Here is a 47,450-nt window from a genome sequence, read left to right as displayed (position 1 = left end):
AGCGGCCACTTCGTCGGACGTTGCCGTCAGCGACGGGGCGCGAGGCTCCCGATGTGGACGAGCAGGTCCGCGAGACGACCGTCGGTCCGGTCGGTCTCGCCGCGGGCGCCGATCCCGACGAGGGAGGCCCCGCGCTCGAGGCGGGAGACGTAACCCGGGGGCATCCCGTCGAGGGTGTAGACGAGCACCGGGGTGCCGACGAGCAGGTTCGTGCCGACGAGCCAGTCGAGGATGCCCGGGTTGCCCTCGGCCTCGGTGTCGAGACCGAGCAGCACCATCTCCGGCGGGCCGACGGCGGCGCGCATGGCGGCCTCGTCGGAGTTCTTCGCGTAGACGGCCTGCATGCCCTTCTTCAGCAGGCCCGCGCCGAGGGCGGTGGCGAGGGCCGGGTCCTGCTCGACGACGAGGACGCGCGCGGCGCCGGAGCGGCCCGGGGCGCGCAGGGCGCTGAGCAGGGACGGCGGTTCGAGCACGACGCCGGAGTCCTCGAGCGCGGCCTCGGTCAGACCGGCGACGACGACGAGCGGCAACGAGGCGCGGCCCGCGGCGGCACGGAGCTCACCGAGGGTCTTGCGGCTGACCGGGCCCGCGAGCGGGTCGACCAGGAGCACGCTCGCGCCCGGGTTGTTCAGCTCGCCGACCTGCGCGACGCGGGAGACGCCGGCGGCGGGGGCGCCGCGCTCGGACAGGGCACCGGAGAGACCGGAGGCGGCGTCCGGCCAGACGAGCACGGCCGGGTCCTCGGAGAGCGGGGCGGCCGGGGGCTCGGGCTCGGCGTCGGCCGGGGTCTCCGCGGCCGCGCTGACCGAGCGCAGCGAGCGCGTCGGCATCGGAATGACGGAGCCGACCGGTCCGGCCTCGCGGGCGGGGCCGTTGGCCTGGGTCCGGAGCTGGAGGATCTCCGCGCTGGGGGCGGGGATGTCCGCGGGCGTCTCCAGCGCGAGGGCCTCGACGACGGGGACCTCGACCGCGGAGACCTCGACCGCGGAGACCTCGACCGGGGGTTCCTCGGCGGGGGCCGGGGAGGCCGGGGAGGCCGGGACCGTGACCGAGGGCAGCTCGACGACGTAGCCGCGCGCGCCGGTCGTGGACGGCTCGAGCAGGAAGCGGCCGCCGTGGCGTTCGACGACGACCTGGACGAACGCGAGGTCGGGGTCGGGGCCGGTCTGCCGGCCGCGGTGCGGGCGGAGCCAGCGCAGCAGCGGGTTCTCCTGGGAGGCGTCGGCGACCTTGCTCTCGCGGACGCCGATGCGGACCTTCTCCCCCACCGTGGCGACGGTGAGCGCGACGGAGGCACCCGGCGCGCTGGACTCGACGGCGGCGCGGAGCAGCTCGCCGAGGGCGAGGCTGAGGCGGTGCGGGTCGCTGGCGACGGCCGCGGCCTCGGTGGCGAGGTTGACGGTGACCTGGCGCTCGGCGGCGAGGGCGGACACCGACGCGACGGCAGTCTCGAGCACTCGGGCGACGTCGCCGGCCTTGGTGGCCACGGTGACCTGATTCGCCATCAGGTTCTCGTAGTCCACGGCGTCCGCGGCGATCTGCCGGATTCGCTCGAGTTCGCCCGCGACCGCCTTGGGGTCGGTGAGGTCGGACTCGGCGAGGGTGGTCAGGGCCGTGAGGATCTCGTCGTCGAGGATCGCGAGCAGCCGGTTGCGGCGGCGCTCCTCCTCGACGGAGCGGGTGACGTCGGTGATCGCCGCGACGGCGCCGACGGTCGTCTCGCCGTCCTTGATCGGGACCGCGGAGACCTCGACGGGGACGGGTCCACCGTCCGAGCGCCAGAAGACTTCGCGCCGGCGGGAGATCCGCTTGCCGGTGCTGAGCACCTGGCCGATGGGGGTCTCCTCGGCCGGGTACGGCGTCCCGTCGAGCTTGGTGTGCCAGGCGAGGGTGGGGAGCTCCTTGCCGGCGACGTCGCCGAGGCGGGTGGCGAGCAGCCGCCCGGCGGCGGGGTTGGCGAGGACGACCTTGCCCTTGAGGTCGACGCCGCAGATCGCCTCCTCGGTCGCGCGGAGGATCGCCTGGGCCTGCTGGCTGGTGCGGACGAGCTCGGACTCCAGCGGCGCGCTCGTCGCCTCGTGGAGAACCAGGAGCAGGTGGTCGGGCGAGCCGGCCCACGGAACCAGGGCGCGGAAGACGTCCACCGGGAAGGTGGTGCCGTCCAGGGCGCGGGCGGTCATCCGCTGCGTGTCGCGGGCTCCGGCCGGCGCGGCGTGCCGGCTCTTCCCGGCGCGCTCCGCGGCGGGGCCGAAGTTGGGGAGGACGTCCACCACGAGGCGCCCGATCAGCGGACGCGTCGCCCCCGGCGCCTTGAAGACCTCCAGCGCCCGGGCGTTCGCGTTGACCACCGCGCCCGCCGGATCGATCAGGAGCAGCGCATCGGGAAGGTGGTCCAGAATCGTTGCGAGCAGAGCGGTGTTCCGACTCGGCCGGCCTGCCACGAAATGCCACCTCCGCGTCCGCGCGTGTCCCCACGGGACATCCACCGGGGCCCTGGACACGACCTCGGGGAAGATCCTCATCCTTCCACGCCGACCTTGATCAATGACGCCAGCCCGCGCGGACAGGCCAGACCTTTGCCGGTTACTTCTGGCGACCGGTAGCCTTGCGACGTTCTCCTCAGGGGAACGGTCGGGAGGCTTCGCCTAGTCCGGTCTATGGCGCCGCACTGCTAATGCGGTTTGGGTCTCAAGCCCATCCCGGGTTCAAATCCCGGAGCCTCCGCCGTCGGGCGGCGGGCCGGCGGATGCCGGCTCGCCGCCCGCGAACGTCCGCAACTCCCTTACTGTGAGCGCGCTGAGCTCGACGAAGATGGAACGGGCGTGATGGACGATCCGGCCGCAGCGGAGACTCCGCTCCCCACCGGTTACTCGTTGGTGCGCCCGCTCGGGTCGGGACGGGCCGGCCGGGCCCTGCTGTGCCGGGACGGTGCCGGGCGCGAGGTCGTGCTGCGGCTGCTGGCACCGCCTCCGGATCACCCGAATGTCATAGCCGAGCTCACGGCCCTGGCCGCGGCGGCCGACCATCCGTGCGCGGTTCGCCTCCACCGGGCCTGGATCGATCCCGAGGCCGGGCTGTGCCTGGAGCAGCAGTACTGCGCCGGGGGTGTGCTGGCGGCCCCGGTTCCGCAGGCCGATGCCCTGGCCGGCACGCTCCGGGTCGCGGCAGCGCTGGCCCACCTGCACAGCCACGGCGTCCTCCATCTCGACGTTCGCCCGGCCACCGTGCTGCTGGACGACGCCGGCCGGTGGTGCCTCGCGGACGCCGGTGTCGCGGCGGCGCTCGGGCTCGGTCCGGCTCCCGACACGCCCGCGCCGCGTGAGCTTCAGGGCTGGGAGGCACCGGGCCCCGCCGCCGACGTCTTCGGTCTCGGCGTCGTCCTGCACACCGCGCTCGCCGGGGCGCCGCCCGCCGGCGCCTCCGACCCCGACGTCGCGGCCCTGCCGGCGAGCACCCCGGCGATCCTGACCGCTCTGCTCACGCGCATGGTCGCCCCTGATCCGGCGGACCGCCCGGGACTGAACGAGGTCGACCAGGTTCTCCGTTCGCTCATCCCGCCGGACCGAGTCCCTGCCGTGCCCGCCCTCACCGCGACGCCTCCCCCCGGTCCCGTGCCGACCCCTCGCGTCCGGGGGCTCACGGAGCCGCCCACCGCGGACCCGGCGCAACGGCGGGGCCTGCTGGTGGCCGCGGCCGCCGCGGTCCTGTTCTTCGCGGGAGCCGCTGGAGTCGTCGCGACCCACGGCACGGGCAACGAGGACCGCGCACAACTCGCCGGGTCCGCCACCCAGGTCGCTCCGGTCGCCACGCCGACCCTGACGCCGAGCACCTCGCCGGTCGCCACCCCCACCGCGACCGCGAAACCCATCGCGACGCCGGAGCCGAGGAAGCCGCGCCGCCCCAAGCCCCGGGGGACCACCGCCGAAGCGAGCGGAGCGCTCGTCGACCAGGGCTTCGTCCCCTACCGGATCTCCGTCTTCGAGTACCGGAACCGGATCGGCGTTCTCCTGCACATGGCGCGGATCTCCGCGGGTCTGAAGGAGATTCGGCTCTACTCCGTCAGGCCGAACGGATCGGACCGCCGCATCGGGGACGACGAGTTCACGGGCCCCACGCCGAGCTCGGACCCGCGAAGCATCGCCTTCTTCTTCGGCCCGGACGTCCCGCTGGACCGCTGCGTGAGCATCGTGCCGGTGCTCACGGACGGCCGGAAAATTCCCGACCCCCGGATCGTGTGTGTCCAGCCGTTGTCCGATCAGGAGCGCGTCTTCGCCGACGACGCCTGGGTGAAGTACCTGGACCAGACGCGCACCACGGGAGCCACCCCGAGACCGACCAGGACCCCCTCTCGCTCGACGTGATCGAGCCCGGGTGGGTCTACTGCCGGTTCAGGGCCGAGGACAGGTCCTGATCCGCACGCTGGAACGTGTCCGCCGCCGTGGTGAGGTAGCGGCCCATGTCCTCGAGCCCGCTGATCGTCTTCGCGGCCCCGGTGGAGAACTCGTGGAACGACGCCTCGAACTGCTTGCTCGAGGTGTCCGTGACGTAGCCGCCGTTGACGAGTGAGTTCACCAGCTTCTGAAGCTCGTTGAGCTTCTGCGTGATCTCCTCGCGTCCCGCGTTCAACCGGCTCGCGGCGGACCGCATCTCCTCGTAGGTGACATTCACGTTCGGCATGGGCTCGCCTCTTTCCGGATGCGGCTGCGCGTCAGCTCGACGACGTGGTCCAACGGAACGTGCTCATGATCGCATCGAACAGTTCGACCAGCAGATCAGCAAGCTCATCGGCCGGATCACCCTGCCCCACGGTGGAGAAGGTGACCACGATCCACTGGCTCGCGTCGCCGGGGACCGGAAGCACATAGTCCACGCGGCGCGCGCCGAAGTCGAGCGCTTCGGCCTGCGGCGGCTCGATCGTCACGGACCGGGCACCGGCCGCGCCGTCGACGGTCACCGCCGCGGACGCGCGCGCGTCCGCCACCAACAGCGACACCACGTGCTCTGGGTCAGGCGTGTCCGACACGGTGTCGAAGGCCACCTGACTGACGATGAAGGAGGCCGCGACAACAACCCCGTGCACCGGTCCCGTGGGGAGGTACAGGTCCAGGCCGCTGCGTTCCCGCGCCGCGTCCGCCATCTCCCGCAGGCGTTGCTGGAGTTCCCGGCGAGCCGGGGCCGCCTCGTCCCGAGCGTGCCCACGGAACGATTCGTCGAGGACTCTCTGGATCGCGTCGTCGGTTCCCGAGCGCAAGGGCAGACGCGCCCACCCCGGAGGCAGCACGAGTGAGTATCCGGCGATCTGACGCCCCGTAAGCCCCGGCGGGATCGGCCGATTCACCGCGACACTCCCGTCATCAGCCAGGTCAGGGGACGCGAGCGAGGCACTCGGGCTCGAAGCCCCAGCGCACCTGTCGGACGAACTCGTCGAGATCGTCCATCGACTGCATGAGCCGGCCGAGGTCCGGCTCGACGGTGACGACCGTGAGGACCGCCTCCTGCTCGGGGATGCTGAAGGCGTAGCGCACGGAGGCGGTGAGGCCGTCGGACTCGATGCCGGGGTCCGGAACGAACGTGCAGTAGAGAAGCGCGCGCAGTCCGGCGCCGAGATGCTCGCTGCTGAACGGGGTCACCAGCGGCGGCTCGACCGTCGTCGGGTCCTTCGCCTGGACTGCTTGCTCGACCGTCAGACCCGGTGTGGTGTCGATCCAGACCTGGACGAGCATGGGGAACTGGCTGGGGTCAGGGACATGGAGGTAGGCGACAACCTCGAACGGCAGATCGGGATCGGTGCCACCGCATTCGCGCGCGTAGTGAGTGAAGATCGCCTCGAGCCGCGGGATGCCCTGTCGATCCGGCACCCGTCCGTCCCAGAACTCCGGTGCGACTTCAGCCGCCCATTCCTGAGGGCTCGCCCACGTCTCCGGCCCGAAGTACGTCGGGATCTCCAGCCAGATCCTGGGGTCGTACGCCACGTTCGCGTACAACCGGACCTCCTCCGTCCCCGTCACCGAGTCCGCCAACGGAAGAACAGTCCGATCGTCAGCAAGGAACTGACCAGGCACGCGGCCCAGTAGCCACGGCTCACGGCATCACCGGCGACCGGCAGGACAGTCGCGCTGAAGAACAACGCAACGCCGGCACCGATGGCGATCAGCCGGCTCAGCGTCCAGTCTCGACGGACCGGCGTCCGACATCGAACGAGGGCCACCAGGGCCGCCGGACCAGGAAGACCGAAGAGCTCACCCGGCGGTCGGACGTCGACGACCAGATCCACGACTGCGACGAGCAGCGGCACGTTCACCGAGATGAGGAGCACTGCGCCCATCGCGAGCACCGTCGTCTCCCGCACGAGTACGTCGTCGCGAGACGGCCCGCGGCTGACCGCCACCGGATCGATCCGCTCCGACACCTCCACTCTCCACTGCAGGATCCGTCTCACCAGCCCGACCCTGTCTCACGTGCGAAGAAGTTCCTGGTCACAGTCGACCCCTTGTCACTCAGATCGACGACGGTGCCGGCGCTGAACGAGATCGTTCCGACCCTCCGCAGAGCCTCGACCTGACTGGACGCGGCCTGTACGCCGGCATGCGTGGCGAACTGCGAGCGGAACGCGAGTACACGCTGCGACGCTCGCGCGACGTCGACGTTCCCCCCAGCCAGCGCGGCCATGCCGCGGACCTGGGGCAGCGGCTCGGCACGCACCGCCGCCGCCGCTCGTGCGCCTGCGCGCGCAGCGGAGCGGTGGGCAGTGTCGATGACCGCTTGTGCTCCTCGCCGACCCGCGGCGCTCGATCGTGGGTCCGCGAGGACCCGGGCCGCACGAAGGCGACGAATCTGAGTGGCCTCAAGAACGGCCCGTCTCGCGCCGGTCCGGGCGGCCGCGGCGGCCGCCAATCGCGTGTTCGCGTCAGCCAGTCGAACTCCGCCGGCAGCCCATCGCCCGAGCCCGAACGTCGCCAGGGCGAACGCATCGAGCCCGAAGCTCGTCCACGACCCCGACCCCTCGACCGCCAGCAGACCGTGCCCCAGAGCCGCTCCCGCGGTCAGCCAGATGACGACGTTGACGCCCGGCACCGCGGATCCGGCCAACACCGCGACCACGATCGCTGAGACGGCGACCGCGGTCGCCACCAGACTCAGCGCGTCACTCACTCCTTTGAGCCAGCCGGCGTTGCGCGCGACGAGGTCCTTGAACCTGTCCCAGCGGCCGTCCTTGACGTCGTCGTCGGTGGCGTCGTCGATGAGGTCGGCGATCTCGCGGCCGCGCCGCTGGGCGGTCTCCACGACCGTGGCCAACTGATCACGTGCTTGGCGCAGCATGCACTCGGCGTCGTCGACCGCGCACTGCACCGCCGGGACGTCCGGCCCCGTCGTGACGGCAGCACCACGGATCTCCTCGGCGGCCTTGGCCTTGTCCAACGCCGCCAAGGTTTCGGCCTGATACCCGGTCAGCTCGGGCGCCCACTTCTCGAGATGACCGCTGACGTGTTCGTACCGGCCGACCGCCTTCTCCAGTCGGCCGGCGAGGTCGGCCGCCGAACTGCGGAGCTTCTCGGCGAACTCCCCGGCCAGCGTGTCGTCCTCGCCGATCCGCCGGAGGGTCGCGATCTGAGCGCGCATCTCGGCACCCAGGTCCCGCAACCGTTTGGCCTCCTGCGCGACGGCGACGGGATCGCCCGGCAGCGGATCCGTCGCAGCGAGCGGGGCCCAGTCCCGCGGACGAGGCCGGGGTGGGAACGTCACGGCGGGCCGTCCTGCGGACCGACGGTCAGGCTGCCCGCCAGGCCGCGCTCCACGTCACGAAAGGTGGTCGCGGTGGCGGCGCACATCTCCCCGACCGAGCGCACGGATTCGAGCAGCCCCCGGCGGTGCCGGTCCCAGTTGCCGGCGAACCCGCTCATGGCCTTGCGGATGTGAACCGAGCCCCAGATCTCCCCGACCTCGTCCCGGTGCCGCTCCATCTGCTCGAACTCGGCGGCAATGCGGCTCAGAGCGGTGTGCACGCGGTCCAACGAGACGTAGTCGACCTGCAGATCGGCCATGACCCACCTCCGCCCCGCGCACGCCCCGGACCTGGGGTCGATTTGACCCCACCCGGTTTGTCCCGGTCCACTCCGGGCGGGATTCTTGCACGCACGACCGTCACCGGGACGGTCGTCGTCCACAACCTCGCGGGGATGGACCAGCAGTGGATTTTCGGTTGACCGTGAGCGCGCCAGGCGCACCGGACACCGACGTGCTCGTCGACGTCGACCCGGGTTCCCCCCTCGGGGACCTGGCCGAACACCTCGGGGCCCGGGTCGGCGTGGCCGGCCGCGCGGAGCGGTGGCGCCTGTACCTCGACGGCGCCGAACTGGACCCCGCGACGCCGGTGCAGCTGTCCCCCCTGCGCGACGGTGTGCGCATCGACCTGAGGGAGCCGGGCCGGCGCCCGCGGGAACCCCAGGGCGTCGTCGAGGTCCGCGTGGTGAGCGGCCCGGGTGCCGGACAGCGGTGGCGCCTCGGTCCGGGGGTGGCCACCGTCGGGGCCTCCGCATCCGACCGGATCCACCTCGGCGAGCTGCCGGCAGCAGCGGCGACGCTGAACGTCCAGGCCGACGGGCACTGCGCCGTCGCCCCGTCGGCGGACACGCCCGCCACCCTGGAATCCGAGTCCGTCTCGGCAACCGTCCCCTGGCCGAGCGGGCACCTGCTGAGCCTCGGGCCCTACCTCCTGGACATCGCGACGCCCGACTTCCCGGACGCCTCGCTGCATCCGTCCGAGGACGGATCCGGCCTCGACTACAGCCGCCCCCCGCGGCTGGCGCCGGCCGAGCGGTCGACTCAGTTCACCCTCCCCCCGTGTCCCCGGCCCAACGACCCCCGGCCGATGCCGTGGGTGATGGCGATCGTCCCGCTCGTCGCCGCCCTGGTCATGGCCAAGCTCTTCGGCAACCTCCTCTTTCTCGCGTTCGCCTTCCTCAGCCCCATCTCCTTGCTGGCCAACCACCTCTCCGACCGCCGGCACGGCAGGCGGACCTTCCGTTCGACCCTGGCCGAGTACACGAGGCGGCGGGCGTCGATCGTCGCCGACGCCGAGGCAGCACTGGCGGCCGAGCAGGCGCAGCGCCGCCACCACTGCCCCGACCCGGCGGTGATCGGTCTCATCGCCACCGGCCCCCGGCAGCGACTCTGGGAGCGCCGGCGACGCGACGAGGACCGACTGCTGTTGCGCCTGGGCACCGGCACGCTGCCGAGCGAGGTCGTCCTGAACGACCCGGACCGCGAGGAGCACCACCGCCGCGTGCCGCTGGAGCTCCACGAGGTTCCTGTCACGACGTCACTCGCCGAGCACGGTGTCATCGGGATCGCGGGGCGCACGGAACAGACCCGCGCGCTCGGCCGTTGGCTCGTCGCCCAGGCCGCGACGCTGCACAGTCCCGCCGACGTCGGAGTCTGCGTCCTCACCGAACCCGGCGGCGCGGAATCGTGGTCGTGGGCGGGCTGGTTGCCGCACGCACGCCCACGGGACGGCCAGCAGACCGTCGCGCTGCTCGGGACCAACGCCGACACGACGGCCCGCCGTATCTCGGAACTGCTGGCGCAACTGACGGCCCGGCAGTCCGCCGTGCGCGCGGCCGGCTCGGGGGCAACGCTCGACGCTCCCGACATCCTCGTCGTGCTCGACGGCTCCCGGCGGCTGCGCGCGCTCCCCGGAGTGGCGCAGATCCTGGCGGACGGGCCGGCCGTCGGCATCCGATCGATCTGCCTGGACACCGAACCCCGGCTGTTGCCCGAGGAGTGCCGCGCCGTGGCCGTCTTCGACGGACAAGGATCCCTGACGCTGCGTCAGGACGGCGCCGACGACATCGCTGGGGTTCGCCCGGACCTGGTGACGGTGAGCTGGAGCGAGGCCGTTGCTCGCGGCATGGCGCCCATCCGGGACGTCACTCGCGACGACGACGACGCTCTGCCTCCGAGCTGCCGCCTCCTGGACGTCCTCGGCCTCGAACCGCCGACCGCCGACCGCATCGTCGCCGGCTGGCGGGTGAGCGGGCGGTCGAGTCGCGCCACCATCGGCGCCTCTCTCGACTGCGCGTTCAGCATCGACCTCGTCGCCGACGGGCCGCACGGGCTCATCGCCGGCACGACCGGGTCGGGAAAGTCGGAACTGCTGCAGAGTCTGGTCGCGTCGTTGGCGGTCGCCAACCGGCCCGACGCCATGACCTTCATCCTCGTCGACTACAAGGGGGGCAGCGCGTTCGCCGACTGCGCGAAGCTCCCCCACACGGTCGGCATGGTGACCGACCTCGACACGCACCTCGTCGGCCGTGCGCTGGAGTCACTCGGCGCGGAGTTGCGCCGCCGCGAGCATCTCTTCGCCGCCGCGGGAGTCCCCGGGCTGCCGGAGTACGAGGCCGCGCGGCAACGCGACCCGTCCCTGGGCCCACTGCCCCGTCTCCTCATCGTCATCGACGAGTTCGCCTCACTGGCCCGGGAGCTGCCCGAGTTCGTCAGCGGTCTGGTGAACGTTGCCCAACGCGGCCGTTCCCTGGGCATCCACCTCATCCTCGCGACCCAACGACCGTCGGGGGTGGTCTCTCCCGAGATCCGCGCGAACACCAACCTCCGGATCGCCCTGCGCGTCACCGACACGACCGAGAGCACGGACATCATCGACGCTCCGGACGCGGCCCGGATCCTGAAGTCCATGCCGGGACGCGCCTACGCACGCCTCGGCCACAACTCGCTGCTCCCGTTCCAGGCCGGGCGCATCGGCGGCCGACGCCCCAGCGCCGTGGCGACGTCCTCCGCCGAACCGTTCGTCGCGATCCTCGGTCAGGACTCGCTCGGGCTGCCGCGGCCGAACCGGCCCGAGGGACCGCGCGTCCCCGACCTCGCCCCCACGACCGACCTCTCGGTGCTTGTCGACGCCATCCGGCAAGCCAACGACGCGTTGGGGATCGCACCCCAGCCCAGCCCGTGGCTGCCCCCCTTGAGCGCCAGTGTCCTGCTCGAAGACCTCCATCGTCCCGACACCACCACCGATCGCGCCGGGACCCTGCGCCCGGCCCCCTTCGCAGTTACTGACGTACCGTCAGAACAACGGCGGGAGGTGTGGTCGGTCGATCTGGCCGATTTCGGCCACCTCTTCGTCGCCGGAGCCCCGCGCACCGGACGGTCCCAGACTCTGCGGACCATCGCGGCGTCTCTCGCTCGGGAGAACTCGAGCCGTGACGTGCATCTGTTCGGCCTCGACTGCGGCAACGGCGCTCTCCTCGCGCTCCGGGCGCTGCCGCACTGCGGCGCCGTGGTCCGCAGTGGCGAGACCGAGCGCGCCCGGCGCCTCATCGATCGGCTCACGAACGAGATGCGTTCGCGCATGACCCACCTGGGCGAGCGGCACGTCACCGACATCTCCGAGCAGAGAGCGACCGCCGGTCCGGATGAGCGACTGCCTCATCTGATCCTGCTGATCGACCGCTGGGAGGGGTTCCTGGCCTCGCTGGGCGAGCAGGACGCCGGTTTCCTCACCGACGCCGTGATGCAGCTGGGACGGGAGGGCGCGAGCGTCGGCATCCACCTGATCGTGTCCGGAGACCAGGCCCTGTTGGGCGGGCGCATCGGAGCGCTCACGGAGAGCAAACTCGTTCTCCGCCTGGCGGACAAGTCGGACTACTCCCTGATCGGGATCCCCGGTCGGCAGGTCGCGGACGGCCTTCCGGCTGGCCGTGCCTACCGAGCCCAGGGGGGGCACCAGACGCAGGTCGCGCTGCTGGACCTCGATCCGTCCGGCGCTGCGCAGGCGGCCGCGATCGAACGCATCGGCGCCGCGGCGCGCGCGCGGGACGGCGAACTGCCTCCGTCGGCCCAGCCGTTCGGAGTCGACGTGCTGCCGTCCCGCATCACCTTCGAGCAGGCGTGGACGTGGCGCACGGCGGAACCGACCCCGTTGGCCGGCCTCCTCGCCGTGGGAGGGGACCGACTGGCCGCCTACGGTCCCGACCTCGCCGACGGCACGCCCGCCTTCGTCGTCGCCGGGCCTCCTCGGTCCGGCCGCAGCACCGCGCTGCGGACCCTCGCCGCGTCCTACCTCCGCATCGGAACCCGGGTCGTGCTCGTGGCCCCACGGACGTCCCCGCTGCGCGACCCGTTCCCGGGCCCCGGGCAGCCCGTTGCCGTCCTCACCGGTTCGGACCTGGACCCCGACGCGCTCAGGAAACTGCTGCTCGACGGCGGACCGGTGGTTCTCCTCGTCGACGACGCCGAACTGCTGCGTGACTGCGCCGCAGCCGCCGAACTCAGCGCGATCGTTCGGCGGCAACTCGGCGAGGACGTCGGTCTGGTGCTGGCCGGGGACGCCGACTCGGTCTGCGCCGGATTCTCCGGCTGGCAGGTCGAGGCCCGGAAGGCCCGTCGCGGCCTTCTGCTCTCGCCGCAGAACATCACCGACGCCGACCTCATCGGGATCCGCCTGCCGCGGACGTCGGTCGGCAACCCGATCCAGCCCGGCCGGGGCATCCTCCACCTCGGGAACGGGGAGCCGCTCGTCGTCCAGGTGCCGATCGCGTCCGAGTGAACGCGGGCGAAGGCACACCAACGGCCGGCGACCCTGCTCCCGGACACGACGCCCCGGTGCTCGTATGCCACTGACGGCGCTCAGCGACGCGCGCTAGCGTCAGCCTCGGGCTCCGGCCTCCGACGCTCTCGACGAGGGGACTGCAGATGGGACTGATCGACAAGCTCAAGGGCGAACTCGTTGACATCATCGAATGGATCGATGATTCACGAACGACCTTGGCCTGGCGGTTCCCCCGCTACAACAACGAGATCAAGAACGGCGCGGAGCTGATCGTCCGCGAGGGCCAGAAGGCGGTGTTCGTCTACCGCGGCCAGCTCGCCGACAAGTTCGAGCCCGGCCACTACAAGCTGACCACCGAAGCGCTGCCGATCCTCGCGACGCTGCAGGGCTGGAAGCACGGCTTCCAGAGCCCGTTCCGCAGCGAGGTCTACTTCATCAACACCCGGCCCGTGACGGACCTGCGCTGGGGGACCCCGCAGCCGATCACGATCCGCGACCCCGACTTCTCGATGATCCCGATCCGGGCGAACGGCCTGTGCGTCGTCCGCATCGCGGACCCGGAGATCTTCCTCCGCGAGGTCATCGGTACCGACTCGGCCGTCGAGCTCGAGGAGCTGACCGAGCTGCTCCGCCGCCTGATCGCGACCGCGTTCGCCGACCTGCTCACCGGCTCCGGCTACGGCGCCCTGGAGCTCCAGGGCAAGAACGCGGAGATCGCCGACCAGCTCCGTGCCCTGGTCGCCGAGCGCGTCGACGACGAGTACGGCCTCGCGATCGAGTCGATCGCCATGAACGTCTCACTGCCGGAGGAGGTCACCGCGGCTCTCACCGCCGGTGTCGCCCGCGGTGTCGAGACCCGCGGCTACGTGCAGAACGTCGGTGACGTCGGTCGACTCCAGCAGGTCCGCGCGGCGGATGCGACGCTCGCCGCCGCGGAGAACCCCGGCGGCGCCGCCGGCGCGATGGTCGGTGCCGGCATCGGGCTCGGCCTCGGCGGTCAGCTCGGGCAGACCATCGCTGCCAACCAGGCCCTCGGTGCCACCCCGCCGCCGCTGGTCTCGCCGATGTTCCACGTCGAGATGAACGGCCAGGCCACCGGCCCGTACAACCTGCAGCAGCTGCAGCAGGCCGCTCAGGCGGGGCAGATCAACGCGCAGACGCTGGTCTGGTCCGCCGGCATGGCCGGCTGGGCCGCGGCGGCCTCGGTGGCACAGCTCGCGCCGCTGTTCGCGACGCCCCCGCCGCCGCCTCCGCCCCCGGCGCCGCCCGCTCCCCCGGCCCCGCCGGCCCCGCCGGCCCCGCCCGCTCCGCCGGCGCCGTCCGGCCAGTGAGCACGTCCGACGGCCCGCCCCCAATCCCGGGGGCGGGGCCGACTCCTGTGCCCCCACCGGTCCCCGGCCCGCCGCCGATCCCCGGTCCGCCGCCAATCCCGACCCCACCCCCGATGCCGACGCCCCCGCGACTGGGGGACGGGACGACGCCGGACCTGACCACCGTCCACTTCGCGTGCGTGAACTGCGGCGGTCAGCTGGTCTTCCACCCGCCGACCCGGGGGATGAAGTGCCCGAGCTGCGGCGGCGAACGACCGATCGAGGCCTCGGAGGAGAAGCCGGCCGAGCGGGACCTGCTCGCCACCCTCGAGGACCAGCGCAAGCCCCCGTCGGCGCAGGCTGTCACCTCCGGCCCCCAGAAGGAGCTGGTCTGCCCGAACTGCAACGGGCACATCGGCTTCGTCGGGTCTCTGACCGCAACCCGGTGCCCGTTCTGCGCCTCGCCGGTTCAGCGCAGTGACATCCACGAGGCGCCGAACCGGCTGCCGGTGGACGGCGTCGTCCCGTTCGGGATCGACACCAAGGCCGCCGAGGAGAAGGTCAAGGACTGGATCAACGGGCGCTGGTTCGCCCCGAACGACTTCAAGAAATACTCGAAGACCGGCTCGTTCACCGGCGTCTACCTGCCGTTCTTCACCTTCGACGCGCAGACCTACACCGAGTACGAGGGCGAGCGCGGCGACACCTACACCGTCACCGTCGGGACCGGGCAGAACCGCCGGACCGAGACCCGCATCCGCTGGCGGCACGTCCGCGGCGCGGTCGACGTCCCGTTCGACGACGTCGCGATCGGCGCCGAGAACTCCCTCGACCCCGAGCGCCTGCGGGCCCTCGAGCCGTGGCCGACGCAGGCCGCCGTAGCGTTCCGCCCCGAGTACCTCGCGGGGTCGATGTCGCGCTTCTACGAGAAGGAGCTCGAGCTCTGCCACAGCGAGGCCGTGCAGCGGATGAACAACGACATCGCGTACGCGATCCGTCGAGACATCGGCGGTGACCACCAGCGCATCCACCGCACCGACACGACCTGGAGCCGGCAGACCTACCGGCACCTGCTGCTGCCGATCTTCCTGCTCGTCGTGATGTTCCACGCAAAGCCGTACCAGGTCTTCGTCAACGGCGTCACCGGCGAGGTCCACGGCGAGCGGCCCTACAGCTGGGTCAAGATCACCCTCGCGGTGATCGCCGCCCTGATCGTCGTCGGAATCGGACTCGGCATCTACTACGGCTCGAAGTAGCGCCGCGACGTCAGGCCCGCGTCAGGCCCGCGCTGCTCCCGGCCGGAGCAGCGCGGCCGCGAAGGCGAGGTCGTAGCCGGCGCACAGGGCCGGGTACCAGCGGGGCAGCCCGCCGCCGGGGCCGGAGTCGTGGCGGGCGTCGAAGAGGGCATGGGCGGCCCAGCCGGCGGCGATCAGGGCCCGGGCGGGGGTGCCTCCGCGCTCGCGGGCCTTCATCGCCACGCCCGTCGCCGCGGCGACCGAGCCGATCTCCCGGGCGGCGGCCAGGCTCACCCGGCGGCCGCGCCGGGCCGCGGGGTAGACCGCGGCCGCGGTGACCAGGCCGGCCGCCCCGAGCTGCGCCCGCACGTTCGGGAACCGCGTGCGGGCGAGCTCCTCAACCGCCCAGCCGCTCGCCGCCCCGACTGCGATCGCCACCACATCTGTCGCCCGCAACGCCATCCCGCCCGCCTTCGCCGATCACCATCTGCCCAGGTCAACCGGTACATCGTGGCGAACACTCCGGCCGGGCGGAACCCCGGGCCGGGATCTCGTTTCGACCCACCGCGGCCCGGCCGCTACACTTCCCGACGGCCCGCTTTCGGGGGCCTGCGCCCGTAGCTCAACGGATAGAGCATCTGACTACGGATCAGAAGGTTAGGGGTTCGAGTCCCTTCGGGCGCGCCAGCTCCACCAGCACGACGCTTGGGCTCGGTTCCAGAGCCGCGCGGCCTCGCCGGCGACGCAAAGACCCGCTTCCGGTTGGACCGGAGGCGGGCTCTTCTGCCGTCCGGATCGACTGGTCAGGGATTCGCGAAGATCCCGTGGCCCCCGATGCGCCGCCAGATGATGCGCGTTTCGCCCTGGTGCTGGGGCTGCCCGTACTCCCAGGTCGCCCGCCCATCCGGGGCGAAGGTGATCTCGAAAATCCCCGGCGCCGCCTGAACCGGCTTGACGCGCAGCCCCGGGCGTGGCGGCCGGCCGTGCATGAGGTCCTCGGCGAACCTGCGGACGGCTACCGCGAAGCGCTCCTGCTCCGGAATGGCCAGCTTGTTCCAGTCCCGCAGAAAGCGCGTTGTTCGCTCGTGGGCGACATTCACTGACCGAGGCTCTTCAGGAACTCGTCCGTACTGTCGAACTTCTCCGTCTCGCCGCGGGCGATCTCCTGCGACGCCTCAACCTCGCCCGCCTGCCACTCCGGGGACCAGAACCAGGCCTGGTCGGCGGCGATGGTGCGGACGGCGCGTACGTAGACGACGCCGTCCTCCTCGCGGAATTCGACGTCGTCCCCCTCGCGCGCGTGCAGCGCTTCACGAATCCGGGCGGACAGCGTGATCTGGCCCTTGGCGCGGAGCGTGGCCTTCCCCAGCAAGTCACTCATGTCAGCAGTGTGCATCGGCGCTGGTTGGAAAGTAAGACTTTCCAACAGTCTTGGTGACTTCGCCTCCGGCCCGCCCTCAGGAGCGCGGGCAACACCCCAGGTCAGCGCGGTTGGCGGCCTGGGATTTCTGTTTCCCGGCCGTCGTAGCGGTCGCGGGCGTCGAGGACCTCACCCATGTGGTCGACGGCCCAGCGTTCGAGGGCGGCGATCGGTTCGCCGAGGGAGCGGCCGAGGTCGGTGAGCTCGTAGTCGACGCGGACCGGGACGGTCGGGGTCACCGTGCGGGTGATCAGGCCGTCGCGTTCCAGGCCGCGGAGGGTCTGGGTGAGCATCTTCTGACTGATGCCCTCGATCTCGCGGGCGAGCTCGGTGAAGCGGCGGGGGCCACCGGCGAGCGAGCGCATGATCAGGATCGTCCACCGGTCGCCGACGCGGTCGAGCACCTGCCGGCTCGGGCACAGGGCGGCGTACGGGTCGGGCGCGAGAGTCACGGTCGCCTCCGGGTGGGTTACGCACTTTCAGGTGCCTACTCTCCAACGGGAAGTGACCCCGGCGCATTCCGGTTCCACCCCAGCGAGACACCACCCCTCTCGTGAAGGAGAACCGCCATGACCCTCGCCGTCACCGCCGCCACCGGCGGCCTCGGCCGTGAGACCCTCGACGCGCTGCTGCGCCGGGTGCCCGCCTCCGAGCTCGTCGCGATCGCGCGCCGACCGGAGGCCCTCGCCGACCTCGCCGCCCTCGGCGTCGAGATCCGCGGGGCGAGCTACGACGACCCCGACGCCCTCCGCGCCGCGCTCACCGGCGTCGACCGCCTGCTGTTGATCTCCGGCAGCGAGGTGGGCCGCCGCGTCGTCCAGCACGGCAACGTGATCGACGCGGCGAAGGCCGCCGACGTCCCGTTCGTCGCCTACACGAGCATCACCCGCGCCGACACGACCTCGCTGCTGCTCGCCGCGGAGCACCGCGCCACCGAGGAGGCGCTCGCGCAGTCCGGGCTGACCTACGCGCTGCTGCGCAACGGCTGGTACCACGAGAACTACCTCGCCCACCTGCCCACGTACCTCGCGAACGGGGTGGCCGGTGCCGCCGGCGACGGGCTCATCAGCGGCGCCGCGCGCGCCGACTATGCCGAGGCCGCGGCCGCGGTCCTCACCGGCACCGGCCACGACGGCGCGGTCTACGAGCTCGGCGGCTCGGCGTACACCCTGACCGACCTCGCGGCGACGATCTCCGCCGTCACCGGCCGGGAGGTCCGCTACACGAACCTGACCGAGGAGGCCTACCGCGACCTGCTGATCGGACTCGGCCTGCCGGAGCCGATGGCCGCCGTCGTCGCGGACGCCGACCGGGGCATCGCCGCCGGCGAACTCCACGTCCCCGGCTCCGACCTCGCGGCGCTGATCGGCCGCGAGCCGGTCTCGCTGCGCGCGGCTGTCGAGGCCGCGGTCGCCACCGCCGCCGCCGCGGCCTGAGCGACGCGCGCCGCCGCGCGGCAGCGCCGACCGGGGGACCGCCTACCCTTCCCTGCCATGAGCACGCCGGAGAAGGACCTGGCCCCCTGGTCGGCCTGCCGCACCCTCGCCGACCTCGGCGCGGTCACCGCGCGCTGGCTGCGCGGCGAGGTGCAGTACTTCCCCGGCCACAACGACCCGACCGAGCCGCCACTGCCGGAGACCAAGGGCCTCATCGACGTCCTTGTCGACCTCAACTGCGCCGGGTACGTCACCACGAACTCCCAGCCGGGTCAGAGCATGACGCGGGACGGCAACGCCCAGCGCGCATTCGTCCGCGGCTACTGCACCGAGGACACGTTTCGGCGCATCGACGCCGCGCTGTTCGGCACCGAGTTGATCGCGCTGCCGCGCCCGCCGGGGATGTACCACCTGTGCCCGGTCCCGGTGACGACCGTGAAGGGCAAGAACTTCACCTGGGGCGGCATGTCCTCCGGCGAGCCCGAGGCCATCGCCCGCGAGTTCGGCGGCGCCCTGAACGACACCATGCTCGAGGTGCTGACCACCTGCTGGCTCGTCGACGTCCTCGACCCGGTCTGGGGCCGCACCAACCTGCTGTGGTCGAAGCTGCGCAAGGGTCTGGTCGGCTGACCTGACCAACCTGAAGACCCGTCAGCTCGACTTGTCCCGCGGGCCCGGCATCGGGGCCATCCAGCCCCGGTGGATCGCGAGCATCCGCCAGACGATCGCGACGACCGCCGCCGGCGGGCCGATCGCCGCATGGTCGAGTCCGGCCTCGGTGCCGACGACCGCGACGATCGCCCCCGCGAGCGCCGGCGTCGCGTAGAGCTCCCCGCGCCGCAGGATCCCCGGGACCTCCCGCACCAGCACGTCCCGCATCACCCCGCCGCCCACGGCGGTCACGAGGCCGAGCATCGCGGCCGGGAGCGGGTTGAGCCCGTAGTCGGAGGCCTTCAGCGCCCCGGCGACGCAGAACAGGCCGAGCCCGCCGGCGTCGGCGTAGTTGATCGGCCGCTCCAGCCGGTGCAGCGCCGGGTGGAAGAAGAACACGAACAGTCCGGCCGCGAGCGGCGTCATCAGGTAGCGCCAGTCGGCCAGACCCGGCGGCGGGACCGCGCCGATGAGCACGTCGCGCGTCAGACCACCGCCGAGGGCGGTCACGGTCGCCAGCACGAGCACGCCGACGACGTCGAGCTCCTTGCGCACGGCCACCAGCCCGCCGGCGAGGGCGAAGACGAAGATGCCGAGCAGGTCGAGGGTGAGGAGCACGGCCCCAGCCTCTCGCGCCGGTCAGGCGCGGGGCGAGGTCCACCCGGGGTCGCGGCCGATGAACCCGATCAGCCGGGCCTGGACGTCGGCGTCGGCGGGGACGGGCACCGCGGGCCCGAACTGCCCGGAGGCGCGCAGCACGTCCTCCATCGCCTCCATGCCGGCGAGCAGCTGCGCGCAGAACGCGGGGTCCAGGCGGTCGTCCTGGCCGGTCGCGCGGGCAAGGTCCCAGGTGTGCATGACGACGTCGGCGGTGTAGAAGCGGTCGATCGCCTCGTCCAGCGGCACCTCGCCCAGGTGCGGGTTGGTGAGAACGCGGCCGGCGGTCGCCGGGTCGTCGAGCAGGGCCTGCACCGCCACGGTCTGCGTCGTCCACGCGGTGACGGGGTCGTCGTCGACCGGCGGGCCCGCGGGCAGCTCGATGCTCGCCCCGGTCGCCAGGAAACCCGGGAACCACTCGACGAGGTGGCGGACGACGTCGCGCGCGGTCCAGCCCTCCACCGGGGCCGGCGCGTCCCAGTCGCGAGTGCCCTGCACCCGGTCGGTGAACGCGCCGGCGTACCGGCGGTGCCGCGCGGCGGCGTTGTCCAAGGAATCTGACGACATGTCAGAGAGCGCCGTCCGCGAGCAGGGCGTCGAGCTTGGCGTAGCCGTCGTTGACGCCGGTCTCCATGCCGGAGTTCAACCACCCCTCGCGGGCCTCGAAGCTGTCGCAGAGCGAGACCACGTGCAGCTCGGTCCGCCCGTTGCCGAGGTCGGTCAGCGTCAACGTCTCGAGGCAGACGCCGTCGGGCTCACCCTCGTAGGTGAAGGTCTGGACGATCTTGTTCTCGCCGACCTCGTGGAAGCACCCGCGGAACGCGTAGTCGAAACCTCCGTGGCTGCCGGTGTAGCGCCAACTGCCGCCGGTGCGGGCGTCCCAGTAGTCGATCTGCATCGACGTGTCGTACGGGCCCACCCAGCGCAGGAACAGGTCCGGGTCGGTGTGCGCGCGCATCAGCTGCGCCGGCGTGGCGGAGAACTCGCGGTAGATGTGGATCGCGGGAACGGTCGGGTCGGCCTCGATGCGGGCCCCGGTCGCGGTGTTCATGATCGATCTCCTCTGATCGTGGGGTTCGTCGGTCAGGACTGTTCTGCAGTGCCGGACTCATCGGTCGCGAGTTCGGCGAGCACCGCGTCGAGCCGGGAGTAACGCTCCTCCGCGATGCGGGCGTAGCGGTCGATCCACTCGGTCGCGCGGCCGAGGACCTCGGCCTCGAGGTGGACCGGCCGGCGCTGCGCCTCCCGGCGCCGGCTGACCAGGCCGGCGTCCTCCAGCACCTTCAGGTGCTTGGAGATCGCCTGCAGGCTCACGTCGTACGGCGCCGCCAGGTCGCTCACCGTGGCGTCCCCGATCGCGAGGCGCGCCACGATGTCCCGCCGGGTCGGGTCGGCCAGCGCCGCGAAGAGCCGGGAGAGCTCGTCCGTCATGCCGCTCGCCTCCTCAACCAGTTGGTTGAATAACCGTAGAGCCGCCGCTCCAGGTTGTCAACCAACGGGTTGAGTAATGGGGCTGACCTGCGCGATAGCGTCGGACCATGGCCTCGACCCGCTACCTCGCGCTGCTGCGCGGCATCAACGTCGGCGGCAAGAACCCGGTCCCGATGGCGGCACTGCGGGAGGTCTTCGAGGCCGCCGGGCACGCCGAGGTCAGCACCTACATCCAGTCCGGGAACGTGCTGTTCCGGTCCCCCCGAACCGGTCCGGTGCTGGAGCAGGAGATCGAGGCGAGCCTGCAGGAGCGGTTCGGCGTCCCGCTCGTGGTCGTCGTCCGCTCGCTGCGTCAGCTGCGCACGGTCGTCGAGAAGGCACCGCCGGGTTTCGGCACCCGGCCGGACCTCTTCCACAGCGACGCGATCTTCCTGCGCTCCCCGCTGACCCCGGCGCAGGCGATGACGGTCGTCCGCGGACGCGAGGGCGTCGACGAGGCCTGGGCTGCGAACGGCGTGCTCTACTTCCAGCGCCTGTCCGCCGAGCGGACGAAGAGCAGGATGGGTCAGATCATCGGCACGCCGGAGTACAAGCTGATGACGATCCGCAGCTGGAAGACGACGACGAAGCTGCTCGAGCTGATGCAGGCCTGAGAAACCGTCGCCGACATCGGACAGTTAGCCTCGCGAGCGTTTCCTCGGCGGATCGGAGCTCGCACGTGAAGGTCGACACCGGACTGGGCATCACCTTCGACGCGGACGTCGACGGTGTCGAGGCGGCCGAGGCGTCGGGGTACGACGCCGCCTGGCTGCCCGAGACCAACCACGACCCGCTGTTGATGGCCGCGGCCTCCGGCCGGACCACCGAACGGATTCAGATCGGGACGTCGATCCTCGTCGCGTTCGCCCGCTCCCCGATGACGACCGCCGTCGCCGCGAACGACCTGCAGCTCTACACGCGCGGGCGCTTCCTGCTCGGCCTCGGGTCGCAGATCTCCGCGCACATCACGCGCCGGTTCTCGATGCCGTGGTCGGACCCCGCGAAGCGGATGAAGGAGTACATCGCCGCGGTCCGCGCCATCTGGCGCACCTGGGAGACCGGCGACCCGCTGGACTTCCGCGGCGACTACTACAGCCACACCCTGATGACGCCGATGTTCGACCCCGGCCCCAACCGCTACGGCAACCCGCCGATCCTGCTCGCGGGTGTCGGCCCGCAGATGACCCGCGTCGCCGGCGAGGTCGCGGACGGCTTCCTCGCCCACGCCTTCACCACCCCGCAGTACTTCCGTGAGGTCACCGTCGCCGGGCTCGCCGAGGGCCGCAAGGCGGCGGGAAGGACCCTCGACGGGTTCGAGATCAGCGGCTTCCCCTTCGTCGTCACCGGCGCGACGGAGGAGGCGATGGCACAGACTGCGAAGGCCTGCCGCAAGCAGCTCGCGTTCTACGCGTCGACGCCCGCGTACCGCGGCGTCCTCGAACTCCACGGCTGGGGCGACCTCGGCGTCGAACTCACCGCGCTGTCCAAGCAGGGCGAGTGGGACACGATGGGCACCCTGATCGACGACGAGGTCCTGAACGAGTTCGCCATCGTCGCCGAGCCCGACCGCGTCGCCGACGTCCTGCTCGAGCGCTACGGCGACCTGTTCACCCGGCTGACGCCGTACCCCCTCGGCCCGTCGGCCCCCGAGGTCTGGGAACCGATCATCCGCAAGCTCCAGTCGGCCTGACCCCCCGCTGTCAAGAAAGGGTGTCACCCCTTACTGCGCAGTAAGGGGTGACACCCTTTATTGACAGCGGGGGCGAAATGTCGGCGGGGCGGAGTAGAACGGGGGCATGACGACTCTCCCGGACCGTCCACGCACCGCGCTGCTCGTGATCGACGTCCAGAACGGGGTGGTCGCCGACGCGGTCGACCGGGACGGGGTGATCAGCCGCATCCGCGGCCTGGTCGAGAACGCCCGGGCGGCCGGCACGCCGGTGGTGTGGGTGCAGCAGACCGACGAGAACCTCGTGCCGGACACGCCGCCGTGGGAGCTCGTCCCCGAGCTGCAGGTGGGCGCCGGCGAGCCCGTCGTGCGCAAGCGCTACGGCGACTCGTTCGAGGACACCGACCTTGAAGCCGTCCTGGCCGGCGCCAAGGCCGGCCGGCTGATCGTCACCGGGGCGCAGACCGACGCGTGCATCCGCTCCACCCTCCACGGCGCCTTCGTGCGCGGGTACGACGTGACGCTGGTGGCCGACGCCCACACCACCGAGGATCTGACGCAGTGGGGCGCACCCCCGCCGGAGCAGGTCATCGCACACACCAACCTGTACTGGCAGTACCAGGACGGCCCCGGCCGCACGGCCACCGTCACGCCGGCGGCCGAGGTGACGCTCTAGAACGTCAGGCGGAGCGGCTGCTCGACTCCCGGCTCGGCTGCGGCGAGGGCAGACCCTCGAGCGGCCCGAGACCGGCCCAGTGGTTCGGGTCGTCGGCGCGCATCTTCTCCATCGCCCGACGGCCCATCACCTGCTGCAGCGTCGCCGTGCGCTCGGAGCGTCCGCGGCCGATGAAGCTGACCGCCCAGTGCAGCAGCGCCGTCACCCGGTTCTTGAAGCCGATCAGGTACACGAGGTGGATGACGAGCCAGATCAACCACGCGAGAAAGCCGGTCAGGCGCAGCGGACCGATCGCGGCCACGGCGTGGAACCGCGACACCGTCGCCATGCTGCCCTTGTCGCGGTAGTGGAACGGCGCCCCGTCGGGCTTGCCCTCCAGCCGCGCGGTGATCATCTTCGCCGCGTGCTTGGCGCCCTGCATCGCGACCTGCGCGACGCCCGGGTAGTCGTTGAGCGTCGCCATGTCACCGAGGACGAACACCTCGGGGTGGCCGGGCAGAGTGAGATCCGGCTGGACCTTCACGCGGCCCGCGCGGTCGAGCTCGGCGCCCGACTGCTCGGCGAGCTGCTTGCCGAGCGGCGACGCGGCCACACCGGCGGCCCAGACCTTGCAGTACGAGTCGATGCGCCGGCGCGTGCCGTCCTTGCCCTCGACGACGACACCCTCGGCGTCGACGTCGACGACCTTGAGGTCCATCGCGACCTCGACGCCCATCTTCTCCAGGCGACGGCGCGCAGCCTTCGAGAGTTTGTCGCCGAACGACCCGAGGACGGCCGGTGCCGCGTCGAGCAGCACGATGCGCGCCTGGCTCGGGTCGATGTTGCGGAAGTCGCGCTGCAGCGTGCGCCGCGAGAGCTCGGCGATCTGACCCGCCATCTCGACACCGGTCGGGCCGGCGCCGACGACCACGAAGGTCAGCAGCTTCTTCGCCATCTCCGGGTCCTTGGTGAGCTCGGCGAGCTCGAACACCCCGAAGATGCGGCCACGCAGCTCGAGCGCGTCGTCGATCGACTTCATGCCCGGTGCGTAGTCGGCGAACTTGTCGTTGCCGAAGTAGGACTGACCCGCACCCGCCGCGACGATGAGCGTGTCGTAGTCGGTGACCGTGGTGCCCAGCGGCGAGGTCGACGTGACGGTCTTCTGCGCGAGGTCGATGTCGGTGACGTCACCGAGCAGGACGCGCGCGTTCTTCTGCCGACGCAGGATCTCCCGCGTCGCCGGCGCGATCTCGCCCTCGGAGAGCACACCCGTGGCGACTTGGTAGAGCAGCGGCTGGAACAGGTGGTGTGCGGTGCGTGCGATCACCGTGACCTCGACCGGCGCCCGGCGCAGGTGCTTGGCCGCAAACAGCCCGCCGAAGCCGGACCCGATGATCACCACACGGTGCGGTGTGGCCATGGGTGTCCTCTCTCCCTGCTGGTTACCGGAATGTCTGATCCAACCGGTATTTCCTCGGGAAGCTTCCTACCCTTGCGCTGAATCACATGCCTTTCGGGCGTGACAAAGCTTTCACGCGGCCGACGGAGTCACCCGGTCGGCGCCGCCGAGGCGAGCGCCGGGTCCTCCGGGATGTGCACGACGTAGATGCGGTCGAGCAGGTCCGTCAGGACCGCTTCGGCCCCCGCGACGTTGTCGCGCACGGCCACCTCGACCGTGCCGTTCTCCCGGATCCGGAGCACCGCGAAGGGCGCCCCGGCCTCGTCGAGCCGCGCGAACGCGCTCAGCACGGCCTTCCGCGTGGCCTGGGCGTCCCGGTAGGAGAACAGGGCCTCGGCGAACGTCACCTCGACGTTGCGCTTGCGCCCGATCTCCTGCACGGCGCGCATCAGCGCGGAACCACCCTCGGGAAGCTTGTAGACGACGACGCGGCCGGCCGGGACGCACGGCACGACGCCTGCGTAGACCTTCCGGTACCGCTTCTCGCCGATCTTGGCGATCTCCTCGGCCGCCTTGGTGACGTCGGTGTCGGTCCGCACCCGCCGCGGCGTGGGGCAGGTGGGTTCGACGAACGGCTTCACGCCGGCCTGGCCGATGGCAACCACCGGGCTCTCACCGTTCAGGGTCGCGAGCGGCGTCGGGGCGGCCACCTCGTCCTCGTCCCCGCCGCAGGCCGCGAGCCCGCCGGCGAGCACAGCGACCAGCACCACCGGTGCCAGCGCACGTGTCCGCGCCATCCGCCACCTCCCCACGTCGGCCTCCGTGTCGGATCTTGCCCGACGGGAGGGTAGCGAGGCGCGGTTTCAGCAGGCGGCAGCGGCGGTCGGCGCGAGCGGGGACCGGGGATCGGAGACCGAGCGGACCGGGGTCGGATGCGGCGGCGCGGGCTCCGCGGCCGGCCGCGGCGGGTTCGCGTCGGCGGCCACCTCGGTGCCGCAGTAGCAGCGCAGCACGACGTCGATCAGGCCGGCGCCGGCGGGCTCGTCCGCCGTGAACCGGACGATGCGCCGGGTCGACAGCAGGACCCGGCTCTCACAGGTGGGGCAGTACGGAGCGAACATGTCTCCGATCGTTTCAGAACGGCACTTGAATGCACGAGCCAATATGCGATCATTGGCCGATGGATCTGCATACCAATCCGGTCGAGCTGGCCCGGCTGCTGGCCGGTTGGACGGACGGCGGCCACGGGACGCTCCCCCAGCGCTTGGCGTACGGCCTGCGCTGCGCGATCAACTCGGGCCTGATCCCGGACGGCGTCAAGCTCCCACCCGAGCGGGACCTCGCCCGCGGACTGGCGGTCAGCCGCTCCACCGTCACGACCGCGCTCGACCTGCTCCGCGAGGACGGCCTGGTCACCTCCCGCCAGGGAAGTGGCACGGTGGTGCGCGGGCCAAGTCAGCGCCACCTCGGGTCCGCGCGCATCGCCGGCACCATCGGCGGGGCCCCCGGGATCGACCTCGCCATGGCCTCGCCGCCGGACCCGTCCCACCTGCCGCCGGTCACCGTCGACGTCGGAGAGCTGATCTGCTCCCGCATCGGCACCGGCCTGGTCCCGCTCGGACTCCCGGTGCTGCGCGAGGCGCTCGCGGAGCGGCACATGCAGACCGGGCTGATCACCGACCCGTCCCAGATCCACGTCACCGCCGGCGCCCACCAGGCGATCGCCCTCACCTTCGCCGCGGCGGCCGGTCCCGGCGACCTCGTGGCCGTCGAGGAGCCCAACTACTCCGGCATCTTCGACATCCTCGACGGCGTCGGCGCCCGCCCGATCACGTTGGAGTCCGACGAGGACGGCGTGCGCCCCGCGTCGCTGGACCGCGCGCTGCGCGCCGGCGCGGTCGCCGTCTACCTGCAGACGGGCCCGCAGAACCCGACCGGCCACCTGCCCTCCCCCGAGCGGATGCAGTCCCTCGCCGCGGTCGCGGACAACCACCGCGCGTTCGTCATCGAGGACGTCACGCTCGCGGACCTCGCGTACGGCGGCCGCGTCCGTCCCGAGCTCGCCGAGCTCTGCCGCCGGGCGACCGTGGTCACGACCGGCTCGTTCTCCAAGGTCGGCTGGGCCGGCCTGCGGATCGGATGGCTGCGCGCACCCGCGCCGATCGTCGACCGGACGCTGCACCTCAAGCTCCCGCGAGACCTCGGCGCCTCCGCGCCCTCGCAGCTGATGGCGGCCGCGCTCCTGCCTTCGCTCGACGACATCGCGGCGCACCGGCAGACCACGCTCCAGGAGGCGACGAGCGCGGCGCTGGCCCAGCTCGCGGTCGAGCTCCCGAGCTGGGAGATCACGCCCCCGCGCGGCGGTTCGGTCCTGTGGGCGAAGCTCCCGGTGGCCGACTCGAACCCGTTCGTCGCCCTCGCCGGCCGGCACGGCGTGCACGTCGCGCCCGGGTCCGCCGCGATGGCCGGCAGCGGCCAGAGCCCGTACATCCGGATCTGCGTCGACCGTCCCCGACCGATGGTGGAGGCCGGTCTCCAGCGCCTGCTGCAGGCGTGGAACGAGGTCGAGGCGCCCCGTTCACGCTCGATCCTGACGTGATTTCGGGATATACGGGGCACTGCACCCCGGCCTAGGATCCGGCCATGACTACGTCCCTGGCATCATCCCCGGTGCTCCCGATCGTGATGGCCGGCGCTGCCGGCCTCCTGGTCGTGGGCACGTTCTCCAGCTCGGCGACTCCCAACTCCCAGTCCCAGGACAGCAGCCCGCCGGCCGCCCAGCCGGCCCTCCCGACCGGCGCGAACATCCCCGCCACCTGCAAGGGCAAGGCGTGCACGATCGCCTTCCCGAAGGTGGGCGACTACTCCTCGGCGTTCGGGCAGACCGTCACGCTCGAGCAGATCTACACCGACGGGGCCGCAGTCACGGTCGGGGCGACCCGCATCGTGTCCAGCCTCAAGGTCACCAACAAGGACGGTGGCTACGCGCTCAAGATCGTCAAGGTCGCGCCGACCGGCGTGACCGTCCGGGTCACCCAGTCCTGACAACTGGCCGGACGCAGCACCCCTGACAGACCGACTTCCGTCCCGACAACCGAAACGGCCGGCCCCCTTCCCAGGGGCCGGCCGTTTCGTTGTACTGACGTTCGGTCAGGTGACGCGACTACAACTGATGGAGCGTCAGTCACCCTCGATCGGCATGTCCGGCGGCTCGAACAGGTCGTTGGCCGCGCGGGGGCGGTCGTTCAGCGGCGGGTACGCCCGCTCCGCGTGACCGGTGTAGAGCTGACGCGGGCGGGCGATCTTCTGCTCGGCGTCGAGCAGACCCTCCTCCCACTGCGCGAGCCAGCCGGGCATCCGCCCGATCGCGAACAGCACGGTGAACATCTCGGCGGGGAAGCCCATCGCCTCGTAGATGATGCCCGTGTAGAAGTCGACGTTCGGGTACAGCTTCTTCTTGACGAAGTACTCGTCCTCGAGCGCGATCCGCTCGAGCTCGACGGCGACCTCGAGGAGCGGATTCAGACCCGTCACCTTGAAGACGTCCTCGGCGATCTGCCGGACGACGCGGGCCCGCGGGTCGTAGTTCTTGTAGACCCGGTGGCCGAAGCCCATCAGGCGGAACTCGCCCTTCTTGACCCGGTCCACGTAGCTGGGGATCTGCTTGACGTCCCCGATCTCGCGCAGCATCTTCAGCACCTGCTCGTTGGCGCCACCGTGCAGCGGGCCGTAGAGCGCGGCGGTGGCCGCAGCGGCGGCCGAGTACGGGTCGACGTGCGAGGAGCCGACCGCACGCATCGCGTTCGTCGAGCAGTTCTGCTCGTGGTCCGCGTGCAGGATGAGGAGGACGTCGAGCGCCTTCTCCAGGATCGGGTCCGGGTCGTACTTCGGCTCGGACATCTTCCACATCATCGAGAGGAAGTTGCCGGCGTAGGACAGGTCGTTGTCCGGGTAGACGTACGGCAGGCCGCGCGCGTGACGCGAGGCGTAGGCCGCCAGCGTCGGGATCTTGGCGATCAGGCGGGCCATCTGGAGCCGGCGGTTCAGCGGCTCACGGAAGTTCTTGGCCTCCGGGTAGAACGTCGACAGCGCCCCGAGGGTGCCGACGAGCATGCCCATGGGGTGGGCGTCGTGGTGGAAGCCCTCCATGAACTTCTTGACGTTCTGGTGCACGAACGTGTGGTGCGTGATCGTGTGCTCGAACTCCGAGAGCTGATCCGCGTTCGGCAGGTCGCCGTTCATCAGCAGGTAGGCGACCTCCAGGAAGCTGGAGTTCTCGGCGAGCGTGTCGATCGGGTAGCCGCGGTAGCGCAGGACGCCCGCGTCCCCGTCGATGTAGGTGATGGCAGAGCGACAACTCGCGGTGGCGGTGAACGCCGGATCGAACGAGAGCAGCCCCGGATCGTGGGCGTCGTCCGTCTTGATCTGCCGCAGCGCAGCGGCGCGGATGGCACCGTCCTCGATCGGGATCTCGTAGGTCTTACCGGTGCGGTTGTCGGTCACAGACAGGGTGTTCGTCCCCGCGGACTCGGTCATGGTGTCCTTTCCGGGCGCGGCGGGGGTGTGCCGCAGGCCAAAGTGCAGTCTCCCAAATCGGTCCGAACCGTCACAACAGAGGTACTGGGTGGTACCGGACACCCTGAGCGCACCCACGGACCGAGGAACGACTTCCCCGCCGACCAGCGGTTTAACGCACAAACGCCCCTGACACCTGTGAGGTGTCTCGGGGCGTTGTGCACCCGGCCGGGACCCGCCGGTCCCAGTCGGTCCTTCCGCGCCGGTCAGACCGGCGCGAGATCCGTCAGCGGGCGGACTTGCGACCCGCGGCAGCGACAGCCTTGCGCGGGCTCGCGGGAGCCGGCACGGAGGCGGTCGGGTTGAGCGCCATCGCGACGAGAGTCGGGTACGAACGGTCGATCGCCGGGACCGGAACCGGGTCGCCCAGGGTCGCGATCAGAGCGTCGAAGATCGGGGTGTCTTCGTTCATGGTGTTCACGGTAAGCCTCGTTCCTTCGACGGCGAGTAGTTGTCGTTCGAACGGGCGAAGCTGGAGTCCCTCCGACACCGCTTTTGCCCGTTTCGTAGCGGTGAGACGCATCGACACCTGACCCGGTTTCATCCGCCGGCCCGGGTTTCCGGCGTGGCGGCGGATCCGAGACCGTCGGTTGATGCCCGCCTCAGCCGTTCGGATGAGCCTGCGAAGGATCCACGGAGTGTCGCTGGACAAACGCGTAATGTGATTCATGTCGATCCGTCAGGGCAGACTCCAAAAAGACCCCGGGGAGGGTGCGGTTCCGTGGACATCAGCGACGTCTGGGCAGAGTTCAAGGCCACAGGGTCGCCCGAACTGCGCAACCGTCTCGTGCTGCAGTACGCGCCCCTGGTCAAGTACGTCGCCGGCCGCCTCCGGTCCGGTTTGCCCCAGAACGTGGACACCAACGACCTTGTCTCCGAGGGCGTCTTCGGCCTGATCGACGCGATCGAGAAGTTCGACACGAGCCGCGGCCTGGAGTTCCAGACCTACGCCGTCCCGCGCATCAAGGGCGCGATGATCGACGCCCTCCGCTCCCAGGACTGGGTCCCGCGCTCCGTGCGCGAGAAGCTGCGCGCGATCGAGCGCGCCCACGCGGTCCTCGTCGAGCGGCTCGGCCGCACGCCGACCGAGGACGAGATCGCCGCGGAGATGGGCATCACCGCGAAGGCCCTGAACGGCCTCTACTCCAAGGTCGCGTACACCTCCATCGCCGCGATGGAGGACCTCGTCATCGTCGACGACGCGCCCGCCCCGGGTGCCGCCCTCGAGGACGACGCGGTCAAGGAGGCGCTGCTGCGCCACGTCCGCGACCTGCGCGAGCGCGACCAGATCATCGTCGCCCTCTACTACTACGAGGGCTTCACCCTCGCCGAGATCGGCCAGGTGCTCGGGGTCACCGAGTCCCGCGTCAGCCAGCTCCACACCCGGGCGATGCTCGCCCTCCGCGGCCTGGTCCAGGCCGCCGCCGGCGCGCATTGACCCCGGGTCAGACCGGCGGCGCCTCGCCGTAGGGCTGGGGCGGCTGACCGTACCCGGGCGGAGGTCCGTAGCCCGGCGGCGGTCCGTAGCCCGGGGGCAGCGCGGTGCCCGGGTCCCGGGCCGCGTCGTCGTTGAACACCGGGTACCGGTCGGTCACCAGGAAGAACGCGTAGCCGGTGACGCGGACGGTGAACCCCTGCAGGAACGTCATGACGTCGTACAGACCGCGCGGCATCTTCCCGGTGATCACGGCGACGACCCACATCACGAAGGCCACCGGCATGACCACGTAGCTGAAGACCTGGACGACGATGTAGACCCCAGTAGCGCAGGAATCCCGTGTTCAGCCGCCAGAGGCCGTCCGGGTAGCGCCCGGTGAACATCAGGGCGAACCAGGCGCCGAGAATCGTGAAGACCGCGGCGATGCCGTAGACGATCCCGACGATCATCAGCGGGATGGCGAGCAGGAACCGGAAGAAGACCGTCAGGCGGTTGCGCTGCTCCACGTACTCGGGGCGGTAGCTGACGGGGACGACCAACCCCGCCGAACGGCTAGCCGATCGTGCCGAGGTAGGCGCCCCAGATCGCGGAGCCGGCGAAGGCACCGAGCAGGGCGCCGGCGAGCATCGACGGCCCGAACGGGATCTGGCTGCGGCGGCCGGCGCGGCCGACCAGCATCAGCGTCACGCCGACGACCGACCCGATCGCGAACCCGCCGAGCAGGCCCACCAGGCTCGGGCCCCAGCCCAGCCAGCCCAGCGCAAGACCCAGGGTCGGGGCGAGGACGACGTCGCCCAGGCCCATGCCCCGGCCGCCGGTGCCGAACCACAGCGACCAGTACAGGCCGAACCAGGCGAGGGCGGACAGCAGCGCCACCGCCACCGGCGACCACCCGTCGGCGAAGCCGGCGAGAGCCAGCAGCACCGCGGTGACACCGAGGCCGGGCACGGAGATCTCGAACGGCAGGCGGCTGACGTCGAGGTCGATCATCGCGAGCGCCAGGCCGATCGCGGCCAGGAACAGCAGCGCCGGCAGGATCGGGCTCAGCCCGAAACGGAGCGTCAGGGCGCCGAAGAGGGCGGCACATCCGAGCTCCACGAGCGGGTACCGCGCGGAGATCGGGTGGGCACAGTCCCGGCAGCGTCCGCGCAGCAGCAGCCACGAGACGACGGGAATGTTGTCCCGCGCGCGCACCGGGCTCCCGCACTCCGGGCAGCTCGACCCCGGCCGCACCACCGACTGCCCGGCCGGCACGCGGTGGACGACGACGTTCAGGAACGAGCCGACCAGCAGGCCGAGCAGGGCGAGGGCGGCGGCCGCCGTCAGTTCAGTGCTCACGCGGCAGTCCTCGTACGTCCGAGCCGGGGTGCGAGCCGCTCCACCTCGGCCGGCGGCAGCGCCGCTCGGACCGCGGCCCACACCCCGGCCCGGGCGGCGGCGACGTCCACCGGACGCTCCGCAGCCTCGGAGAGCAGGAAGACCAGGGCGCCGCGCCGCACGTCGGCGAGCAGCAGCGCGTCGTCGCCGACGGCGACGGAGGCCTCGACCAGGTAGGCCTCGACCTCGGCGACGTCGGCCAGGCACATCTGCCGGGCGGCGTCACGGCGGTAGCCGGCGGCCAGCAGCGCCTCGGCGATGAGGCGCCCGTCGGACGCGTCGAGGCGCAGCTGATCGATCAGGCCGGACGGCCCGATCTCCCGGGCCCGCCACTTCAGGGCGTCACCGGGGGCCGGCAGCGCCTTGCCGACGGCCGGCGGCAGTTCGGCGAGGTGCTCCAGGTCGGTCAGACGCTCCGCGATCAGCGCCGCGGCGGAAGCGTCGAAGACCCCGAGCATCCGGCGGCGGGCCGCGACGACGACCTCACGGGCGTCCCGGGCCCTCGGCTCGGGCTCACCCGTCGCCGGGGCGCCCGAGACCGCGGCGCCCACGGCCGTCGCGACCGCGAGGAACCGCTGGTGGGCGGCGTCCGACTCGGCCGGCGCGCGCTCGGCGAGCAACTGCTGGACCGTCAGGACGTCCGTCGCCCAGGCCGCACCGACCGCGACGCGGGGGTCCCGCTCGGCCGCGGCGATCCGGGAGACCCGGGCGTACAGCGCGATCTTCGCGGTGGTGTCGGCGATCTCGGCAGCACGGTCGCCAGCACGGTCGCCAGCCCGGTCGGCAGCCGGGTCAGCAGTCGCCGCGGGCTCGGTTGTCGGGGCCGACGCAGGGATCGCGTCCGCTCCGGCGACGGGCGCGGTCATGAGGGCTCCTGAAGGACGTACGTGGGCGGGGTGGAGGGTCAGGCCAGCGACGGCGGCGGCTCGGGCTCGAGGCGACGGACCGCCGCCTCGAACCGCGCGGCGCACGACCGCGCCTCCGGCGTCGAGGCCGGGTCGTCGACGATGGCGGTCGTCAACGCCCGGACCGCGACCAGCAACCGGCGGTGCTCGTCGGCCTGGGCGGCGGCGCGCTCACGCACGATCCGCCCGTCCTGCTGACGGAGCATCCGGTTCTGCCGGTACACCTGGGCCTTGAGCTCGTCGAGCTCGGCGAACAGGTCGACGATCGGGTCGTCCGAGCCCTCGACGGCGAGGGCCTCGACGTTCTCCCGACGGCGCAGCCGCAGCATGCCCCGTCGGCCCTCAGCCCGCACTGCCGGCCTTCGTCGGGTCGACCACCTTCGGCAGCAGGAACATGTCGCCGGTGATCGTCACGGTCTGCGCGTCGGCGGCCGTCGAGGCGTTCTCGCTCGGCTCCTGGCTCGCGGACTGCTGCGCCAGGCTGATCGTGGAGACCGCGAACGCGCGCGGGAGCTTCTCCAGGTTGGCCACGAAGGCACGGATCTGGCTCGGGGAGCCGGAGACGTTGATCGTCAGCTTCTGACCGGCGATCGAGGCGACCGGTGCCGCGACACCCGGCAGCTGCGCGGACGACCCGGTGCCGACCGCGGCCGGCGGGTCCATCTGCATGCTCGTCAGGTGCTGCGGTGCGATCCCGGCCTCGGCCGCGGCCGCCGTGATCATCTTGAACAGCTTCGCCTGCTCGGCGGTCGGCGGGAAGCGGCGGTCGAGCGCCTTGGACGTCTCCCGCAGCGCCGGCAGCTGCTCCTCACGGAGCTTCAGCGTCTGGATCTGGTTGCGCAGCGACTGGTTCCGCTGCTCGGCGACCGCGACCTCCTCGTTGGTGGCGGCGATCGCGTCACTGCGCGGGCTGAGGACGAACATCCAGGCCGCGACCAGGGCGATGAGCAGGATCAGCGATCCGGCGATGGCGTTCTTGTGGACCGCCGTGAGAGCCGACGTCTTCATGCTCACTCACCTTCGTTCTGCTGCTGCTGTTGCTGCTGCGCGGCCGCAGCCGCGGCGGCGGCCGCCGCGGCCTGCAGCTGGGCGGCGAGTTCCTTCTCCGCCTTGAGCTGCGCCTTGCGCTCGGCCTTCTCCTTCGCGGCGGCCTCGGCGTCGGCCTTCGCCTTGGCGGCGATGGCGGCGGCCTTGGCCCGCTCGGCGAGCCGGTGGCTGGCGGTGTTGCCGGCCTTGATCATGCGCTCGGCCTCGTCGAGGACCTTCGGGTCCGAGAGCCAGCTCAGGTCGGCGTAGCGGCCGCTGACCGCCTTGCCGGTGAGACCGACGCTGCCCGCGAAGGCGACGACCTCGCTGCCGTCGCCGGCGTTCATCGTCGTCGTCGTGATGAAGGGGTCGGCGTAGAGATCCGCGGCCCGCAGGTTCTGGATGAGCTGGCCGACCTGGGCCCGGTTCTGCGCGGTCCCGCTCAGCGTCACACAGCCGATGATCGGGGCCGGGTTGAACGGGTCGGGGCGCGCACAGCTGACCGGCGGCACCACCGTCTTCGGAGCCGTCGACGCAGCCGCGTCCCCGCTCCCGGTGGTCGTGGACGTACCGTCCGCGGCCGCGACGGCTCCGCGCACCGCGCTGTTCTGGGTCGCGGTCTGGGCACCCGCCGGGTTCTGCGTCCCGGTCTGATTCTTCGTCAGGTCGTTGCCCTCGGCGTCGATGCCGGCCTCGGTCAGCGGGGAGACGGGCGGAGCGACCGCGCTGACCGTCTCGGCGGTCAGCGAGACCGACATCGCGTTGATCTCGATGCCCGCCGGGGTGCGGCCGGCGAGGTCGGTGAGCGCGTCGGAGAACAGGACCTCGTGCGCCATGGCGGCCGAGGCGGTGCCCTTGCGCGCCTGCAGGAGGTCGAAGAACTGCGCGACCGGGGCGAGCGCGGCGACCTGGGCGTTCAGCGCGGGCGTGAGCGCCTGCTCCGCCGCGAGCCGGTCCTCGGCGCTGTGGAGGCGCTGGGTCTGCACCATCCAGCCACCACCCACGAGGACCGCGCCGGCGAGACCGGCCGCGACCAGACGGTGGCGGACCCGCCGGACGGCGAGCGCCTCCAGCGTCGACTCCGGCAGGAGGTTCACCGACGGCAGCGTCCGCGACGGCTGGCCGGTGCGGACCGGCGGCGTCTTGGTGGAGCCGGCACGGAAGTTGGCCGCGCTCAACTGACGGGGCAGCTTGACCTTGTCGAGCGTCTTGCCCGAACTCAGGAACGACACGTCACATCACTCCCAGGGCGAGACCCGACAGCAGGGCGACCGCGCCGAGGTCGTCCTCGGCCGCGGCGGAGACACGGCTCTTCACCTCACGCGGGGTGGCGAGCAGGACCACCTCGGTGTCCATCGCCTCCGCGATCCGCTCGGAGAGCCCGGACAGGCGCGAACCGCCGCCGGTGAGCAGGATGCGGGAGAGGCTGCGCACGCCGGTGCCGGCCGACAGGAAGAAGTTCAGGGTGGTGCGGACCTCGGCGACCACGCCGGCGACCCGCTCCTCGATAGCCTGCTGCGCGGGGTGCTCGAGGTTGACCTTCTCCTCGTCGCCGCTGCGCTGGCGGGGCAGACCGTACTGCGCCTTCGCCTCCTCGGCCTCGTCGAAGGACCAACCGAACTTCTGCTGCAGCTCGCCGGTGATGACCCGGCCGCCGAGCTGGTTGACGGTACGCACGAACCGCGGCTGCCCGGCGGTGTGAACGACGACGGTCAGGGTGTCGGCCCCGATGTCGACGATCGCCTCGGCCACGTCGGCGTCGGCCGCGGGCTCGGGGTTCGGGACGGCGGCGCGGATCAGCGCGAACGGCGCGAGCTCCGCCTTCACCGGCACCAGGTCCGCCTCGGACAGCGCGGTGAGGAAGGTGTCGACCATCTCGCTGGCGGCGGCCACGAGCAGGATCCGGAGCATGTGCTCGGACTCGGGGTCCGGGCCGGCCGGCAGGTCCTCGAGCACGTGGTAGTCGAGGTTCGCCTCGTTCACCGACATCGGGATCTGGTCGGCGACCGAGTACGGCAGCGCCTTGCGGAAGTCCGCCGGCTCCATCCAGTCCAGGTCGAGCTGACGGACCAGCACGCGGTCGTTGGCGAGACCGAACACGACCTTCTTCGTGGAGAAGCGGCCCGCGGACCACAGCGCGCGCAGCGCCTTCGCCACCGCGGCCGGGTCGGTCACGACACCGCCGGCGACCGCGCCCTCCGGCAGCGGGACCGCCGCGAAGCGGTCGAGCCGGCACGACGTGCCACTCATCGGGGTCGAGCGGACGCTGAACTGCGCCGCTCGCAGACCGGAGCTGCCCACGTCCAGGCAGACCACCTTGCGGGCGCCCCATCGGGCATCTGTTCGCTTCACCGTGCTTGTCTCCTGGAGGTCGGGGCGGCCACGCTCCCTGCGCCGACAGCTGTATCGGAGCCCATCCGGCACGGCTTGAGGGCGGACGTATGCCCCGTCCGGCGACGAATCCGGACATCTCCGGGCGACACGACGGGACTTCAGTCCGGATCTGGAAAAGCCGACACAGCTGGTATGGAGCCGGAGATCGCGCCGCTGCTGCGCGCCGTCGTGCAGAACAGCGCCTCAGACCTTCACATCAAGTCCAGCGCCCCGCCGAAGATCCGGATCTCCGGATCCCTGGTCGCCCTGGACTCCCCCGTCCTCTCGCCGGCGGACGTCGAGGACCTGATCCTCCCGACGATGTCGCCGGACGTGGCCGAGTACTTCGCCAAGAACAACGAGGCGGACTACGCCCTCGCCGTCCCCGGCGTCGGACGGTTCCGCGTCAACGTGTTCCGGGCGCGCGGCGAGGTCGGCTCGGTCATGCGACTGATCACCGACGAGCCGATGTCGCTCGAGGAGCTCGGCATGCCGGCGGTGCTCGGCAAGCTCGCGCTCGAACCGCGCGGCCTGGTGCTCGTGACCGGACCGACCGGGTCGGGCAAGACGACGACGCTCGCCGCGATGGTCGACCAGATCAACGCCAACCGCGCCGTCCACATCCTCACGATCGAGGACCCGATCGAGGTCACCCACCGCGACAAGCTCGCCTCGGTCAACCAGCGCGAGATCGGCATGGACACCCGCAACTGGTCCACGGCGCTGCGCGCGGCCATGCGGCAGGACCCCGACGTCATCCTCATCGGCGAGATGCGCGACGTGGACACCGTCAAGGCCGCCCTCGCCGCCGCGGAGACCGGACACTTCGTCATGTCCACGCTGCACACCACGGACGCTCGCGAAACCGTGAACCGCATCGTCGACTTCTTCCCCGAGCACGAGCAGAAGCAGGTCCGGCTCTCGCTGGCCGCGGCGCTCAAGGGAATCGTCTGCCAGCGGCTGGTGCCGAAGGCCGACGGCGCGGGTAGGACCTGCGTCATGGAGATCGCCGTGAACGACGCTCGCGTGGCCGAGGCCATCGCGGACCCGGACAAGACGGACACGATTCCGGATCTGGTGGCGGCGGGGGACTACTCCGGGATGCAATCCTTCGACCAGCACCTGCTCCGACTGGTCCTGGACGGCACGGTCTCGCTCGAAGATGCCAAGCTGGTGGCGAGCCGTCCGCACGACCTGTCGGTCATGCTGCGACGTGCCGGGGTGACCGCGACGATGGCGGAGACCCTGACGCGATGAGGAACGGAAACGAACGGTCGGGACTTCCGAGGGCCCGGTCGGCGTCCCGGAACGGGGTGGGGATGGACGAGGGCCGGCGGACGAAGCGGGGCACCGGTGAGCTGGTGGCCGCACCGCACCTGGCGGACCTGGACCTGGCGGCGCTGCGGGCGTACCGGCGCGACCTCCAGGACGAGGAGGACCGTGTCTCCTACTGGCGGCGTCTCGTGCACGCCCGCCTCGACATGCTCGAGGTCGGCTCGCACACCGAGGGCACGCTCTCGGTCGAGCAGCTGATCCGGGTGCTCGGCGACACCGGCAGCGGTGCCAGCCGCACCGCGCTGTCCGCCGTCCACCCCGCCGCGCCGCTGCCGGACCTGCCGGAGACCACGGACATGTGGGTCACCGAGGTCGACCCGCACGACCCGGCCGCGCTCGCGGAGGCCCAGGAGAAGCTCCGCGCCGCCGAGCACAAACTGACTGCCTACCGGAAGGCGCTGTTCGAGCGCATCGACGAGGCCACGGCCGAGCTGATCCTGCGTTACCGCGACAACCCGGCCGCCGCGCTCTCCGCGCTGCCACTCTGACGGTCATGATCGGCGTGCCAGGCGGCGACGCCGTCGCGGCGCTCGTGGACGCCGGCTTGGTGACTGAGGATCAGGTCGCCGAGGCGGTGAGGCAGAGCGAGCTCGACGGACGCGCCCCCCTCCAGGTCCTGGTCGACACCAAGGTGGTGTCGACCAGCGATGTGGTGCGCACCGCCGCAGCCGCCGTCGGCCTGCCGTACGTCGAGCTCGCGAACTACTCCGTCGACCCCACCGCCGCCGCGCGCCTGCCCGCCGACTACGCCCGCCGCTACGGCGTCCTCCCGCTCGGCTGGGAGAACGGCGAACTGCTCGTCGCCGTCGGCGTGAAGCAGGCCGGCAACATCGAGCTCAAGGACGACCTGGTCCGGCTCACGCGCAGCCTCGTCCGGTTCGCCCTCGCGCCGCACGCGGACATCGTCGCGAAGATCGACCAGCTCTACCGGGCCGAGGACGAGCTCACCGACCTCACCTCGAACATCGAGACCGAGGAGCAGGCCGAGGACCTCTCGAACTTCACGACGGTGGCGGAGGACGCCCCGATCGTGCGGTTCGTCAACCTGCTGATCTCGCAGGCGATCGCCGACCGGGCCTCGGACATCCACATCGAGCCCACCGAGAACGACCTGCGCGTGCGGTACCGCATCGACGGCGTCCTCCACGAGCAGCACCGGTCGACGAAGTCGATCCAGGCCGGCGTGATCTCGCGCATCAAGATCATGGCCGACATCAACATCGCGGAGCGCCGCGTGCCGCAGGACGGCCGGCTCTCGGTCAACCACAACGGCCGCAAGGTCGACCTGCGCGTGGCGACGCTGCCGACGGTGTGGGGCGAGAAGATCGTCGCCCGCATCCTGGACAACTCGACCGCCCAGCTGAGCCTGGACGAGCTCGGGTTCTCCGCCCACAACTTCCGCCGCTACCGGAACGCGTACACCAAGCCCTACGGGATGATCCTGGTGACCGGCCCGACCGGTTCCGGCAAATCGACGACGCTCTACGCGACGCTGAACATCCTCAACGACCCGGCGGTCAACATCATCACCGTCGAGGACCCCGTCGAGTACCGGCTGCCCGGCGTGAACCAGGTGCAGACGAACCCGAAGGCCGGCCTGACGTTCGCCCGCGCGCTGCGCTCGATCCTGCGGTCCGACCCCGACGTCATCCTCATCGGTGAGATCCGGGACCACGAGACCGCGCAGATCGCCGTCGAGTCCGCCCTCACCGGCCACATGGTGCTGAGCACCCTGCACACCAACGACGCCCCGTCCGCGATCGGCCGGCTCATCGAGATGGGCATCGAGCCGTTCCTCGTCGCGTCCGCGCTCGACTCCGTCCTCGCCCAGCGGCTCTGCCGGACGTTGTGCAAGGAGTGCAAGGAGCCGTACACGCCGACCGAGCAGGAGCTCGCCGACGTGCGCTTCGGCCACGACCCCTCCGAGCCCCTCCCGGTGCTCTACCGGGCCGTGGGGTGCACCGCGTGCGCCCGCACCGGCTACCACGGCCGGATGGCCCTCCACGAGGTCATGACGGTCACCGAGGAGATCGAGCGCCTCGCCGTGGCCCGTGCCTCCACGGACGAGATCGAGAAGATGGCGACCGCCCAGGGCATGACGAGCCTGCGCGACGACGGCTGGCTCAAGGTCCGCCAGGGGCTGACGTCGATCGAGGAGATCCTCCGCGTCGTCGCCTGACCGGCGACACGCCTCGGGCTGACCTCGCGCGCTGACCTCTCGCGCTGCCCTCGGGCGGAGTCCGAAATTTTTTACCTTCCGGCCGCCGGCGGGCGACGCCGATCACAGCCGCGCGGCCGGCCCGGTCGCGGCCCAGGTCAGGGCCCCGCGATGCCTCCGTCCGGGTGAATCAATGGATCAAGAACGCCCTGACCTGCGCAAAGTTACAGCCCTGTAGTTCCGGAGACCCGGTGGCACGGGTGCGACTGGTGTGAAAACAATGGCCTCGTTCATTACCACCAGCAACATCAGCACCAAAGGAGACACGCCGTGCCGGAGAGCGAGCAGACGGGCGGGGGCCGCCACCGACGGCGTCGGCGTGAGCGGGCCTCCGACGAGGCGCTGACCCCGCTGCCCGGCGGCCTTCCGCCGCGTGCGCCCTGGCGCCGGGCCAAGGCCGACGAGGCCGCCTGGACGCCGCTGCCGACCCCCGGGTCGACCCTGCGCCCCATCGGCGCCACCCCGGTTCCCAGCCTCGCCGCCGGCGGCTTCGTGCGGCCACTGCCGAAGAAGGGCTCGGGCGACGTCCTGACCCTCGACGCCCCGCCGGAGCTCGACCCGCTCGGGCGCCTGACCAGCCCGACCCCGGTCGGCCCCGACGACCTGATCGACCCGCTCGCCGACGTGCGCCGCCGCAGCGCGACCGTCGTGGCCGGCGTCGTCACCGGCGCGGTCACTTTGCCGCCGATGTTCGGGCTGTCCCCCGCGAACGCGGCCATCGAGCCCAAGCCCAACCCGACTCCGGCCGTGGTCCTCCCGACCGGCGTCGAGGACTTCTCGCCGTACCTCGGCCAGGTCTCCTGCGACCCCAACGCCAAGCCTGGCGTCGTCGCCTTCTCCCAGCTCGTGCTCTCGTACTGGGGCCGCGGCGGCAGCTACGGCATCACGCGGCCCTGCAACATCGGCGGGCAGTCCGAGCACAAGGAGGGGCGCGCCTGGGACTTCCGGCTCGACCCCAACAGCTACGAGGACCAGGTCGCCGGCCAGCGCATCATCGACTGGCTGCTCGCGGACGACGCGCTCAACGCGCGCCGCCTCGGGATCATGTACATCATCTGGAACGAGCGCATCTGGGCGACGTACCAGCGCGAGGACGGCTGGCGCGCCTACAAGGGGCCGGACAACCACACCTCGCACATCCACTTCTCGTTCTCCTGGAACGGCGCGATGAAGCGCACGTCCTGGTGGACCGGAACGGTGTCGCCGATCGAGTACGGCCCGTGCCAGAAGTACATCGGCGAGAAGGTCCCGGTGTACGGCAAGAAGATCAACCTCGCGCCGTGCCCGAAGCCCAAGGCGAAGCCCAAGCCGAAGCCCGACCCGGTCACCTCGAAGCCGGACAAGCCCAAGAACGACAAGCCGAAGGCCGACGCGCCCAAGGCCGACAAGCCGGCGACCACGACCAAGTACAAGACCATCACGGTGAAGTCGGGTCAGACGGTCGGTGGCCTCGCGAAGAAGCACAAGACGACCGTCGCGAAGATCGTCAAGCTCAACAAGCTGGCGAACCCGAACCGCATCTACGTCGGCCAGAAGCTGCGCGTGCCGGTGAAGGTCACGAGCACCAAGAAGAGCAACAGCGGCACCAAGGCGTCGTCGACCAAGACCCCCGCGAAGACCCCGACGGTCGTGCGGATCCACGTCGTTCAGCGCGGCGACACCGTCGGCGGCCTCGCGACCCGCTTCCACAGCACCATCGCGGCGATCGTGAAGGCGAACGACCTCAAGAACCCGAACATGATCTACCCGGGCCAGAAGCTCCGGATCCCGAAGGTCTGATCCCCTTCGATCTGAAGGTTAGTCAGGAACGGCCCTGGGCGAGCTCAATGCCCAGGGTCGTTCCGATTTCCCGGAGCGTGAGCTCGAACAGCGGCTCGCCGTCCTCGGTCGCGAACTTGAGGTGCCCGAACACCTCCATCGTCACCGCGCCGTAGAGCTTCACCCAGCTCGACATGTACGCGAGCACCGCGCCGAGCGGCAGGTCGCCGATGCCCATCTTCGTCCGGCACTCGCGCAGACCCTGGGCGAGCGCCGGCTCGATCTCGTCGTCGCCGGGGACGGCGAAGGGCGCGCTCGCCCAGAGCTCGACGAACATCGCCCCGAACACCGCACCGAATTGGCGGCCGGCCTCCTCGGAGGCGCCCTCGGGCTCGGTGCTGACGTCCGGGATCGGCGTCCCGAACAGGAGGCTGAACTCCGGGGTGTGCGCCAGGGCCCAGCGCCGGAACGCCCGGCTGCACTCGATCATCCGCACGCCGACGGGCTGGTCGAGGTGCCGGTCGCGCTCGGCCTCCAGCTCGGCCGTCAGGTCGTCGTAGCAGGCGGCGACGAGCGCCTCGACCAGCTTGTCGAGGCTCGCGAAGTACCGGTACAGCGCCGGCGCGGTCATGCCCATCTCACGGGCGATCGCCCGCAGTGAGATCGCCGTCGGCCCGCCCGCGATCAGCTGCCGCCGAGCCGCGCCCAGGATCTCGTCGAGCGTCGAACCGCGCAGCCGCTCGCGCCGCGTTGCCACCGTCGTGTCCACGCTCGTCAGGCTCCCGGTCCGGAATTGGTCTTGACAACTGCGAACAGCGTACACAGAGTTTACACCGTTAGCTTTACACCGTTTACTCATGTGAACCCCGCTCACCGCAGAAGGAGCCGCGATGTTCGAGGCACTCGGACGCCGGACCTACCGTTCCCGTCGTTGGGTCCTCGGGCTCGCCGGCGTCTTCGTCCTCGTGGCCGTGACCTGGGGCGTCGGCGTGTTCTCGGCCCTGACCCAGGGCGGGTTCGAGGACCCGGGCAGCGAGTCCGCGAAGGCCCTGACCCGGATCGAGGCGATCGCCGACGGGGCCGGGGACGCCGACGTCGTCGCGATCTACACCGACCCGGACCGGACCGTGGACGACACCGGCTTCCGGAACACCGTGGTCGAGACGCTGCAGGACCTGCCCGCGGGCGAGGTCGCGGGCTTCTCCACGTACTGGAGCACCGGCTCCGATGCCTTCGTCTCCGCCGACCGGCACTCCACCTTCGCCACCGTGACGCTCGCCGGCGTCAGCGACGAGGAGAAGGAGGAGGCGTTCGCGGCCGTCCGCGACCACCTGCGCGCGCCCGGGCTGCAGACCGAGCTCGGCGGCCCCTCGGCGGTCTACTCCGACGTCAGCAGCCAGGTCGAGTCCGACATCGCGCGCGCCGAGGCGCTGTCGCTGCCGATCGTCTTCCTGCTCCTGGTCATCGTCTTCGGCAGCCTGACCGCGGCGGCGATGCCGCTCGTGATCGGCGGTCTCGCGATCCTCGGCGCCTTCACGATGCTGCACGTCCTGACGCTGTTCACGGACGTCTCGATCTTCGCGATCAACATCGTGACGATGCTCGGGCTCGGCCTCGCCGTCGACTACGCGCTGTTCGTCGTCAGCCGGTTCCGCGAGGAGCTGCCCCGCGCCGCGACCGTCGAGGACGCCCTCGTCCGCACGATGGCGACCGCAGGCCGCACCGTCGCGTTCTCCGGCCTGACCGTGGCGGTCTCGCTCGCCTCGCTGCTGCTGTTCCCGCAGCCGTTCCTGCAGTCGATGGGCTTCGGCGGCATGGCGGCCGTCCTGGTCGCGATGATCGGGGCGCTCACCGTCCTCCCGGCTCTGCTCGGCCTGCTCGGGCACCGGATCGACGCCCTGCGCGTGCCGCGGCCGTGGCGGCGGGCCGGTGGCGCGACCGGTGGCGTCTGGGCGCGGGTCGCGCACGGCGTCATGCGCCGTCCGCTGGCGGTGGCCGGCGCAGTGATCGCCCTGCTGCTCGTCCTCGGCACACCGTTCCTGCGCGCGGAGTTCGGCGGCGTCGACTCCCGGGTCCTGCCCGCGGGCACGGAGAGCCGGGTCGTCGACGAGAAACTGGCGAGCCAGTTCCCGGCCGACCCGAGCGCGACGATCGACGTCGTCCTCGACGGGGCGGACGCCGGCACCGCGACGAGCTACGTCGACCGCCTGCGCAGCCTGCCCGGCGTGACCGGCGCCGAGGTCGTCGCCGCCGGCGACGGCGCGGTGCGGATCGCCGTCCACCACGACGAGCTGCCGACCTCGCGCGAGGCCCGCGGGCTGGTCGCCGACATCCGGGACGTTCGGGCCCCGGCCGGGACCGAGGTGCTGGTCGGCGGCGAGAGCGCCGAACTGGTCGACCTGCTCGCGGGTCTGCGCGGCACGCTGCCCTGGATGGCCCTGTTCGTCGGGATCGTCACCCTGCTGCTGCTGTTCGCGGCGTTCGGGTCGGTGGTGCTGCCGCTCAAGGCGCTGGTGATGAACGTGCTCTCGCTCGGCGCCGCGTTCGGCGCGGTGGTGTGGATCTTCCAGGACGGCCATCTGTCCGGCCTGCTCGACTTCACCCCGACCGGGGCGGTCGAGGCGTCGAACCCGATCCTCATGCTCGCGATCGCGTTCGGGCTCTCGATGGACTACGAGGTGTTCCTGCTCTCGCGGATCCGCGAGGAGTGGGACCGCACCGGCGACAACACCGGAGCCGTGGCGACCGGGCTGGCCCGCACCGGCGGCATCATCACCAGCGCCGCGCTGCTGCTGATCGTCGTCATCGGCGCGTTCGCGACGTCCGGCATCACGTTCATCAAGATGATCGGCGTCGGTCTGGTGATCGCGATCCTCGTCGACGCGACCATCGTCCGCGGCCTGCTCGTGCCGGCCACGATGCGCCTGCTGGGCACGGCGAACTGGTGGGCCCCGGGCCCACTGCGCCGGGCGTGGGAGCGCTACGGGTTCCGCGAGGGCGAGGGGTTCGTCGCGGAGGAGCCGATCCGGCGGCCGCAGCTCGTGCCGATCGTCCTGCCGGCCGTCGACCCGGTGTACCTGGGGACCGACCTCGACCCGCTCTACGACGAGAACGCCCCGCTTCCGGCACCCGTGTCCGGATAGGGACGGATCGGTCCGGTTCGCGCCGGGACTCAAGGCCCGCCCTCCGGAGGACGAAAAGACTGAGGTGATGCGCATTCCGCGCATCACCTCAGTCCTGCGTCAAACGGAAGGCCCACGCGTGGAGCAGACGCCCGACCTGCTGGCCCAGTACGAGATCGCGGACGCGCTCGCCTCGACCCACGAGCTCGCGGTCAGCGCTCTGACCGCGGAGCACCAGGCCGCCGCCATCGCCGCCGCCGCCGAGGCCGCGGAGGCCGCCGCCCGTGCCCGCGAGGAGGCGATCGCGAACAAGCGCGTCGACCTCGACGAGCTGTTGCTGCACCTGCTTGAGCTCGGTGGCTCCGACCTGCACCTCACGGCCGGGTCCCCGCCCGTCGTGCGGCACCTCGGCAAGGTCATGCCGGTCGAGGACCAGCCGGTGCTCACCGGTGACACCCTGCGCGAACTGATCTACGGCATCCTGACGGAGCGTCAGCGCAAGGTCTTCGAGGAAAACCTCGAACTCGACCTGGCGTACGCGCTGCCCGGGCACGCCCGGTTCCGCATGAACATCTTCCAGCAGCGCGAATCGATCGGGGCCGTGCTCCGTGTGATCCCGTGGGAGATCAAGGGCCTCGACCAGCTGAACATGCCGGCGGTCATCGGGTCCTTCGCCGAACTCAAGCGCGGCCTGGTGCTGGTCACCGGTCCCACCGGCTCGGGCAAGTCGACGACGCTCGCCGCGATCATCGACCAGATCAACTCGACCCGGCACGACCACATCATGACCATCGAGGACCCGATCGAGTTCCTCCACCAGCACAAGCGCTCGATCGTGAACCAGCGCGAGGTCGGTGGCGACACCCACTCGTTCCGCAACGCACTCAAGCACGTGCTGCGCCAGGACCCCGACGTCATCCTCGTCGGTGAGCTCCGGGACCTCGACACGATCTCCGTCGCGCTCACCGCGGCCGAGACCGGCCACCTCGTCTTCGCGACCCTGCACACCCAGTCGGCGCAGGACACCATCACCCGCGTCGTCGACGTGTTCCCGGCCGAGCAGCAGCAGCAGATCCGCACGCAGCTCGCCGCGACGCTCCAGGGCGTCGTGTGTCAGACGCTGTGCCGCACCGCCGACGGCGTCGGCCGCGTCGCGGCCGTCGAGATCATGGTCTGCACGCCCGGCATCCGCGCGATGATCCGCGACGACAAGCTCCCGCAGATCCCCGGCGCCCTGCAGGCCGGCGCACGTGACGGGATGCAGACCCTCAACGCGCACCTGGCGGACCTGGTGAAGGCCCACCGGATCACTCTCGAGACCGCGCTCGAGCACTGCACGAACAAGGAGGACCTGCTGCAGCTGACGGGGTCTCTGCTGCGTCGTCCTCCCACGCAGAGCAGCGGTCTGAACGCCCCGCTGTCGCTCTGACCGCCACCGACATCCCGCAACGACACCGAGTGCAGGAGCACTGAATGGCAGCAACGCAGTACGCGTACAAGGTCAAGGACAACCGCGGGAAGCTGGTCGAGGGCAAGGTCGAGGCCGACAGCGAGAGCGCGGTTGCCGACAAGCTCCGGTCGATGGGCTACCGCCCGCTGGAGATCAAGCAGGCGAACACCGGCCTGGACCGGGAGATCCGCCTGTTCGGCCGCGAGCGCGTCAAGCTCAAGGACCTCGCGGTCTTCTCGCGCCAGTTCGCGACGATGATCAACGCGGGCCTGTCGATGCTGCGCACGCTGACGATCCTCTCGGAGCAGTCGGAGAACGGTGAGCTCAAGCGCGTCCTGCGTCTGGTGAAGACCGACGTCGAGGCCGGCTCCTCGATCTCCGCGGCGTTCGCGAAGCACCCCAAGGTGTTCCCCCCGCTGATGGTCAGCATGGTCCGCGCCGGCGAGGCCGGCGGGTTCCTCGACCAGAGCATGCGTCAGATCGCCGACAACTTCGAGGCCGAGGTCAAGCTCCGCGGCAAGATCAAGGCCGCGATGACCTACCCGGTCGTCGTCCTGATCCTGGCCATCCTCATGGTCATCGGCATGCTGCTGTTCGTCGTCCCGATCTTCCGGGACATGTTCGCCACGCTCGGCGGCACGCTGCCGTTGCCGACGCGGATCCTGGTGACGCTGTCGGAGTGGATGAAGTACCTCGCTCCGCTGCTGGCGATCCTGACCGGCGCCGGCCTGTGGGCGTGGCGCAAGTACGGCCAGACCGAGCAGGTGCGCAACGTCGTCGACCCGCTCAAGCTCCGCCTCCCGGTCTTCGGCAAGCTCTTCCAGAAGGTGGCGCTGGCGCGGTTCGCGCGGACCCTGAGCACGCTGCTCAAGTCCGGCGTCCCGATCCTCACCGCCCTCGAGATCACCGGGGACTCCAGCGGCAACGTCGTCATCAGTCGCGCCCTGGAGCAGGTCAAGGACTCCGTGAAGTCCGGTGAGTCCATCTCCGGCCCGCTCGCCGAGCACGAGGTCTTCCCGTCGATGGTCGTGCACATGATGGCCTCCGGTGAGGAGACCGGCGCCCTCGACGACATGCTCGGCAAGATCGGCGAGTTCTACGACCAGGAGGTCGAGGCGACCACCGAGTCTCTGACCGCCCTCATCGAACCGCTGATGATCGCCTTCCTCGGCACCGTCGTCGGGTCGATGATCGTCGCCCTCTACCTCCCGATCTTCAAGATCTTCGACCTCATCCAGTAATCGCACTCACCCTGCATTGGAGATGTCATCTCCAGTGCAGGGTCGAGCGCGGATGCGTCGTCCCCACCCCTGCGGACATACCACGATTCTACCCGGATTCGAACACATGTTCTGCATATCTGCTTGAGTGCAGTAAGCCTTACCAGTCCGGGGAACTGACGATCAGTT

General features: G+C 71.2%; 47 protein-coding genes, 2 tRNA genes and 1 pseudogene. 21 read left to right on the top strand and 29 right to left on the bottom strand.

All coding sequences use genetic code 11. From position 1 onward, the window contains the following. Positions 1 to 26: 26 nt before the first annotated feature. Complete coding sequence (locus ABD401_RS05405; RefSeq protein WP_344602417.1) at positions 27 to 2,441, bottom strand: PAS domain-containing protein; 2,415 nt, start codon at positions 2,439 to 2,441, stop codon at positions 27 to 29. A 193-nt stretch (positions 2,442 to 2,634) separates the two neighbouring features. On the opposite strand from ABD401_RS05405, the gene ABD401_RS05400 reads away from it, so the two are divergent. Continuing rightward, positions 2,635 to 2,724, top strand: a tRNA-Ser gene (locus ABD401_RS05400). A 101-nt stretch (positions 2,725 to 2,825) separates the two neighbouring features. Continuing rightward, positions 2,826 to 4,361, top strand: a complete 1,536-nt coding sequence (locus tag ABD401_RS05395; protein ID WP_344602415.1) for a protein kinase domain-containing protein — start codon at positions 2,826 to 2,828, stop codon at positions 4,359 to 4,361. A gap of 16 nt (positions 4,362 to 4,377) precedes the next feature. Here ABD401_RS05395 and ABD401_RS05390 read toward each other — a convergent pair whose 3' ends face one another. From ABD401_RS05390 to ABD401_RS05365, 6 genes are read right to left on the bottom strand one after another with little or no spacing between them, the layout of a single operon-like run. Further along, positions 4,378 to 4,677: a WXG100 family type VII secretion target gene (locus ABD401_RS05390; protein ID WP_344602413.1), complete on the bottom strand. Its 300-nt coding sequence runs from the start codon at positions 4,675 to 4,677 to the stop codon at positions 4,378 to 4,380. Positions 4,678 to 4,708: 31 nt separating this feature from the next. Next, on the bottom strand, positions 4,709 to 5,338 hold the full coding sequence (locus ABD401_RS05385) for a hypothetical protein (protein ID WP_344602411.1): 630 nt from the start codon (positions 5,336 to 5,338) through the stop codon (positions 4,709 to 4,711). Positions 5,339 to 5,363: 25 nt separating this feature from the next. Next, positions 5,364 to 6,020, bottom strand: a complete 657-nt coding sequence (locus ABD401_RS05380) for a hypothetical protein (RefSeq protein ID WP_344602409.1) — start codon at positions 6,018 to 6,020, stop codon at positions 5,364 to 5,366. After that, entirely contained in the window at positions 6,005 to 6,439 is a 435-nt protein-coding gene (locus ABD401_RS05375) for a hypothetical protein (RefSeq protein ID WP_344602407.1), read from the bottom strand. Before ABD401_RS05375 ends, ABD401_RS05380 begins: the two co-directional genes overlap by 16 nt. After that, positions 6,436 to 7,743 (bottom strand): hypothetical protein, encoded by a 1,308-nt coding sequence (locus ABD401_RS05370; protein ID WP_344602405.1) that lies wholly within the window; start codon positions 7,741 to 7,743, stop codon positions 6,436 to 6,438. The genes ABD401_RS05375 and ABD401_RS05370 overlap by 4 nt, the downstream gene beginning before the upstream one ends. Continuing rightward, a complete protein-coding gene (locus ABD401_RS05365) occupies positions 7,740 to 8,042 on the bottom strand; it encodes a hypothetical protein (RefSeq protein ID WP_344602403.1) in 303 nt (100 codons plus the stop codon). The genes ABD401_RS05370 and ABD401_RS05365 overlap by 4 nt, the downstream gene beginning before the upstream one ends. Positions 8,043 to 8,206: 164 nt before the next feature. Here ABD401_RS05365 and ABD401_RS05360 point away from each other — a divergent pair, with 164 nt between their 5' ends. From ABD401_RS05360 to ABD401_RS05350, 3 genes are all read left to right on the top strand, one after another. Then, entirely contained in the window at positions 8,207 to 12,559 is a 4,353-nt protein-coding gene (locus ABD401_RS05360) for an FtsK/SpoIIIE domain-containing protein (protein WP_344602401.1), read from the top strand. A gap of 146 nt (positions 12,560 to 12,705) precedes the next feature. After that, the gene (locus ABD401_RS05355) at positions 12,706 to 13,893 is read left to right on the top strand and encodes an SPFH domain-containing protein (protein WP_344602399.1); all 1,188 of its coding nucleotides are present in this window, start codon (positions 12,706 to 12,708) and stop codon (positions 13,891 to 13,893) included. Positions 13,894 to 14,006: 113 nt separating this feature from the next. Then, the gene (locus tag ABD401_RS05350; protein ID WP_344602397.1) at positions 14,007 to 15,128 is read left to right on the top strand and encodes a hypothetical protein; all 1,122 of its coding nucleotides are present in this window, start codon (positions 14,007 to 14,009) and stop codon (positions 15,126 to 15,128) included. 21 nt (positions 15,129 to 15,149) lie between these two features. Here ABD401_RS05350 and ABD401_RS05345 read toward each other — a convergent pair whose 3' ends face one another. Then, positions 15,150 to 15,569: a hypothetical protein gene (locus ABD401_RS05345; protein WP_344602395.1), complete on the bottom strand. Its 420-nt coding sequence runs from the start codon at positions 15,567 to 15,569 to the stop codon at positions 15,150 to 15,152. 149 nt (positions 15,570 to 15,718) lie between these two features. On the opposite strand from ABD401_RS05345, the gene ABD401_RS05340 reads away from it, so the two are divergent. Continuing rightward, positions 15,719 to 15,794 (top strand) — tRNA-Arg (locus ABD401_RS05340). Between the two features lie 116 nt (positions 15,795 to 15,910). Here ABD401_RS05340 and ABD401_RS05335 read toward each other — a convergent pair. From ABD401_RS05335 to ABD401_RS05325, 3 genes are all read right to left on the bottom strand, one after another. Beyond that, the gene (locus ABD401_RS05335; RefSeq protein WP_344602393.1) at positions 15,911 to 16,207 is read right to left on the bottom strand and encodes a hypothetical protein; all 297 of its coding nucleotides are present in this window, start codon (positions 16,205 to 16,207) and stop codon (positions 15,911 to 15,913) included. Beyond that, positions 16,204 to 16,488 carry an AbrB/MazE/SpoVT family DNA-binding domain-containing protein gene (locus tag ABD401_RS05330; protein ID WP_344602392.1) on the bottom strand — a complete coding sequence of 95 codons (285 nt, stop codon included), beginning with the start codon at positions 16,486 to 16,488 and terminating at the stop codon, positions 16,204 to 16,206. Before ABD401_RS05330 ends, ABD401_RS05335 begins: the two co-directional genes overlap by 4 nt. Before the next feature lie 101 nt (positions 16,489 to 16,589). Next, positions 16,590 to 16,979: a winged helix-turn-helix transcriptional regulator gene (locus tag ABD401_RS05325; RefSeq protein WP_344602390.1), complete on the bottom strand. Its 390-nt coding sequence runs from the start codon at positions 16,977 to 16,979 to the stop codon at positions 16,590 to 16,592. A 117-nt stretch (positions 16,980 to 17,096) separates the two neighbouring features. Between ABD401_RS05325 and ABD401_RS05320 the strand changes: the two genes are divergently transcribed. Together ABD401_RS05320 and ABD401_RS05315 are read left to right on the top strand one after the other, a co-directional pair. Beyond that, complete coding sequence (locus ABD401_RS05320) at positions 17,097 to 17,963, top strand: SDR family oxidoreductase (protein ID WP_344602388.1); 867 nt, start codon at positions 17,097 to 17,099, stop codon at positions 17,961 to 17,963. A 57-nt stretch (positions 17,964 to 18,020) separates the two neighbouring features. Beyond that, on the top strand, positions 18,021 to 18,593 hold the full coding sequence (locus tag ABD401_RS05315; RefSeq protein ID WP_344602386.1) for a DUF6919 domain-containing protein: 573 nt from the start codon (positions 18,021 to 18,023) through the stop codon (positions 18,591 to 18,593). Positions 18,594 to 18,614: 21 nt separating this feature from the next. On the opposite strand, the gene ABD401_RS05310 is transcribed toward ABD401_RS05315, so the two are convergent. The 4 genes from ABD401_RS05310 to ABD401_RS05295 are packed head-to-tail and all read right to left on the bottom strand — an operon-like array spanning position 18,615 to position 20,702. Continuing rightward, positions 18,615 to 19,232, bottom strand: a complete 618-nt coding sequence (locus ABD401_RS05310) for a trimeric intracellular cation channel family protein (RefSeq protein ID WP_344602384.1) — start codon at positions 19,230 to 19,232, stop codon at positions 18,615 to 18,617. A gap of 21 nt (positions 19,233 to 19,253) precedes the next feature. Then, complete coding sequence (locus ABD401_RS05305; protein WP_344602382.1) at positions 19,254 to 19,838, bottom strand: TIGR03086 family metal-binding protein; 585 nt, start codon at positions 19,836 to 19,838, stop codon at positions 19,254 to 19,256. Position 19,839: 1 nt separating this feature from the next. After that, positions 19,840 to 20,322 carry an SRPBCC family protein gene (locus tag ABD401_RS05300; protein WP_344602380.1) on the bottom strand — a complete coding sequence of 161 codons (483 nt, stop codon included), beginning with the start codon at positions 20,320 to 20,322 and terminating at the stop codon, positions 19,840 to 19,842. 32 nt (positions 20,323 to 20,354) lie between these two features. Further along, complete coding sequence (locus tag ABD401_RS05295) at positions 20,355 to 20,702, bottom strand: ArsR/SmtB family transcription factor (protein WP_344602378.1); 348 nt, start codon at positions 20,700 to 20,702, stop codon at positions 20,355 to 20,357. Between the two features lie 107 nt (positions 20,703 to 20,809). Between ABD401_RS05295 and ABD401_RS05290 the strand changes: the two genes are divergently transcribed. The 3 genes from ABD401_RS05290 (at position 20,810) to ABD401_RS05280 (ending at position 23,086) form a co-directional block, all read left to right on the top strand. Continuing rightward, positions 20,810 to 21,355 (top strand): DUF1697 domain-containing protein, encoded by a 546-nt coding sequence (locus tag ABD401_RS05290; RefSeq protein ID WP_344602376.1) that lies wholly within the window; start codon positions 20,810 to 20,812, stop codon positions 21,353 to 21,355. Between the two features lie 65 nt (positions 21,356 to 21,420). Beyond that, positions 21,421 to 22,431 (top strand): TIGR03617 family F420-dependent LLM class oxidoreductase, encoded by a 1,011-nt coding sequence (locus ABD401_RS05285; protein WP_344602374.1) that lies wholly within the window; start codon positions 21,421 to 21,423, stop codon positions 22,429 to 22,431. A 106-nt stretch (positions 22,432 to 22,537) separates the two neighbouring features. Continuing rightward, positions 22,538 to 23,086 carry an isochorismatase family protein gene (locus tag ABD401_RS05280; protein WP_344602372.1) on the top strand — a complete coding sequence of 183 codons (549 nt, stop codon included), beginning with the start codon at positions 22,538 to 22,540 and terminating at the stop codon, positions 23,084 to 23,086. A 4-nt stretch (positions 23,087 to 23,090) separates the two neighbouring features. Here the strand turns inward: ABD401_RS05280 and ABD401_RS05275 are convergent, their stop codons facing one another. The 3 genes from ABD401_RS05275 to ABD401_RS05265 all read right to left on the bottom strand — a co-directional run bounded on the left by ABD401_RS05275 (position 23,091) and on the right by ABD401_RS05265 (position 25,585). Beyond that, the gene (locus tag ABD401_RS05275) at positions 23,091 to 24,485 is read right to left on the bottom strand and encodes an NAD(P)/FAD-dependent oxidoreductase (protein ID WP_344602370.1); all 1,395 of its coding nucleotides are present in this window, start codon (positions 24,483 to 24,485) and stop codon (positions 23,091 to 23,093) included. A 128-nt stretch (positions 24,486 to 24,613) separates the two neighbouring features. Further along, a complete protein-coding gene (locus ABD401_RS05270) occupies positions 24,614 to 25,261 on the bottom strand; it encodes a hypothetical protein (RefSeq protein WP_344602368.1) in 648 nt (215 codons plus the stop codon). A 66-nt stretch (positions 25,262 to 25,327) separates the two neighbouring features. Then, positions 25,328 to 25,585 carry a hypothetical protein gene (locus ABD401_RS05265; protein WP_344602366.1) on the bottom strand — a complete coding sequence of 86 codons (258 nt, stop codon included), beginning with the start codon at positions 25,583 to 25,585 and terminating at the stop codon, positions 25,328 to 25,330. Positions 25,586 to 25,644: 59 nt separating this feature from the next. Here ABD401_RS05265 and ABD401_RS05260 point away from each other — a divergent pair, with 59 nt between their 5' ends. After that, on the top strand, positions 25,645 to 27,063 hold the full coding sequence (locus ABD401_RS05260) for an aminotransferase-like domain-containing protein (protein ID WP_344602364.1): 1,419 nt from the start codon (positions 25,645 to 25,647) through the stop codon (positions 27,061 to 27,063). Positions 27,064 to 27,107: 44 nt separating this feature from the next. Further along, the gene (locus tag ABD401_RS05255) at positions 27,108 to 27,509 is read left to right on the top strand and encodes a hypothetical protein (RefSeq protein ID WP_344602363.1); all 402 of its coding nucleotides are present in this window, start codon (positions 27,108 to 27,110) and stop codon (positions 27,507 to 27,509) included. A gap of 135 nt (positions 27,510 to 27,644) precedes the next feature. Here the strand turns inward: ABD401_RS05255 and ABD401_RS05250 are convergent, their stop codons facing one another. Beyond that, positions 27,645 to 29,000, bottom strand: a complete 1,356-nt coding sequence (locus ABD401_RS05250) for a citrate synthase (protein WP_344602361.1) — start codon at positions 28,998 to 29,000, stop codon at positions 27,645 to 27,647. 265 nt (positions 29,001 to 29,265) lie between these two features. After that, positions 29,266 to 29,451 carry a hypothetical protein gene (locus ABD401_RS05245; protein ID WP_344602359.1) on the bottom strand — a complete coding sequence of 62 codons (186 nt, stop codon included), beginning with the start codon at positions 29,449 to 29,451 and terminating at the stop codon, positions 29,266 to 29,268. A gap of 309 nt (positions 29,452 to 29,760) precedes the next feature. Here ABD401_RS05245 and ABD401_RS05240 point away from each other — a divergent pair, with 309 nt between their 5' ends. Then, the gene (locus ABD401_RS05240; RefSeq protein WP_019874617.1) at positions 29,761 to 30,477 is read left to right on the top strand and encodes a FliA/WhiG family RNA polymerase sigma factor; all 717 of its coding nucleotides are present in this window, start codon (positions 29,761 to 29,763) and stop codon (positions 30,475 to 30,477) included. A gap of 7 nt (positions 30,478 to 30,484) precedes the next feature. Here ABD401_RS05240 and ABD401_RS05235 read toward each other — a convergent pair whose 3' ends face one another. From ABD401_RS05235 to pilM, 8 genes and pseudogenes are all read right to left on the bottom strand, one after another. After that, positions 30,485 to 30,790, bottom strand: coding sequence for a DUF4389 domain-containing protein (locus ABD401_RS05235; RefSeq protein ID WP_344602915.1), 306 nt, complete (start codon positions 30,788 to 30,790; stop codon positions 30,485 to 30,487). 19 nt (positions 30,791 to 30,809) lie between these two features. Further along, positions 30,810 to 30,983 (bottom strand): annotated as a pseudogene (locus tag ABD401_RS25065) (DUF4389 domain-containing protein); the annotation flags it as partial. Positions 30,984 to 31,029: 46 nt separating this feature from the next. Further along, positions 31,030 to 31,815: a prepilin peptidase gene (locus ABD401_RS05230; RefSeq protein WP_344602355.1), complete on the bottom strand. Its 786-nt coding sequence runs from the start codon at positions 31,813 to 31,815 to the stop codon at positions 31,030 to 31,032. Next, positions 31,812 to 32,720 carry a hypothetical protein gene (locus tag ABD401_RS05225; RefSeq protein WP_344602353.1) on the bottom strand — a complete coding sequence of 303 codons (909 nt, stop codon included), beginning with the start codon at positions 32,718 to 32,720 and terminating at the stop codon, positions 31,812 to 31,814. Before ABD401_RS05225 ends, ABD401_RS05230 begins: the two co-directional genes overlap by 4 nt. A 38-nt stretch (positions 32,721 to 32,758) precedes the next feature. Then, positions 32,759 to 33,088: a hypothetical protein gene (locus ABD401_RS05220; protein ID WP_344602351.1), complete on the bottom strand. Its 330-nt coding sequence runs from the start codon at positions 33,086 to 33,088 to the stop codon at positions 32,759 to 32,761. A 13-nt stretch (positions 33,089 to 33,101) separates the two neighbouring features. Then, positions 33,102 to 33,767 carry a type 4a pilus biogenesis protein PilO gene (pilO, locus tag ABD401_RS05215; RefSeq protein ID WP_344602349.1) on the bottom strand — a complete coding sequence of 222 codons (666 nt, stop codon included), beginning with the start codon at positions 33,765 to 33,767 and terminating at the stop codon, positions 33,102 to 33,104. 2 nt (positions 33,768 to 33,769) lie between these two features. Next, on the bottom strand, positions 33,770 to 35,017 hold the full coding sequence (locus ABD401_RS05210; RefSeq protein WP_344602347.1) for a PilN domain-containing protein: 1,248 nt from the start codon (positions 35,015 to 35,017) through the stop codon (positions 33,770 to 33,772). Between the two features lies 1 nt (position 35,018). Next, complete coding sequence (gene pilM, locus ABD401_RS05205) at positions 35,019 to 36,137, bottom strand: type IV pilus assembly protein PilM (protein ID WP_344602345.1); 1,119 nt, start codon at positions 36,135 to 36,137, stop codon at positions 35,019 to 35,021. 75 nt (positions 36,138 to 36,212) lie between these two features. On the opposite strand from pilM, the gene ABD401_RS05200 reads away from it, so the two are divergent. The 4 genes from ABD401_RS05200 (at position 36,213) to ABD401_RS05185 (ending at position 41,490) form a co-directional block, all read left to right on the top strand. After that, positions 36,213 to 37,415, top strand: coding sequence for a type IV pilus twitching motility protein PilT (locus tag ABD401_RS05200; RefSeq protein ID WP_486387612.1), 1,203 nt, complete (start codon positions 36,213 to 36,215; stop codon positions 37,413 to 37,415). Positions 37,416 to 37,477: 62 nt separating this feature from the next. Continuing rightward, positions 37,478 to 37,981 (top strand): RsiG family protein, encoded by a 504-nt coding sequence (locus ABD401_RS05195; RefSeq protein ID WP_344602341.1) that lies wholly within the window; start codon positions 37,478 to 37,480, stop codon positions 37,979 to 37,981. Between the two features lie 5 nt (positions 37,982 to 37,986). Next, positions 37,987 to 39,672, top strand: coding sequence for a GspE/PulE family protein (locus ABD401_RS05190; RefSeq protein WP_344602339.1), 1,686 nt, complete (start codon positions 37,987 to 37,989; stop codon positions 39,670 to 39,672). A gap of 309 nt (positions 39,673 to 39,981) precedes the next feature. After that, on the top strand, positions 39,982 to 41,490 hold the full coding sequence (locus ABD401_RS05185) for a LysM peptidoglycan-binding domain-containing protein (protein WP_344602336.1): 1,509 nt from the start codon (positions 39,982 to 39,984) through the stop codon (positions 41,488 to 41,490). A gap of 22 nt (positions 41,491 to 41,512) precedes the next feature. On the opposite strand, the gene ABD401_RS05180 is transcribed toward ABD401_RS05185, so the two are convergent. Beyond that, positions 41,513 to 42,238, bottom strand: coding sequence for a TetR/AcrR family transcriptional regulator (locus tag ABD401_RS05180; protein ID WP_344602334.1), 726 nt, complete (start codon positions 42,236 to 42,238; stop codon positions 41,513 to 41,515). Between the two features lie 121 nt (positions 42,239 to 42,359). Here ABD401_RS05180 and ABD401_RS05175 point away from each other — a divergent pair, with 121 nt between their 5' ends. The 3 genes from ABD401_RS05175 (at position 42,360) to ABD401_RS05165 (ending at position 47,282) form a co-directional block, all read left to right on the top strand. After that, on the top strand, positions 42,360 to 44,612 hold the full coding sequence (locus tag ABD401_RS05175; protein ID WP_344602332.1) for an MMPL family transporter: 2,253 nt from the start codon (positions 42,360 to 42,362) through the stop codon (positions 44,610 to 44,612). Positions 44,613 to 44,730: 118 nt separating this feature from the next. Next, a complete protein-coding gene (locus ABD401_RS05170; RefSeq protein WP_344602330.1) occupies positions 44,731 to 46,020 on the top strand; it encodes a type IV pilus twitching motility protein PilT in 1,290 nt (429 codons plus the stop codon). Positions 46,021 to 46,064: 44 nt separating this feature from the next. Then, positions 46,065 to 47,282 (top strand): type II secretion system F family protein, encoded by a 1,218-nt coding sequence (locus ABD401_RS05165; RefSeq protein WP_344602328.1) that lies wholly within the window; start codon positions 46,065 to 46,067, stop codon positions 47,280 to 47,282. Positions 47,283 to 47,450: the final 168 nt, after the last annotated feature.

This window comes from Sporichthya brevicatena (assembly GCF_039525035.1).
GTDB lineage: Bacteria > Actinomycetota > Actinomycetes > Sporichthyales > Sporichthyaceae > Sporichthya > Sporichthya brevicatena.
This window is presented reverse-complemented; position numbering and strand designations above follow the sequence as displayed.

Bases quoted from the DNA above. Each gene is read 5' to 3' on its own strand.
- ABD401_RS05330 (WP_344602392.1), bottom strand. From the start codon at position 16,488: ATGAGTGACTTGCTGGGGAAGGCCACGCTCCGCGCCAAGGGCCAGATC.
- ABD401_RS05220 (WP_344602351.1), bottom strand. From the start codon at position 33,088: ATGCTGCGGCTGCGCCGTCGGGAGAACGTCGAGGCCCTCGCCGTCGAG.
- ABD401_RS05305 (WP_344602382.1), bottom strand. From the start codon at position 19,838: ATGTCGTCAGATTCCTTGGACAACGCCGCCGCGCGGCACCGCCGGTAC.
- ABD401_RS05255 (WP_344602363.1), top strand. From the start codon at position 27,108: ATGACTACGTCCCTGGCATCATCCCCGGTGCTCCCGATCGTGATGGCC.
- ABD401_RS05195 (WP_344602341.1), top strand. From the start codon at position 37,478: ATGGACGAGGGCCGGCGGACGAAGCGGGGCACCGGTGAGCTGGTGGCC.
- ABD401_RS05275 (WP_344602370.1), bottom strand. From the start codon at position 24,485: ATGGCCACACCGCACCGTGTGGTGATCATCGGGTCCGGCTTCGGCGGG.
- ABD401_RS05295 (WP_344602378.1), bottom strand. From the start codon at position 20,702: ATGACGGACGAGCTCTCCCGGCTCTTCGCGGCGCTGGCCGACCCGACC.
- ABD401_RS05175 (WP_344602332.1), top strand. From the start codon at position 42,360: ATGTTCGAGGCACTCGGACGCCGGACCTACCGTTCCCGTCGTTGGGTC.
- ABD401_RS05265 (WP_344602366.1), bottom strand. From the start codon at position 25,585: ATGTTCGCTCCGTACTGCCCCACCTGTGAGAGCCGGGTCCTGCTGTCG.
- ABD401_RS05315 (WP_344602386.1), top strand. From the start codon at position 18,021: ATGAGCACGCCGGAGAAGGACCTGGCCCCCTGGTCGGCCTGCCGCACC.
- ABD401_RS05225 (WP_344602353.1), bottom strand. From the start codon at position 32,720: ATGACCGCGCCCGTCGCCGGAGCGGACGCGATCCCTGCGTCGGCCCCG.
- ABD401_RS05165 (WP_344602328.1), top strand. From the start codon at position 46,065: ATGGCAGCAACGCAGTACGCGTACAAGGTCAAGGACAACCGCGGGAAG.
- ABD401_RS05190 (WP_344602339.1), top strand. From the start codon at position 37,987: ATGATCGGCGTGCCAGGCGGCGACGCCGTCGCGGCGCTCGTGGACGCC.
- ABD401_RS05345 (WP_344602395.1), bottom strand. From the start codon at position 15,569: ATGGCGTTGCGGGCGACAGATGTGGTGGCGATCGCAGTCGGGGCGGCG.
- pilO (WP_344602349.1), bottom strand. From the start codon at position 33,767: ATGAAGACGTCGGCTCTCACGGCGGTCCACAAGAACGCCATCGCCGGA.
- ABD401_RS05350 (WP_344602397.1), top strand. From the start codon at position 14,007: ATGCCGACGCCCCCGCGACTGGGGGACGGGACGACGCCGGACCTGACC.
- ABD401_RS05390 (WP_344602413.1), bottom strand. From the start codon at position 4,677: ATGCCGAACGTGAATGTCACCTACGAGGAGATGCGGTCCGCCGCGAGC.
- ABD401_RS05250 (WP_344602361.1), bottom strand. From the start codon at position 29,000: ATGACCGAGTCCGCGGGGACGAACACCCTGTCTGTGACCGACAACCGC.
- ABD401_RS05290 (WP_344602376.1), top strand. From the start codon at position 20,810: ATGGCCTCGACCCGCTACCTCGCGCTGCTGCGCGGCATCAACGTCGGC.
- ABD401_RS05300 (WP_344602380.1), bottom strand. From the start codon at position 20,322: ATGAACACCGCGACCGGGGCCCGCATCGAGGCCGACCCGACCGTTCCC.
- ABD401_RS05270 (WP_344602368.1), bottom strand. From the start codon at position 25,261: ATGGCGCGGACACGTGCGCTGGCACCGGTGGTGCTGGTCGCTGTGCTC.
- ABD401_RS05245 (WP_344602359.1), bottom strand. From the start codon at position 29,451: ATGAACGAAGACACCCCGATCTTCGACGCTCTGATCGCGACCCTGGGC.
- ABD401_RS05260 (WP_344602364.1), top strand. From the start codon at position 25,645: ATGGATCTGCATACCAATCCGGTCGAGCTGGCCCGGCTGCTGGCCGGT.
- ABD401_RS05395 (WP_344602415.1), top strand. From the start codon at position 2,826: ATGGACGATCCGGCCGCAGCGGAGACTCCGCTCCCCACCGGTTACTCG.
- ABD401_RS05320 (WP_344602388.1), top strand. From the start codon at position 17,097: ATGACCCTCGCCGTCACCGCCGCCACCGGCGGCCTCGGCCGTGAGACC.
- ABD401_RS05280 (WP_344602372.1), top strand. From the start codon at position 22,538: ATGACGACTCTCCCGGACCGTCCACGCACCGCGCTGCTCGTGATCGAC.
- ABD401_RS05355 (WP_344602399.1), top strand. From the start codon at position 12,706: ATGGGACTGATCGACAAGCTCAAGGGCGAACTCGTTGACATCATCGAA.
- ABD401_RS05365 (WP_344602403.1), bottom strand. From the start codon at position 8,042: ATGGCCGATCTGCAGGTCGACTACGTCTCGTTGGACCGCGTGCACACC.